The organism is Methylobacterium currus (assembly GCF_003058325.1).
Lineage (GTDB): Bacteria > Pseudomonadota > Alphaproteobacteria > Rhizobiales > Beijerinckiaceae > Methylobacterium > Methylobacterium currus.
The window spans coordinates 1,162,420-1,218,736 of record NZ_CP028843.1 but is presented as its reverse complement, the minus strand read 5'-3'; the positions used below and the strand labels follow the sequence as shown (position 1 = coordinate 1,218,736).

Annotated in this window: 52 protein-coding genes; 24 read left to right on the top strand and 28 right to left on the bottom strand. The window is 71.0% G+C overall.

Annotated elements, in window-relative coordinates:
• Positions 1-137: 137 nt before the first annotated feature.
• Genes DA075_RS05540 through DA075_RS35755 form a run of 3 tightly spaced genes read right to left on the bottom strand, consistent with a single transcriptional unit; the run spans position 138 to position 2,272 of the window.
• Positions 138-662, bottom strand: coding sequence for a hypothetical protein (locus tag DA075_RS05540; RefSeq protein WP_123834155.1), 525 nt, complete (start codon positions 660-662; stop codon positions 138-140).
• 12 nt (positions 663-674) lie between these two features.
• Entirely contained in the window at positions 675-1,202 is a 528-nt protein-coding gene (locus tag DA075_RS05535) for a GspMb/PilO family protein (protein WP_123834153.1), read from the bottom strand.
• A complete protein-coding gene (locus tag DA075_RS35755; RefSeq protein ID WP_123834151.1) occupies positions 1,199-2,272 on the bottom strand; it encodes a hypothetical protein in 1,074 nt (357 codons plus the stop codon). Before DA075_RS35755 ends, DA075_RS05535 begins: the two co-directional genes overlap by 4 nt.
• A gap of 168 nt (positions 2,273-2,440) precedes the next feature.
• On the opposite strand from DA075_RS35755, the gene DA075_RS05530 reads away from it, so the two are divergent.
• The 3 genes from DA075_RS05530 to DA075_RS05520 all read left to right on the top strand — a co-directional run bounded on the left by DA075_RS05530 (position 2,441) and on the right by DA075_RS05520 (position 5,774).
• Positions 2,441-4,171, top strand: coding sequence for a GspE/PulE family protein (locus tag DA075_RS05530; RefSeq protein WP_099952367.1), 1,731 nt, complete (start codon positions 2,441-2,443; stop codon positions 4,169-4,171).
• Entirely contained in the window at positions 4,172-5,386 is a 1,215-nt protein-coding gene (locus DA075_RS05525; RefSeq protein WP_099952366.1) for a type II secretion system F family protein, read from the top strand.
• An 88-nt stretch (positions 5,387-5,474) separates the two neighbouring features.
• Positions 5,475-5,774 (top strand): hypothetical protein, encoded by a 300-nt coding sequence (locus DA075_RS05520; RefSeq protein WP_099956425.1) that lies wholly within the window; start codon positions 5,475-5,477, stop codon positions 5,772-5,774.
• A 61-nt stretch (positions 5,775-5,835) separates the two neighbouring features.
• Here the strand turns inward: DA075_RS05520 and galU are convergent, their stop codons facing one another.
• Positions 5,836-6,702, bottom strand: coding sequence for a UTP--glucose-1-phosphate uridylyltransferase GalU (gene galU, locus DA075_RS05515; protein ID WP_099952365.1), 867 nt, complete (start codon positions 6,700-6,702; stop codon positions 5,836-5,838).
• Positions 6,703-6,882: 180 nt separating this feature from the next.
• Here galU and galE point away from each other — a divergent pair, with 180 nt between their 5' ends.
• The 3 genes from galE (at position 6,883) to DA075_RS05500 (ending at position 9,944) form a co-directional block, all read left to right on the top strand.
• A complete protein-coding gene (gene galE / locus DA075_RS05510) occupies positions 6,883-7,875 on the top strand; it encodes a UDP-glucose 4-epimerase GalE (protein WP_099952364.1) in 993 nt (330 codons plus the stop codon).
• A gap of 3 nt (positions 7,876-7,878) precedes the next feature.
• Complete coding sequence (locus DA075_RS05505; protein ID WP_174800061.1) at positions 7,879-9,063, top strand: lytic murein transglycosylase; 1,185 nt, start codon at positions 7,879-7,881, stop codon at positions 9,061-9,063.
• A gap of 83 nt (positions 9,064-9,146) precedes the next feature.
• Positions 9,147-9,944, top strand: coding sequence for an aldolase (locus tag DA075_RS05500; RefSeq protein WP_099952363.1), 798 nt, complete (start codon positions 9,147-9,149; stop codon positions 9,942-9,944).
• Positions 9,945-9,957: 13 nt separating this feature from the next.
• On the opposite strand, the gene DA075_RS05495 is transcribed toward DA075_RS05500, so the two are convergent.
• From DA075_RS05495 to DA075_RS05485, 3 genes are all read right to left on the bottom strand, one after another.
• Entirely contained in the window at positions 9,958-10,314 is a 357-nt protein-coding gene (locus tag DA075_RS05495; RefSeq protein WP_232386226.1) for a DUF4267 domain-containing protein, read from the bottom strand.
• Between the two features lie 202 nt (positions 10,315-10,516).
• Entirely contained in the window at positions 10,517-11,527 is a 1,011-nt protein-coding gene (locus DA075_RS05490; RefSeq protein ID WP_099952361.1) for a zinc-binding alcohol dehydrogenase family protein, read from the bottom strand.
• A 123-nt stretch (positions 11,528-11,650) separates the two neighbouring features.
• Entirely contained in the window at positions 11,651-12,814 is a 1,164-nt protein-coding gene (locus DA075_RS05485; protein ID WP_099952360.1) for a mannitol dehydrogenase family protein, read from the bottom strand.
• 577 nt (positions 12,815-13,391) lie between these two features.
• On the opposite strand from DA075_RS05485, the gene DA075_RS05480 reads away from it, so the two are divergent.
• Entirely contained in the window at positions 13,392-14,876 is a 1,485-nt protein-coding gene (locus DA075_RS05480; RefSeq protein WP_099952359.1) for a TolC family protein, read from the top strand.
• 515 nt (positions 14,877-15,391) lie between these two features.
• On the opposite strand, the gene DA075_RS05475 is transcribed toward DA075_RS05480, so the two are convergent.
• From DA075_RS05475 to rocF, 7 genes are all read right to left on the bottom strand, one after another.
• On the bottom strand, positions 15,392-17,536 hold the full coding sequence (locus DA075_RS05475) for a peptidase domain-containing ABC transporter (protein ID WP_099952358.1): 2,145 nt from the start codon (positions 17,534-17,536) through the stop codon (positions 15,392-15,394).
• Positions 17,537-17,540: 4 nt separating this feature from the next.
• On the bottom strand, positions 17,541-18,818 hold the full coding sequence (locus tag DA075_RS05470) for an HlyD family secretion protein (RefSeq protein WP_099952357.1): 1,278 nt from the start codon (positions 18,816-18,818) through the stop codon (positions 17,541-17,543).
• 21 nt (positions 18,819-18,839) lie between these two features.
• Entirely contained in the window at positions 18,840-19,784 is a 945-nt protein-coding gene (locus DA075_RS05465; protein ID WP_099952356.1) for an LpxL/LpxP family acyltransferase, read from the bottom strand.
• Between the two features lie 51 nt (positions 19,785-19,835).
• The gene (locus DA075_RS36420; protein ID WP_164712163.1) at positions 19,836-19,976 is read right to left on the bottom strand and encodes a hypothetical protein; all 141 of its coding nucleotides are present in this window, start codon (positions 19,974-19,976) and stop codon (positions 19,836-19,838) included.
• A gap of 68 nt (positions 19,977-20,044) precedes the next feature.
• Positions 20,045-20,185, bottom strand: coding sequence for a hypothetical protein (locus tag DA075_RS36415; protein WP_164712213.1), 141 nt, complete (start codon positions 20,183-20,185; stop codon positions 20,045-20,047).
• A gap of 489 nt (positions 20,186-20,674) precedes the next feature.
• A complete protein-coding gene (locus DA075_RS05460) occupies positions 20,675-21,727 on the bottom strand; it encodes an ornithine cyclodeaminase (protein WP_099952355.1) in 1,053 nt (350 codons plus the stop codon).
• Positions 21,728-22,666 carry an arginase gene (gene rocF, locus DA075_RS05455; RefSeq protein ID WP_269153896.1) on the bottom strand — a complete coding sequence of 313 codons (939 nt, stop codon included), beginning with the start codon at positions 22,664-22,666 and terminating at the stop codon, positions 21,728-21,730.
• A 134-nt stretch (positions 22,667-22,800) separates the two neighbouring features.
• Here rocF and DA075_RS05450 point away from each other — a divergent pair, with 134 nt between their 5' ends.
• Positions 22,801-23,238, top strand: coding sequence for an Lrp/AsnC family transcriptional regulator (locus tag DA075_RS05450; RefSeq protein WP_099952354.1), 438 nt, complete (start codon positions 22,801-22,803; stop codon positions 23,236-23,238).
• Between the two features lie 224 nt (positions 23,239-23,462).
• On the opposite strand, the gene DA075_RS05445 is transcribed toward DA075_RS05450, so the two are convergent.
• From DA075_RS05445 to ndk, 3 genes are all read right to left on the bottom strand, one after another.
• A complete protein-coding gene (locus DA075_RS05445; RefSeq protein ID WP_099956422.1) occupies positions 23,463-23,819 on the bottom strand; it encodes a hypothetical protein in 357 nt (118 codons plus the stop codon).
• 141 nt (positions 23,820-23,960) lie between these two features.
• The gene (locus DA075_RS05440) at positions 23,961-26,051 is read right to left on the bottom strand and encodes a molybdopterin-containing oxidoreductase family protein (RefSeq protein WP_099952353.1); all 2,091 of its coding nucleotides are present in this window, start codon (positions 26,049-26,051) and stop codon (positions 23,961-23,963) included.
• Between the two features lie 81 nt (positions 26,052-26,132).
• On the bottom strand, positions 26,133-26,555 hold the full coding sequence (gene ndk, locus DA075_RS05435) for a nucleoside-diphosphate kinase (RefSeq protein WP_099902765.1): 423 nt from the start codon (positions 26,553-26,555) through the stop codon (positions 26,133-26,135).
• A gap of 349 nt (positions 26,556-26,904) precedes the next feature.
• On the opposite strand from ndk, the gene DA075_RS05430 reads away from it, so the two are divergent.
• Positions 26,905-27,429, top strand: a complete 525-nt coding sequence (locus tag DA075_RS05430) for a DUF2147 domain-containing protein (protein WP_099952352.1) — start codon at positions 26,905-26,907, stop codon at positions 27,427-27,429.
• Positions 27,430-27,472: 43 nt separating this feature from the next.
• On the opposite strand, the gene DA075_RS05425 is transcribed toward DA075_RS05430, so the two are convergent.
• Positions 27,473-28,150, bottom strand: a complete 678-nt coding sequence (locus DA075_RS05425; protein WP_099952351.1) for a glutathione S-transferase family protein — start codon at positions 28,148-28,150, stop codon at positions 27,473-27,475.
• A gap of 280 nt (positions 28,151-28,430) precedes the next feature.
• Between DA075_RS05425 and DA075_RS05420 the strand changes: the two genes are divergently transcribed.
• Positions 28,431-28,691 carry a hypothetical protein gene (locus DA075_RS05420; RefSeq protein ID WP_099952350.1) on the top strand — a complete coding sequence of 87 codons (261 nt, stop codon included), beginning with the start codon at positions 28,431-28,433 and terminating at the stop codon, positions 28,689-28,691.
• Between the two features lie 314 nt (positions 28,692-29,005).
• Here DA075_RS05420 and DA075_RS05415 read toward each other — a convergent pair whose 3' ends face one another.
• Entirely contained in the window at positions 29,006-30,652 is a 1,647-nt protein-coding gene (locus tag DA075_RS05415; RefSeq protein ID WP_099952349.1) for a porin, read from the bottom strand.
• A 961-nt stretch (positions 30,653-31,613) separates the two neighbouring features.
• On the opposite strand from DA075_RS05415, the gene DA075_RS05410 reads away from it, so the two are divergent.
• The 5 genes from DA075_RS05410 to DA075_RS05380 all read left to right on the top strand — a co-directional run bounded on the left by DA075_RS05410 (position 31,614) and on the right by DA075_RS05380 (position 37,128).
• A complete protein-coding gene (locus tag DA075_RS05410; protein ID WP_099952348.1) occupies positions 31,614-31,823 on the top strand; it encodes a hypothetical protein in 210 nt (69 codons plus the stop codon).
• An 81-nt stretch (positions 31,824-31,904) separates the two neighbouring features.
• Positions 31,905-32,480, top strand: a complete 576-nt coding sequence (locus DA075_RS36410; protein ID WP_164712212.1) for a hypothetical protein — start codon at positions 31,905-31,907, stop codon at positions 32,478-32,480.
• Between the two features lie 42 nt (positions 32,481-32,522).
• Positions 32,523-32,795: a hypothetical protein gene (locus DA075_RS05390; protein WP_099952345.1), complete on the top strand. Its 273-nt coding sequence runs from the start codon at positions 32,523-32,525 to the stop codon at positions 32,793-32,795.
• Between the two features lie 69 nt (positions 32,796-32,864).
• The gene (locus DA075_RS05385) at positions 32,865-35,327 is read left to right on the top strand and encodes a sensor histidine kinase (RefSeq protein WP_099952344.1); all 2,463 of its coding nucleotides are present in this window, start codon (positions 32,865-32,867) and stop codon (positions 35,325-35,327) included.
• An 85-nt stretch (positions 35,328-35,412) separates the two neighbouring features.
• Positions 35,413-37,128: an ABC transporter substrate-binding protein gene (locus tag DA075_RS05380; protein ID WP_099952343.1), complete on the top strand. Its 1,716-nt coding sequence runs from the start codon at positions 35,413-35,415 to the stop codon at positions 37,126-37,128.
• On the opposite strand, the gene DA075_RS05375 is transcribed toward DA075_RS05380, so the two are convergent.
• On the bottom strand, positions 37,101-38,534 hold the full coding sequence (locus tag DA075_RS05375; RefSeq protein WP_099952342.1) for a protein adenylyltransferase SelO: 1,434 nt from the start codon (positions 38,532-38,534) through the stop codon (positions 37,101-37,103). The genes DA075_RS05380 and DA075_RS05375 overlap by 28 nt on opposite strands.
• Before the next feature lie 405 nt (positions 38,535-38,939).
• On the opposite strand from DA075_RS05375, the gene DA075_RS05370 reads away from it, so the two are divergent.
• The 7 genes from DA075_RS05370 (at position 38,940) to DA075_RS05340 (ending at position 43,587) form a co-directional block, all read left to right on the top strand.
• Positions 38,940-39,716: a cold-shock protein gene (locus DA075_RS05370; RefSeq protein WP_099952341.1), complete on the top strand. Its 777-nt coding sequence runs from the start codon at positions 38,940-38,942 to the stop codon at positions 39,714-39,716.
• Positions 39,717-39,791: 75 nt separating this feature from the next.
• Positions 39,792-40,049: a hypothetical protein gene (locus DA075_RS05365; RefSeq protein WP_244936507.1), complete on the top strand. Its 258-nt coding sequence runs from the start codon at positions 39,792-39,794 to the stop codon at positions 40,047-40,049.
• Between the two features lie 210 nt (positions 40,050-40,259).
• Positions 40,260-41,696 carry a cytochrome ubiquinol oxidase subunit I gene (locus DA075_RS05360; RefSeq protein WP_099952340.1) on the top strand — a complete coding sequence of 479 codons (1,437 nt, stop codon included), beginning with the start codon at positions 40,260-40,262 and terminating at the stop codon, positions 41,694-41,696.
• A gap of 10 nt (positions 41,697-41,706) precedes the next feature.
• Entirely contained in the window at positions 41,707-42,714 is a 1,008-nt protein-coding gene (cydB, locus tag DA075_RS05355) for a cytochrome d ubiquinol oxidase subunit II (RefSeq protein ID WP_099952339.1), read from the top strand.
• Complete coding sequence (locus DA075_RS05350; protein WP_099952338.1) at positions 42,714-42,839, top strand: DUF2474 family protein; 126 nt, start codon at positions 42,714-42,716, stop codon at positions 42,837-42,839. The genes cydB and DA075_RS05350 overlap by 1 nt, the downstream gene beginning before the upstream one ends.
• Positions 42,840-42,970: 131 nt before the next feature.
• Positions 42,971-43,171 carry a hypothetical protein gene (locus tag DA075_RS05345; protein WP_099952337.1) on the top strand — a complete coding sequence of 67 codons (201 nt, stop codon included), beginning with the start codon at positions 42,971-42,973 and terminating at the stop codon, positions 43,169-43,171.
• A 152-nt stretch (positions 43,172-43,323) separates the two neighbouring features.
• A complete protein-coding gene (locus DA075_RS05340; RefSeq protein ID WP_099952336.1) occupies positions 43,324-43,587 on the top strand; it encodes a YARHG domain-containing protein in 264 nt (87 codons plus the stop codon).
• A 386-nt stretch (positions 43,588-43,973) separates the two neighbouring features.
• Here the strand turns inward: DA075_RS05340 and ppa are convergent, their stop codons facing one another.
• Together ppa and DA075_RS05330 are read right to left on the bottom strand one after the other, a co-directional pair.
• On the bottom strand, positions 43,974-44,507 hold the full coding sequence (gene ppa / locus DA075_RS05335) for an inorganic diphosphatase (RefSeq protein ID WP_099952335.1): 534 nt from the start codon (positions 44,505-44,507) through the stop codon (positions 43,974-43,976).
• A gap of 329 nt (positions 44,508-44,836) precedes the next feature.
• Complete coding sequence (locus DA075_RS05330) at positions 44,837-45,343, bottom strand: GNAT family N-acetyltransferase (protein WP_099952334.1); 507 nt, start codon at positions 45,341-45,343, stop codon at positions 44,837-44,839.
• Between the two features lie 191 nt (positions 45,344-45,534).
• Here DA075_RS05330 and DA075_RS05325 point away from each other — a divergent pair, with 191 nt between their 5' ends.
• Positions 45,535-46,260: a fused DSP-PTPase phosphatase/NAD kinase-like protein gene (locus DA075_RS05325; RefSeq protein WP_099952333.1), complete on the top strand. Its 726-nt coding sequence runs from the start codon at positions 45,535-45,537 to the stop codon at positions 46,258-46,260.
• A gap of 941 nt (positions 46,261-47,201) precedes the next feature.
• Here DA075_RS05325 and DA075_RS05320 read toward each other — a convergent pair.
• From DA075_RS05320 to dapA, 5 genes are all read right to left on the bottom strand, one after another.
• Positions 47,202-48,098 carry a DMT family transporter gene (locus tag DA075_RS05320; RefSeq protein WP_099952332.1) on the bottom strand — a complete coding sequence of 299 codons (897 nt, stop codon included), beginning with the start codon at positions 48,096-48,098 and terminating at the stop codon, positions 47,202-47,204.
• On the bottom strand, positions 48,095-49,882 hold the full coding sequence (locus tag DA075_RS05315; protein ID WP_174800060.1) for an ABC transporter ATP-binding protein: 1,788 nt from the start codon (positions 49,880-49,882) through the stop codon (positions 48,095-48,097). Before DA075_RS05315 ends, DA075_RS05320 begins: the two co-directional genes overlap by 4 nt.
• Positions 49,883-49,979: 97 nt before the next feature.
• Entirely contained in the window at positions 49,980-50,162 is a 183-nt protein-coding gene (locus DA075_RS05310) for a hypothetical protein (RefSeq protein ID WP_099956419.1), read from the bottom strand.
• 103 nt (positions 50,163-50,265) lie between these two features.
• The gene (gene smpB / locus DA075_RS05305) at positions 50,266-50,739 is read right to left on the bottom strand and encodes an SsrA-binding protein SmpB (RefSeq protein WP_048428442.1); all 474 of its coding nucleotides are present in this window, start codon (positions 50,737-50,739) and stop codon (positions 50,266-50,268) included.
• A 70-nt stretch (positions 50,740-50,809) separates the two neighbouring features.
• Positions 50,810-51,712: a 4-hydroxy-tetrahydrodipicolinate synthase gene (dapA, locus tag DA075_RS05300; RefSeq protein ID WP_099952331.1), complete on the bottom strand. Its 903-nt coding sequence runs from the start codon at positions 51,710-51,712 to the stop codon at positions 50,810-50,812.
• 348 nt (positions 51,713-52,060) lie between these two features.
• Here dapA and DA075_RS05295 point away from each other — a divergent pair, with 348 nt between their 5' ends.
• Complete coding sequence (locus tag DA075_RS05295; RefSeq protein WP_099952330.1) at positions 52,061-54,340, top strand: lytic transglycosylase domain-containing protein; 2,280 nt, start codon at positions 52,061-52,063, stop codon at positions 54,338-54,340.
• A 263-nt stretch (positions 54,341-54,603) separates the two neighbouring features.
• On the opposite strand, the gene DA075_RS05290 is transcribed toward DA075_RS05295, so the two are convergent.
• A complete protein-coding gene (locus DA075_RS05290; protein ID WP_123834149.1) occupies positions 54,604-56,133 on the bottom strand; it encodes a hypothetical protein in 1,530 nt (509 codons plus the stop codon).
• Positions 56,134-56,317: the final 184 nt, after the last annotated feature.

Here is a 56,317-nt window from a genome sequence, read left to right as displayed (position 1 = left end):
TCCCCATAAGGCCCAGGCAGTCCAATCCGGGTCCGTCGATATCTGGCGTCACCGTCCCAGCCTGACGATCCCAAGGGCCGGCGTCGCGCCCCATCCCGCCTCCCGGGGACGGCCGTGGCCCGACCTCGCAATCCTCTTCACCGTCGCAAGGCCGGACCCGCCTCCGTCACCGGCTTCGCGCCCACCGGCCGCAGGGTCGTCGGCGCGCCGAGGAAGGTCGCGACGTAGCGGCGCTCGCCCTGGGCCAGGGTGACCTGGTCGCGCCCGACCGCGACGACGTGCCAGTCGCCCCTGCCCTCGCCGCGGGCGAGCCAGGCCTGGTCGCCGCTGCCGTCGTCGATCAGCGCCCGGGCGACCGCGCCGTCGAGCAGGATGCCGCGCACGGTCAGGACCGGCCGCGGCGGGTCGCCGTTCAGGATGTCGCGCGGGCCCCGGGCGGTCCAGGGGCGCCGGCCGGGATCGAAGAGCGGCCGCTGCAACGCGGTCTCGTCCGCCGGCGGCATCGCGGCGGCGGCGGCGCGGTGCGGGACGGGCGCGGGGCCGCCATCGACCGGCCAGGCGAAGGCGGCGAGCATCATGCCGGCGGCAAGGCCGCAGGCGATGCGGGGTCCGCGCCCGGTCGCCGCCAGGGTCGCGCGACAGTGAGGTCCGATCCGTCTCACGGCCTGGCCTCCCTACGGCGTGGTCTTGCTGGCCGGCGCGGGCAGCAGCACGCCGCGCACCGCGAGGGTCAGGCGCATCACGGTGGCCCGCCCGATCTCGGGATCGGCCGGGCGCTCGACGGCAAGCTCGGCCTCCTCCGGCACGATCAGGGGGCTCCCCGTCTCGAGCGCCTGGAGCAGACCGTGCAGGCCCTCCGCGCTGCCGCGCAGGGAGGCCGAGAGGCGCGGCAGGGTCGGGCGCGCCGGATCGGGCTGAATCCCGGCGCCGTCGACCATCGCGGTCCGCTCCGCCGCGAGCGCGTCGAGGCGGGCCCGGAAGGCGGCGGCGAGGCCGGCCTCGTCCGGTGCGGACAAAGGCGGCGCCGAGCGCGGGGCCGCGGCGGCGGCCTGCGCCCGGGCCAGGCGGTCGCGGGCGAGCGCGATGTCGTCCTGGGCGCCGAGCGCGTCGAGCACCGGCCCGGTCCCGAGGGCGGCGGCGAGAGCCAGCCCGGCGAGGCCGAGGAGCAGCGGACGCCCGGCGAGGGGAAGATCCGGCCTCACGGCCGGGCTCCCGCGACGTGGCGCGGCAGCGCGACGACGATCCGCTGGCCGCCCTCCGCCGGGGAGGCCTGGCGCAGCTCGGGGGGGCCGAAGCCCGGCAGCCGCGCCAAAGCCGCGAGGATTGCGGGCGCGTCGGGTGCCAGCAGCGTCAGTTCGAGCCCCGCGGCCGTGAGGCGCAGGGTCTCCGCCGAGACCGTGCCCGGCAGCGCGGCGGCGACCGCATCCCAGATCCGCACCACGGGAATCCCGCGCTCAGCCAGGATCGCGGCCGCCCCCGCCTGGACCGCCGGCGGAAGGCCGGAGGCCGCCGCCTGCCGGGCGGTCGCGAAGGCGTCGTCGAGGGCGGCCAGCGTCGCCGCCTGATGCTGGCGCAGGCCCAGGAAGGCGCCGACGAGGAAGAGGCCGGTCGCCGCCACCAGCACGAGGGTGCCGGTGCTGCGCAACAAAGCCGGCAGGGCGTGATGGCCGCTCGACAGGAGGTCGACCGGCATCGTCCGGTCCTCCGCCGGGCCGACCGCGACGACGCTCGCCTTCAGCCCCGCCCCCGCCAACGCCGCCAGCAGCGGGCTGAGCCGGGCGCGCTTGAGCACGACGTGGCGCACCCGCAGGGTGCGGGTCTCCGGATCCTCGCCCTCGACGTACCAGTCGCTGAACACCTGGTCGGCGCGGAACGGGGTCGCGGCCTCCAGTTCCTGCGCCAGCACCGCCCGCATCCGCGGCAGGGCCGCGCCCGGCAGGTCCAGGGTGCGGATGAAGCAGGCGGCCGGATCGACGACGATCTTCGCCCGTTCCTCCGGCCGGCCGCCCCGGATCGCGGCGATCTGGCCGGCGAGGTCGTCCGCCTGGAGGTCGAGGCGGTAGGTCCGGTCCGGCCCGTCGCGCCGGTCGACCACCGTCAGGCCGGTCTCGCCCGGCGCGCCGAGCCGCAGGGTCAGCAGAGCCGGCTCGCGGTCGGCGCGGATCTCCGTCAGGCCGAGGAGGTGCGAGGCGGCGTCGATGCCGGACCGGAGCGAGGCTTCGACCGACGACAGCAGGCCCTGGGCCGGGGACGGGAGGGATGGCGCGCGCAAGACCGGTCGGCTCCGGCGCCCGCGGTGCGGCGGGCGTCGTGGAGGTGTCTAACGCAGCGATATTTCCGTCCGCTTAAGGACGCCGCGCGAGAATGGCCGGCGTCGCGCCGCACCGGTCGGCGTCTTCTGTCGGGTCCTCTCTTTTCTGGCTTTCTCTGGGGCAGGACGATGCTGAGCATCTGGGCGGGCAAGACCCGGCCGCGGCCGGCGCGGGCCGACCGGCGCGATGCGCCGCGCAGCCGCACCGACGACCTGCGCGCCTTCGTCGACCGGCTCGCCGAGAGCGACGTGCTCGACGCCGCCGGCCACGAGCGGGCGCTCGCCGCCCTCGACGGGCCCGGTCGGCGTCCCCTGCCCCTGCTGCTGACGGAGCTCGGCCTCGTCCACGAGGCGACGCTGGTCACCGCCCTGTCGGAGGCGACCGGCCTGCCGATCCTGCGCCAGGAGGACCTGCCCGGCGAGCCGGTCATGCCCGATCTCCTCTCGCCCGATTACTGCGCCCGCGCCCGCGTCCTGCCGCTGGCGGCCGAGGCCGAGCGCCTCGTCGTGGCCGTGGTCGACCCGTTCGACGGCGAGACCGGCCAGGCGCTGGAGCACCTCTGCGACCGGCGGGTGGCCTTTCGCCTCGTCGGCCCGGGCAGCTTCGAGCGGGCCCACCGCGCCGTCTACGGCGACGTCGCCGAGGAGGGCGAGGCGGGGAGCGACGACGACCTCGCGCGGCTCGCCGACGTGGCGAGCCAGGCGCCGATCGTGCGCCTCGCCGCCCGCCTGGTGCGCAAGGCCTTCGAGCTCTCGGCCTCCGACATCCACCTGGAGGCCGAGGAGGCCGACATGCGGGTGCGCTACCGGGTCGACGGCGTGCTGGTCGAATCCGAGCGGCTGGCGAAATCGGTGCAGCTGGCGCTCACCACCCGCATCAAGATCCAGGCCGGGCTCAACATCGCCGAGCGGCGCCTGCCCCAGGACGGGCGCATGCAGGCCCCCGATCGCGGCCAGGACGTCGATATCCGTGTCTCGACCCTACCGACCGCCCACGGCGAAAGCATCGTCCTGCGCGTCCTCGACGGCTCGCGCCGGGTCGAGGATTTTTCGGCGCTGGGCTTCGACGCGGCGGCAATCGGTGAGATCGCCGCGATGACGAGCCGGCCGAACGGCCTCGTCCTCGTCACCGGCCCGACCGGCTCAGGAAAAACCACGACGCTCTACGCGGCGCTCCGCCGGATCAACGGCCCGCATCTCAAGGTCGTCACCGTCGAGGACCCGGTCGAGTACCGGATGGCCGGGGTGAACCAGGTCCAGGCCCATCCCGGGATCGGTCTCGACTTCGCGGCGGCCTTGCGCTCGATCCTGCGCCAGGACCCGGACGTGGTGATGGTCGGCGAGATCCGCGACGGCGAGACCGCCCGCATCGCCGTGCAGGCGGCGCTGACCGGCCACCTCGTCATCTCGACGCTCCACACCAACTCCGCCCCCGCCACCGTGACCCGGCTGATGGATATGGGCATCGAGCCCTACCTCATCGCCGCGGTCCTCAACGGCGTGGTGGCCCAGCGCCTGGTGCGGCGCCTCTGCGGTCTTTGCGCCGAGGCAGCCCCGGCGACGCCGCAGGAGCGCCTGCGCCTCGGCATTCCCCCTGAGGTCCCCCTGAGCCTCAAGCGCGCCCGCGGCTGCCCGTCCTGCAACGGCACCGGCTATCGCGGCCGCATGGTCGCCTCCGAGATCATGACCCTCGACGGCGAGTTGCGCGGGCTGATCGCGAATCGCGCCGACGAGCAGACCCTGACCGCCCGCGCCCGGGCCGCCGGCATGACGACCCTCGCCGACAGCGCCCGGGCGCGGGTGCTCGACGGCGGGACGACCCTCGACGAGGTCGGGCGGGTGCTGGAAGGAACCTTGTAAATGCCGCGCTTCGCCTACAAGGCCTATGCGGCGGACGGGCGGTCCCGCACCGGCAGGATCGAGGCCGAGACCCGCCAGCGCGCCGTGGCGCAGCTCCGGGCCGACGGGCTCCAGGTCTACGAGATCGAGCAGGCGGAGTCCGGACCGGCGCCGTTCTGGCGCCGCGACCTGTTCGGGCGCGACCGGGTCAACGACGCCGCCCGCATCGCCTTCCTGCGCGAGTTCGGCACGCTGGTCGGCGCCGGCCTCACCGTCGACCGCGCCTTGCGCCTCGTCGAGCGCCAGGCCGGGCCGGCCCTCAAGCCCGTCCTCGCCGACCTGCTCGAACGGGTGATGGCCGGCGCCTCGCTGTCGCGGGCGATGGCGGCCCATCCGCAGGCCTTCCCGCGCGACATGGTCGACATCGTGCGCGCCGGCGAGGCCACCGGGACCCTCGTCGACGTCGTCGGCTCGCTCACTGCGTCGATCGAGCGCCGCGACGCGGTCAAGCGTCACCTGACCTCGGCGATGATCTACCCGGCGCTCCTGGTCGCGATGGCGGTCGGCACCGTGGCGATGATCGTCGGCGTGCTGGTGCCGGCGCTCGCCCCGCTCTTCGAGGGCAGCGGCCAGGCGCCGCCCTTCGCGATCCGCGCCGCCGCCTGGCTCGGCGAGACGCTCTCGGCCACCTGGCCGTTCCTCCTCGGCGGCGCCGCGCTCGTCGTCGTCGGGCTCGTCCGGGCCTGGGGGATGCCGGCCTTCGCGGCGGCCCGGGCGCGGCTGGCGCTTCGCCTGCCGCTGGTGCGCGAGATCGTGGTCGGCATCGAGTGCGGCCGGTTCTGCCGGGTGCTCGGCACCCTGCTCACCGCCGAGGTGCCGATCCCCGACGCGGTGGCGGCGACCCGCCCGCTCGCCGGCAACCGGGTCTTCCGCCGCGCCCTCGACGAGGCCGGGCGGCGGCTGGCGGAAGGCGGCAGCCTCGCCTCGGGGCTGTCGTCGCTCAAGCCCTACGCCGCCTCGACCCTGAACCTGATCGCCAGCGGCGAGCAGGTGAACCGCCTCGGCAGCGTCCTGATCCACGCCGCCGAGATGCACGAGACCGAGACCCGCCAGCGCATCGACCGCCTGCTCGCCCTGCTCACCCCCCTGGTGACCGTGGCGATCGGCGGCCTGATCGGCGGGCTCATCATCTCGGTGATGGGGGCGATCCTGAGCGTGGGGCAATTGACGCAGTAGGGTGACGGATCCCGGCCATCGGCCGCGCGTTGGCCGCGCTCCTGACCAGGGGAGCGCCGTGCCCGCCGATCGCCGACCATCCTCGCTTCTGTCCGCCGCGATCCTGCTCGCCGCCCTCGCGGCGGTGCCGGCCGCGGCGCTCGCGCAAGGCCGCCCCTCGACCCTCGACATGACCTGCGGCCAGGCGCGCAGCTTCCTCGCGGCGCGAGGCGCCGCGGTGCTCGGCACCGGCGGCACCACCTACGACCGCTTCGTGCGCGACCGCAGCTTCTGCGAGCCGACGCAAGTCACCAAGAACGCCTTCGTGCCGACCCGCGACACGCCGGAATGCCTCGTCGGCTATCGCTGCATCGAGCCCGGGCGCGATTGGTTCGGCGACGACGAGTAGGACGGCCGCGTGCCCGGGACCCGCTTTCCGGTGGGCGCCCGGGCTTCGACCGGCCGGGCTTTCAGCCCTTCGCCAGCAGCGCCTCGATCTCCTGCTTCAGCGCGTCGCGCAGCTCCGGCCGCTCGAGGCCGTAGGCGAGGTTCGCGACCAGGAAGCCGAGCTTCGAGCCGGTATCGTAGGTCTTGCCGCGATAGTGCATGCCGTAGAACTTCTGCGTCTCCGACAGGCGCTTCATGCCGTCGGTGAGCTGGATCTCGCCGCCCGCCCCGCGCTCGCCGCGCTCGAGGATGGAAAAGATCTCCGGCTGGAGGATGTAGCGGCCCGAGATGATGTAGTTCGACGGCGCGGTGCCCTTCGGCGGCTTCTCCACCATGCCGGTGATCTCGAAGGTGTCGCCGAATTCCTGGCCGACGCTGACGATGCCGTACTGGTGGGTCTGGTCGGGGGCGACCTCCTCGACCGCGATGATGTTGCCGCCGTGCTGCTCGTAGGCCTTGAGCATCTGCACCATGCTGCCGCGGCTGAGCATGTCGGGGAGGATCACCGCGAAGGGCTCGTCGCCGACGATCTCGCGGGCGCACCACACCGCGTGGCCGAGGCCGAGGGGCTCCTGCTGGCGGGTGAAGCTGGTCTGGCCGGCGGCCGGCAGGTCCTTCTTCAGCGCCTCGTAGGCCTCGTGCTTGCCGCGCTCCTGCAGGGTGCGGTCGAGCTCGTACGACATGTCGAAATGATCCTCGATCACCGCCTTGCCGCGGCCGGTGACGAAGATGAAATGCTCGATCCCGGCTTCCCGGGCCTCGTCGACCACGTGCTGGACCACCGGACGGTCGACGACCGTCAGCATCTCCTTGGGCACCGCCTTGGTCGCCGGCAGGAAACGGGTGCCGAGGCCCGCGACCGGGAGGACGGCTTTGCGAATGCGTTTCATCGTGCGTGATCCAGTGAACACCAAGGAATTGCCGGACCGCCCGGCGGGCGCGGGCGCATCCGGGCTTCTCACGCCCGGCGGACACCCTCCCTCCCGGCAGCCTTGCCATCGGACAGCTTAATTGACGCTGAAGCATTGCGGGTTATGGATCAACCCGTCTCACCCGGGGGAGCGAGCGGAATGGCGGTACTTGTCACGGGCGGCGCGGGCTATATCGGCAGCCACATGGTGCTCGCCCTGATCGACGCCGGACATGAGGAAGTCGTCGTTCTCGACGATCTCTCGACCGGCTTCGACTGGGCGCTGCCGCCGGAAGTCACGCTGGTGCGCGGAGACGTCGCCGACCAGACCCTGGTGGCCGAGACCATCCGCCGTCACAGGATCGACGCGCTGGCGCATTTCGCCGCCAAGATCGTGGTGCCGGATTCGGTGTCGGATCCCCTCGGCTACTACCTCGCCAATACGGTCAAGTCGCGGGCGCTGATCGAGGCGGCGATCGGTGCCGGCGTGCGCCACGTGATCTTCTCCTCGACCGCGGCGGTCTACGGCGAGCCGGCCGTGGTGCCGGTGCCCGAGGACCTCACCCCGAACCCGATCAACCCCTACGGCCGCTCGAAGCTGATGACCGAGTGGATGCTGGAGGACGCCGCCCGCGCCCACGGCATCAGCTACGTGGTGCTGCGCTACTTCAACGTGGCCGGCGCCGACCCGCGCGGGCGCTCGGGCCAGTCGACCCCCAACGCCACGCATCTCATCAAGGTCGCGACCCAGGCCGCCCTCGGCAAGCGCGGCCAGCTGGAGGTGTTCGGCACCGACTACCCGACGCCGGACGGCTCGTGCCTGCGCGACTACATCCAGGTCTCCGACCTGGCCCAGGCGCATCTCGTGGCGCTCAACCACCTGCGGGGCGGGGGGACAAGCCTGACGCTCAATTGCGGCTACGGCCGCGGCTACTCGGTGCTGGAGGTGATCGACGTGGTGAAGTCGGTCTCCGGCGTCGATTTTCCGGTCAAGCTCTCGCCGCGTCGCCCCGGCGACCCGTCGCGGATCGTCGCCGGGGCGGACCGCATCCGGGCCGAGCTCGGCTGGGTGCCGCAGCACGACGACCTGCGGGAGATCGTCACCCAGGCGCTCGCCTGGGAGGAGGCGCTCGGCCGGCGCAACCGGGTCTGATCCATGCCCCAGATCCGGTTCGCGGTTCGCGCCGTTCTGGCCCTCGGCGCCGTCGTGGTCCTCGCCGCCCCCGTCGGCGCGGGCGATTTCCGGGCCTTCCTCGAGGAATTGTGGCCGGCGGCCCAATCGCGAAACATCTCGCGTGCGACCTTCGATGCCGCGTTCCGGGGCGTCACCCCGGACCCGGCGGTGCTGGCGCGCCTGCGGCGCCAGGGCGAGTTCGGCCGCCCGGTCTGGGAGTACCTGACCGGCGCGGTCTCGGCCGGCCGTATCGCCCGCGGGCGGGCGGAGGCCGCGCGCCGCGCCGAGACCCTGGCGGCGATCGAGGCGGCCTACGGCGTGCCCGGCCCGGTGGTGCTGGCCTTCTGGGGCATCGAATCGGATTTCGGCGCCAGCGCCGGCACGGTGCCGGTGATCCGGGCGCTCGCCACGCTCGCCGAGGCGCGCCACCGCGGCGAGCTGTTTCGCGACGAGCTGCTGGCGGCGCTCGAGATCCTCGAACACCATGACGTCGCGCCCGAGCGGATGCGCGGCTCCTGGGCCGGCGCCATGGGGCAGACGCAGTTCCTGCCCTCGGCCTATCTGCGCAGTGCGGTCGACTTCGACGGCGACGGACGGCGCGACATCTGGGATTCGGCACCGGACGCGCTGGCCTCGATCGCGAGCTTCCTGGCCCAGGCCGGCTGGCGCCGCGACCTGCCCTGGGGCGTGGCCGTGACGCTGCCGGCGGATTTCGACCTGGCGCGCTACCGTGCCCCGTTCGCCGACTTCGCCCGGCGCGGGGTGCGGGCCCTCGACGGTGGCGGCCTGCCGGAGGCCGGCGAGGCCAGCCTGTTCCTGCCCGGCGGCGCCGGCGGGCCGGCCTTCCTGATCACCGCCAACTTCGAGGCGATCCGTGCCTACAACACCTCGGACGCCTACGCGCTCGCCGTCGGCCACCTCTCCGACCGGATCGCCGGCGGGCCGGCTTTGTCCGCCCCCTGGCCGACCGGCCCGCGCCTCGACCAGGCCGGGTTGACCGCGCTCCAGCGCGGGCTCTCCGCGAAGGCGTTCTACGACGGCCCGTTCGACGGCCGCGCGGGACCACGCTTGCGGGAGGCGGTGCGGCGCTACCAGATCGCGGCGGGCCTGCCGGCGGACGGCTACGCCACCCCTGCCCTGCTGGAGCACCTGCGCGCCGCGCGCTGACCCCCGTGGACCCGAGCGGGCGTGGACAAGCGGGACCGGCTTCCGCCAGGATCCGGCCTGATCGTGAAGGAGACACCGACACCATGGCTCACGCATTGGGCGCGCCGGCCGGCGAGCGGAGTCCCGACGGCCTCAACCAGCCCGACCTCGCCGGGCCCGAGGTGCGCCGAGCCAAGGAGGATCTGGCGGCCTGCTTCCGCATGGCGGCGCGCCACGGCCTGGAAGAGGGCATCTGCAACCACTTCTCCGCGATGGTGCCGGGCTACGACGACCTCTTCATCGTCAATCCCTACGGGTACGCCTTCGCGGAGCTCACCGCCTCGAAGCTCCTGGTCTGCGACTTCGACGGCAACGTCGTGTCGGGCGAGGGCCAGCCGGAGGCCACCGCCTTCTACATCCATGCCCGCCTGCACAAGCGCATCCCGCGGGCGCGCGTGGCGTTCCACACCCACATGCCCTACGCCACCGCCCTGTCGATGACCGAGGGCGACCCCCTGATCTTCGCCGGGCAGACCGCGCTCAAGTTCTACGGCCGCACCGCCTTCGACCGGAACTACAACGGCCTCGCCCTCGACGAGCGCGAAGGCGACCGTATCGCCGACAGCGTCGGCGAGGCCGACATCGTGTTCATGAAGAACCACGGCGTGATGGTGCTGGCCCCGACCATCGCGGAGGCCTGGGACGACCTCTACTACCTGGAGCGCGCGGCGGAGGTGCAGGTGCTTGCCCTCTCGACCGGCCGCCCGGTCCTGCCGGTCGACCCCGCCATTGCCGAGGCCGCCTCCCGGCAGATGCGCGAGGGCGATCCCGAATCGGCCCGCCTCCACCTCGCGGCCATCCGCCGGCGTCTGGACCGGGAGGAGCCGGACTACGCCGAGTGACGACGCCGAGCGGTTACGCCGAGCGACCGCGCCCGGCGAGCCACAGGGCGGAGAGCGCCAGCACGCCGGCGCTCTCCGCGTGCACAGCCACCTGCCACCACGCCGCCGTGCCGGCCGACAGGATGAGGGCGAGGTCGCAGGCCGGGATGACGAGGCTGGCCGCCAGCACGACCGGAACGGCGTGCCGGGTCGAGAACAGGCTCAAGCCCGCGAGATCAAGCGCGAGGGCGGCGTCGCGCGCGCCGATCGCCCGTGGATAAGTACGGCCGACCCCTCCGGGCTCCGGCACGCCGTAGACCAGCGCGCCGAGGGCGGGCGCCGCCAGGAACAGGACGCCGAGGGCGAGGAAGACCGGCCCCAGGGCCAGCACGGCCCAGAGGCGCAGGTCCGAGGGGGGTGAGGCGATCGTCTCCGGGGGGCGGGCTGCGCCGGTCCATCCTGCCCGGATGCCGGAACGGATTCCCCGACGCCTTCACCTGGGTTGAGGACGCGCGGATCGTCCCGGGCCCTGGCCGATCGGCCCGACAGGAACGACCCGGCGGATGTGTCTTCCGTGGTGATCCGATGATCGGTCAGAGTTCCAGGATCGCCTTGATCACCCCCGCCTCCGGCCGCAGCCACTCGCGGAACAGCGCGGGCCCGTCCGCCAGCGCCCCGCGATGGGTGCGCAACGCCTGCGTCGGCACGCGGCCCGCCTGCATCTGGCGCACCACCTCGGCGAAGTCGTCGGCTTGCGCGTTGCGGCTGGCGAACAGGGTGGTCTCGCGCTTGTGGAACTCGGGATCCGAGAACACGATGTCGTCGCGCACCACGCTCACCAGCACGTAGCGCCCGCCATGGCCGACGAAGCCGAAGCCGCGCTGCATCGCGGCGCGGTTGCCGGTGCAGTCGATCACGCAATCGTAGAAGTCGCCCGCGGTGGCCGCCCCGGCCTTCGCCTCGGCCTCGTCGTCGGCCGTGAGCAGCGCGTCGGCGCCGAGCGAGTCTTGCGTGAAGGCCAGCCGGTCCTCGCGCAGGTCCATGACGGTGACGTGGGCACCGCGGGCCTTGGCGAAGATCACCGCCGACATCCCGATCGGCCCCGATCCGACCACCAGCACGCGATCATCCTTTGTGATGCCGCCGCGCTTCACCCCATGGGCGCCGATCGCCAGGAACTCGATCATCGCGGCGTCGTCCAGGGCTGTGTCGCCCACCGGCACGACGTTCCGGGCCGGCACGCTGATCAGCTCGGCCATGCCGCCGTCACGATGGACGCCGAGCACGCTGATGGCCTGGCAGGCATTGGTCACGCCCTTGCGGCAGGCGACACAGCGTCCGCAGGACAGGTAGGGCACGATGTAGCAGGTCTGGCCCGCCTCGAGCCCGCTGCCGGCCGGCGCCCGCTCGACCGTGCCGGCGAGTTCGTGGCCCATCACCCGCGGATAGTCCAGGAACGGGTGCTTGCCCTGGTAGATGTGGAAATCCGTGCCGCAGATGCCGACCCGGCGGATGCGCACCAGCGCCTCGCCCTCGGCCGGGACCGGCTCCGGCCGCTCGGTCACACGCAAGCAGCCCGGCTCGTCGCAGAGGAGCACCTTCATGGGAATGGCGTCTTTCTCGGTTTCGGAATAAGGGACCGCCTCGTCGCGATCACGACATCGTCTCGGCCGGCGGATCGCCGCCGTGGCGCTGCCCAAGCAGCAGGGCGGCAACGAGGCGGTCGGTCATGCGGCGCCCGGCCGCGGATATGCGGCGGCCAGTGCCCGCAACGCCGGCGCGGGCAGGCTGGCGCCCGCCTCCTCGACCCAGTCCAGGAAGGCGTGGACCCGGCGCTCGACCTTCTGGACGTGGTTCTGGGCGATGTCGGCGATGCGGTGGTTCAGGAACGGGTTGCGGAACCGGTCGAGGGTGGCGGCGACGTAGTCCGTCGCCTCCGCCTCCATTCCCCGGGCGGCGAAGCCCGGCACCACCTCGTCGCGGTAGAGCGCGTCGAGCCGCGCCCGGATCGCCGGATCGGCCAGGATCTCCCGCACGGTCTCAGGCCCGGGCCGGGCCTCGCGCCGCCAGATCTCGGCGAGGAAGGTGTGGCCGAGATTGAGGATGTGGAGCTTGAGCCGCTCGAACGGCTCCAGGTCGTCGGCGAGCACGATGCAGGGATGCTCGCACGGCAGCACGAGTCCGGGGCGGCGCTCGATCGCCCACAGGGCGTAGGGCTCGGCCACGGCGCCGACGGGCTCGATCGGCTCGGAGACGATGCGGTCGACGAGGGTGTCGGCGACGGTCACGCCCTCGCGCAGCCAGGTCCGGAACTGCTCCGGCAGGCCGGCTTGCGCGGCGAGGTCGAGGACCAGGCCTTGCAGCACCCGGCCGTTGCGGTTGATCAGCTCGCAGGGCAGCACCGTCAGCGGGCGCCCGCCCGCCTGCCAGCGGCGGTACAGAAGCTGCGCCAGTTTGCCGGGAAACGAGGCCGGGGGATGCGCCTCGACCCATCCCGCCCCGCGATCGGAGGCGGGGATGGCGTATCCGGTATCGCCGGTATTCGAGAGGACGATCTCGGCCTCCTCGACGAACAGGGCCGTCACGGCCTCCCAGTCGGTCGTGGCCGAGAGGCCGCGGTCGATGCTGGTGACGGCGACCTGCCGCTCGACCGGGGCGCCGTCCGCGATGCCGCGGATGACGACCGGGTAGCCGCCCGGCGCCCCGAAGGCGGCGACGCGCCCGGCCCGGGAGTCCGCCCCCGAGGTCTGCACCACCGCGACCGGACCGACCGCCTGGCCGGCCTGCCGCGCGTCGTGGATGAACAGGTCGGCATGGGCCTGCAGGAAGCGGCTGGTGCCGAACTGGACGACCCGCCGGGGCCGGATGGCGGAATTCTCGCTGGCGCTCATGCGGAACGCGCCGCGCAGGCGGAGCTGCTGCCGATCGGGGCCATGATCAAGGCCAAGGGCGTGTCCTCACCGGGTCGATCTTATGGTGTGTCCTGCATAGAGGACCGGGCGGTCCCGGGTTGTCAAACCCGTTGGCCGGTGGGACGAGCCGGACGGGACGGAGCGCCGCCGCGTCGCCCGCGGGGTCGCCGCGACGTCGTCGCGGCCCTGCTGCGCTCGATCGCGAAGCGCCCGCTGAGTGCTCCGGCAGCGCGGGTGAGCCGGCCGGCTGCCGCCTCCCCCGAAGCGTGTCCTGCGCTCCAAGTATCGATCAGCCCTGAATCCGTGTATTCTCCTCGTCACCGGTCGAGCGATGGTTCGCCTGCGCGGCATGATATCGTTATCTTGGCGTTACGCGAGTATCGCGCCCGTGGAGCCGTCAATGTCCTGCTGTGCAGCGGGTTCGCTCGCCGGTGCCGTCCGTAGGTAAGGCTTCCTTCACCCTGTTCTGCGAAGAAGAGGGCGCCCGTTCGCGGCATCCTCGCCGGGTCGAACCCTGGGGAGGTGGACCGGCGGTCCCCCATCCTTCGGAGATCAGATGTCGGTGCGGCGCGCGAGGATGGACAGGCTGGGCTGCGTCCTGGCGATCCTGGCGGGCTCCGCAGGCGCGGTCCGGGCGCAGAGCCTCGAAGAGGCTTCCGCCGCAGCCCTTGAATCGAGCTTCGTGCTGCGGGCCGAGCGCGCTCGGCAGGACGGTGCCGAGGAGCGCCTGCGCGGCGCCATCGACGCCTTCATGCCCACGGTCGCCTTCACGGCCGACCGGCCGCTCAGGAGCCGAATCACCTACGCGCCGGAGGCGAGCCCGCCGGTGGTCGGGCTCGACGCCACGCCGCGGCGGGCGCCGAGCGTGGTCGGGATCACCGCGAACCTGCCGCTCTTCGACGGGTTCGGGCGCTGGAACGGCTACCAGACCGCCCGCACGCTCGCCGAATCGGGCCGGCTGCTCCTGATCGGCCGGCGCCAGCAGGTGCTGCTCGACACTGCGCTCGCCTATATCGCCGTGCTGCGCGACACCCGGATCCTCGCGGCGCGCGAGGCGCAGCTCGTCGCGATCCAGCGCATCGCCGCCTTCACCGACAAGCAGTTCGAGCTCAACGACGCGACCCGCACCGACGTGGCGCTCGCCCGCTCGCGGGTGCAGGAGGCCGAGGCCCTGCGCCTGCGGGCCCAGGCCGACCTCACGGCGTCCCGGCTCGACTTCACCCGGCTGACCCGGATGGCGCCGGAGCGGATGCAGCCGCCGCGCCTGCCCGACGGGCTGCCGCGCAGCGCCGACGCCTATGCGGAGCTGGTCCGCAAGGCCAATCCCGACATCGCGGCGTTCCAGCTCGAGGCGGAGGCCGCCGGCTACCAGGCCAAGGCGGCGGTCGCGGACCTGCTGCCCAAGGTCAATCTGCAAGTCTCGAAGATCGCGCAGCTCGGCTACAGCCCGGCCCTCGACCGGATCACCGACACCACGACAAGGGTGGTCGCGACCGTGCCGATCTACGAGCCCGGCAGCCTGCCGCGGATCGGCGAGGCCTCGGCCCTGGCGCGCCAGCGCGGCTACGAGGCGCAGGACAAGGAGCTGGCGACCCTCACCGCCGCCCGCATCGCCTTCGCGCGGCGCCAGGCCACCGCCGAGCAATACGCCCAGCTGACGGCGCGGATCCGCGAGTTGCGCGAGACGATGCGGGGTTTCGCGATCGAGCGCGCGGCGGGCTTCCGCACCGTCCTCGACGAACTGAACATCCGCGGCGAACTCGCCAATGCCGAGGTGGCGGCGGAGACCGTGCTCAACGAGCGCGACGGGCAGTCGCTCCAGCTCGCCGCGGCGGCGGCGCTCCTTGATGCCGCGCCCGGCGCTTCTCCGGCGCGGCGGTTCGAGTCGGTCGCCCCGCCCCCGCCGCCGGCCCTGCGCCGCTCGCTCGCGGCGGTCCCTGCCGAGGCGGTGCCGGTCCTGCGCGGGAGCGCGGCGGCGGGTGCGAGGGCGCGTCCGGTGCCGGTTCTGCGGGTGTCGCGGGCGGAGGGGGACTCTCGGTAAGGCGGGCGCCCGCTATCGCGTGGCAGGAGTTTTGGGAGCTCTAGCTTCGGGGGCTCTGAGCCTTGTGCCATCGCGCCTTCGCATCGACGTGTCGATGCGAAGGCGTCCGGCGCATCAGCGCCGGCGCGCGTTCGGGCTTAGCCAGCGCCTTCAAACGAGTCCGTTCGAAGGCGCTGCGGTATGACATCCATTTCAGTCCCATCCACGACCTCATCCTGACGTGCCGGAGCAGAGCGGAGGCCTCGAAGGAGGGCTCCAGTGCGCGCAGAGATTTCTGGGGACCTCCTTCGAGGCTGCTGCACGCAGCAGCACGTCACGATGAGGTCGTGGGCGGGATGGAAAATGTGCTCGCGAGAGCAGTTATCCCGACCAAAGGGTCTAACGCAGATACATCTTGTCTCTTTTTCCGCATTTGACATGCGTCGTATCATGTCGTGCTCCGCTGCGCCGCTTCGGATAGCGTGGCACGTTATTACTCCCGGAAGAATTTTACTCGGCCGGCCGGCGTCCACCCCTCACGCCGCCTCCGGCACCGGCGCCCCCGGCTTGCGCGGATCCTCGCTGAGGCGTCCATTCTCGATGCGGAAGACGCGGTCGACCTGGTCGAGCAGGCGTTCGCTGTGGGTGATGAAGACCTTGGCGGCCTTCACGCCCTTCAGGCTCTCGACGAGCGCCGTCTCGGTCGCGGGGTCGAGGTTGGCCGTCACCTCGTCGAGGAGCATCAGCCGCGGCCGGCGGCAGAGGGCGCGGGCCAGCAGCAGGCGGCGGCGCTGGCCGGTGGAGAGCACGCTGCCCTCCTCCGAGACATGGGTGGCGTAGCCCTGCGGCAGCCGCTCGATCTCCTCGCGCAAGGACACCCGGACCAGGGCCGCCTCCATCTCGGCATGGGACACGGCGGGATCGAACAGCGACAGGTTGTCGGCCACCGTGCCGGCGAAGAGTCCGTCATCGGCGAAGACGACCCCGAGATTGGCCCGGTACTCGCGCTTGCCGAACTGGCTCAGGGGCGCGCCGTCGACCGTGACGGAGCCGGCGGCGGGCTCGGTGAGGCTCGCCAGGATCCGCATCAGCGAGGACTTGCCGGACCCCGAGGCGCCCACGATCGCGATCGTCTCGCAGCGGCCGACATCGATCGTGAGGGAGGCCCCCGTCAGGATCGGCTCCTCGCCGCGGCCGAACCGAATGCTGACGTCCTCGATCCGGACCTCCTTGCGGATCGCGCGGTGGACGGTCGCCTCGTGCAGGCCCTCCTCCGGCGCCTGGCCGATCACGTCGTCGAGGCGGGCGACGTGGACCTTGAGGGCGGCGAGCTGGAGCAGGCTCGAGGTCAGGTGGTTGACGCGGTCGAAGAAGTCGGTGCGCAGCGCGATGAAGGCGTAGAGCGTGCCGATCGTCAGCGTGTTCTTGATGACGCCGGTGATGCCGAGATAGAGCGTCGCCACGGTGCTGACCGCGATGACGACGTGCATCAGGAACTCGGCGTCGAGCCCGGCCTTCTTCGCCCGGAAGTCGAGATTGGCGAAGCGCGCGAAGCTCTCGAACCAGGTCATGGCGAAGAGCTCGGTGCTGTTATGGGCCTTCAGGCTGCCGATGCGCTGCAACCCGTCGATCAGGCTCGCCTGCTCCTGCGAGCGCGCCTCGAGCGAGCCGGCGGTGGCCCGGTCCAGCGTCGGGAAGGTGACGAAGCGCATCGCCAACACGGCGGCGAGGGTCGCCAGCGTGATCGACGCCATGACGGGCGAGTAATAGTACATCAGCCCGACGAGCAGGAACGACGTGCCGATATCGGCGAACGACGTGACCAGGCCCCCGACCATGAAATTGCGGATCGTGTCGATCGACTGGATCCGGGTGACGAAGTCGCCCGGATGGCGCAACTCGAAGTAGCTCAGCGGCAGCCGCAGCGCGTGGCCGACGACGTTGCGGGTGAACTGGAGCTGGAGCAGCGTCGAGGCGCGCAAGGCGATATAGCCGCGCAGCCACTGCCCGAAGGCCTCGAACAGCATCATCAGGACCAGGCCGGCGGCCAGCATCTGCATCAGGTCGAGGTCGACCTGCGGGATCACCACGTCGAGGGCGATCTGGAGCAGCACCGGGGTGGTGAGGCCGAGCAGCGAGATCGCCACCGAGACCAGCGTGATCTGCCACACCGTGCCGCCGAGGCCCCGGGCGCTGCGCAGGATGTCGAGCAGCTTGAGCCGGTCGCCGACCTTGATCGCCCGGAAATCCATCCGGGGGGCGAATTCGAGCACGACGCCGCCGAACAGGCGCTCCATGTCGGCGCGCTCGTAGATCCGCAGGCCGAATTCGGGATCGTGGACGTGGTAGCGGCCGCGAGACATCCTCTCCAGCACCACGAAGTGGTTGCCGCGCCAGTGCAGGATCGCCGGCAACGCCACCTGCTCCAGCTCGGTCACCCCGTCGAGGGCGTAGCCGCTGGCGTCGAGGTCGAGGCTGTCGGCGAGCGCCACGATGCTGGCGAGCGTCATGCCGTTGCGCGACAGCGGGAACAACGCCCGCAGATAGGCGAGGTCGATGTCGTGGCGGTGGTAGTTCGCCACCATCGCGAGGGCGGCGAGCCCGCACTCGTTGGCCTCGTTCTGCAGGATCGAGCGCACCCGCCGCCGCTTGCTGAGCGCGCGCTTGAGCCAGTCGGTCATCGCATCATCCCCTGCCGCGCATCGCCCGGATCGGATCGAGCATCCAGTCGATCAGCCGCCGCCGCTCGACCACGATGTCGGCCGAGAGGGTCGAGCCGATGCGGATCGGCTCGTCGGTGCCGTAGGCGCGCATGGTGCGCGACTCGGGCCGCACCTCGACCCGGTAGACGGATTGGCGCGCCGCCGCGGCCGCCGCATCGCCCCCGCCCTCTTCCGCCGAGGCCAGCATCGGGTTGCGCAAGGGGGTGCCGGAGATCACCGTGATCGTGCCCTTGGCGATGCCGAAGGTCTTGAACGGGAAGGCGTCGTATTTCAGCACGACGTCCTGGCCGACCTTGGCGAGGCCGATCGCCCGGGCCGGCACTTCGAGCACGATCAGCGGATCGGCCCTTGTGTCGCCGAGGATCGCCACCACCTGGTCGGCGGTCACCGAATCGCCGGGCTGGACGTAGAGGCCGGCGACCTGGCCGTCGGTCGGCGCCACCACGTCGATGCGCGACTGGGCGCCGAGCGTGGTGATCTGCGCCTCGATGGTGCTCAATTCGTTGCGGATCGAGGCGAGCTGCGCCGCCTTCTCGGTATCGCCGGTGCGCTGGGCGCGCAGGCGCTCGGAGGTGCCCTGCCGCAGCTCGGCCCGGCGGGCGCGCAGTTCGGCGATCTGGCGGGCGTAGTCGAGGGCGGCACGGCGCTGGCCGTTGAGGGTCTCGCGGGTGGCGTAGCCCTGGCGCAGATAGGCCTCGACGCGGGCGACCATCTCCTCCTGCTGACGCAGACCCTCCTTCAGGGTGCGCTCCTGCTCGTCGAGGGCACGCAGGACCGCCGCGACGTTGCGCTCGGTCTCGTCGCGGTCGCCGCGGGTCGAATCGAGATAGGCGGAGAGGCGCGCCTGCTCGGCCGAGAGGCTGGTGCGCCGGTCCTGGAGGCTGCGGAGCGTGGCGCCGACGGTCGAGACGCCCCCCGTGGTCTGCTCGCGCAATTGCACCTGCATCAGGCGCTGGCCGCGGGTGACGGTGTCACCCTGTTTGACGGCGATCTCCCGGACGATGCCGGCGGCCTGGGCGTCGAGGCGGGTGAGCCCCGAGGCCGCCGAGACGTAGCCGCGCACCGATTCGGAGCGGGCGAGGCGGCCGAGAAACAAGCCGGCCACGATCACCACGATGATGGCGCCGAAGAACCACGCCATCCAGACGCTGCCGCGGTCGTGCTGGAGGTGGACGCTGCCGCTGAGCCGTCGGCGCTGGAAACTGGCCTCCGCGGAGGGAGGTGCCGCGGGTTCGCTCATCGACCATCCGCTCGCGAGGCCTTACGCCGCGAGGTCGTGCGGCGCCTCCCCGCCTGCCGGAGAGATGTCCTGCACCGTCGCAGAGGAGGGTAAATAATCGGCGAGCATCGGCCAGAGGTGCCATTGCTCCGGCCTGCCCGAGATGGCGGCCTGGATGTGCCGGCGCATGATCCCGGCCACATGCGCCCGCTCCTCGGGCGCGCTCGCCCGCACCTCGAAGGGCTGCCCGAGGCCGACCGTGTCGCCGCGGTCGTCCATGGTGGTGGCGATCGGCACCACGGTCGCGCCGGTGAGCCGCGCCAGGGTGTCGGTGCCGAAGGCGAAGCGGAAGGGCAGCCCGAACATCGGCATCTCGGCCGGCGCCCCGTAGGACGGGTCGAGGTCGCAGAACACCACGATCACCGCCCCCTTCTGGGCGAAGCGCACCGCGGACAGGAAATCGGCCCGCTGGCTGACGGTCAGGAAGCGGACATCGACATCGACCTCGCGCAGGCGCTCGATGACTTCCGTCTCCATCGCCATGTCGTCGCGCTGGCGCAGGACCAGCATCGGCCGGCCGGGGAAGTAGCGCAGCATCAGGGCGGCGAGGCCGAGCACGTAGGCGCCCATATGGAGGGGGGCCAGGATCACCGGCCGGCCGGTGGAGGCGACGCGCTCCATCACCGCCGGATCGGCGACCCGCACCCGGTCGATGTCGCGCCGGATGGCCGCGATCGGGCGCTTGTGCAGGGCGCACCACTCGATCTCGGAGGCGACGTCGTGGAGGACGGCCTCGCGCGAGAGGCGCAACGCCTCGCGGCGCGGCAGGCGAAGCACGCTCTCGAAGGTCGCGGCGAACCCGTCGCCGACCTCCTTCGCCAGGAGGCGGCGGCCCGTGACGAGGGCGCGCAGACCGCGCCGGCGCCAGGCCAGCGGCAGGCTGGCCAGGCGGGCAAAGGTCCAGGGGATGTGCGGGGCCGTGGTCATCGGAACTCCATCCTCCCGGTCGCGGCCCCGCGCGGATCCGACGTTAGCGGCTCAGCACTTCTTCGACTTGACGCTGCCGCAGGTCGGGGCCGGGGCGCAGGGCGCCGGCGGGCAGGCCGGGGCGCAGGGCGCGCAGGGGGTGCAGCAGCCGCCGGCGACGGAAGCCAGGGTGGCGAGGTCGAGCTTCTTCATGATGTCTCTCCTGTGTCTTAGGGGTTTTCAGCGGGGTTTTCAGTGTCGTTCGGCGGGTCGCGGTGCGATCAGCACTTCTTCGACTTGACGCTGCCGCAGGTCGGGGCCGGGGCGCAGGGCGCCGGCGGGCAGGCCGGGGCGCAGGGCGTGCAGGGGGTGCAGCAGCCGCCGGCGATGGTGCCGAGGGTCTTCAGGTCGAGGCTCTTCATCGGGGCTATCCTCAAGTCCGGGACCGGTCTCGCGTCCCGTCGACAGTCTTGAGATGCCAGATGTCCCGAAACGTGTCGAGACGTGCGGCCGAACACTTAACCTGTCGTTAACTAGTGCGCTTTCGGAAAGTGGATCGATGCCAAAGCCTTACGCAGCGATCATGAAAAATGCGTAGGTAGTTTCCCTGCGGCGGGCCTGTGCATGGCGGGCCGGCGAGAGCCCGAAGGCTGCGCCGTGAGGATCACCTGATTGCGGGACAATGCTCCCGGAGGGTGTCTGGACTCCGGGACGCCGCGCCCGGGAAAAATTCTGCTCTCCTGCACGCCCTCGGTCTTGCGGGATGGCACCGGTGATCGCCGCGACGGCGATTGTCGGGCCGCGCGACGGCACCTGGAGGCCGCCTCGCGGCTCACCAGGCCCGAAGTACAGGGCAAGTCGAGGGATGCGCGGCGGCAGGTCGCCTGCGGATCCGCGGCGCGTCGATTCCGTCAGGCGACGAGGCGCGGCGGGCCCGCCCGCATCAGCATGCCGAAGAGGTCGCGCGGATCGTCCGGATCGGCGAGCAGGTCGAGATCCTCGTAGTAGGGATGCTCGGCCAGGAGGTCGCGCACGGTGCGCAGGGCGGAAAAATCCTCGATCGCGAAGCCGACGGAGTCGAACACCGTGACCTGGCGCGCCTCCGTGCGGCCGGGCGCCGACCCGGCGAGGACCCGCCACAGCTCGGTCACCGGATGGTCCGGCGCCAGCTGCTGGATCTCGCCCTCGATGCGGGTCTGCGGCTCGTACTCGACGAAGAGGGCGGCGCGGCGCAGGACGTCCGGCGCCAGCTCGGTCTTGCCCGGGCAGTCGCCCCCGACCGCGTTGATGTGCATCCCCTCCCCGACCAGGTTGTCGCCGAGGATCACGGCGTTGCGCTTGTCCGCCGTCACGGTGGTGACGATGTCGGCGCCGCGCACGGCCTCCGCGGTGCTGGCGCAGGCGGTGAGGTCGAAGCCGAAGCGCGCGAGGTTGCGCAGGCACTTCGCCGTCGCCGCCGGGTCGATGTCGTGCAGGCGCAAGCGATCGACCCCGAGCAGCGCCCGGAAGGCCAGGGCCTGGAACTCGGCCTGCGCGCCGTTGCCGATCAGCGCCATGGTGCGCGATCCCGGCCGCGCGAGGGCTTTCGCGGCCAGCGCCGAGGTGGCGGCGGTGCGCAAGGCCGTGAGCAGGGTCATCTCGGTGATCAGCACCGGATAGCCGTTGCCGACATCCGCCAGCACCCCGAAGGCGGTGACGGTCTGGCGCCCGCCGGCCGCGTTCTTCGGGTGGCCGTTGACGTATTTGAAGCCGTAGGTGTGGCCGTCGCTCGTCGGCATCAGCTCGATCACCCCGTCGGGGCTGTGGGCGGCGATCCGGGGCGTCTTGTGGAAGGCGTCCCACCGCGAAAAATCCTCCGCGATGGCGGCGGCGAGACGGACCAGCATCGCCTCGATCCCGACCGCGTGGACGAGGCGCATCATGTTGTCGACGCTGACGAAGGGGACGACGTTGAGGGCCGGCATCTAGAAGCTCCGTGTCGGTCGGTCGAGGATGCGGCGGCCGAGCAGGCTGGCGGCGAGGTCGGTCATCAGGAGGGCGGTGCGGCCGCGCTCGTCGAGGAAGGGATTGAGCTCCACGAGGTCCAGGCTGCGCACCAGGCCGGAATCGTGCAGCAGCTCCATGATCAGGTGGGCCTCCCGGAAGGTGGCCCCGCCCGGCACCGTGGTGCCGACCCCCGGCGCGATGCCGGGATCGAGGAAATCGACGTCGAGGCTGACATGGAGCAGGCCGTCCGCCGCCGTCACCTCGCGCAGGAAGTCGCGCAAGGGGGCGACGACGCCGTTCTCGTCGATGTCGCGCATGTCGTGCACCCGGGCGCCGCCGCTGCCCAAGGCCGCGCGCTCCGCCGGATCGACGCTGCGCAGGCCGAACATGCAGATCCGGGCCGGGTCGAGCGCGGCGGTGAGCGGCGGGAAGTAGCCCTCGAAGCCCGGCCGCCCGGTGAGGTAGGCGAGCGGCACGCCGTGCAGGTTGCCGCTCGTCGTGGTGTCGAGGGTGTGGAGGTCGGCATGCGCATCGAGCCAGAGCAGGAACAGCGGCCGTCCCTCGGCCTCGGCCCGCCTTGCCATGCCCGCCACGGTGCCGGCCGAGAGGCTGTGGTCGCCGCCGAGGAAGATCGGGCGCGCCTCGGCGCTGTGCCGGAAGGCGGCCTCGGTCAGGGCGAGGGTCCAGCCCGCCGTCTCGGCGAGGTGGTGGATCGCCCGGTTCGGGTGCGGCGGGCCCGCGAAGGGCATGGGCGCGATCGCGCCCGCATCCTCGACCGGGAGGCCGAGGTCGCGGATCGCCTCGAGCAGGCCCGCCGCCCGGTAGGCGCTCGGCCCCATCTCGCAGCCGAGCCGGTTGGTGCCCGACTGCACCGGTGCCCCGATCAGGATGCAGCCTTCCGGAGTCCTGCCTTTCACCCGCCCGCTCCCGCCTCGATCATTGCTCGAGGCCCGACGGTAGCGCGCGCCTGCGTCACTCTGAACACAGGAAACTGATCGATTTCTCGAGCGGATCGCGCAGTCTGGCAGGCCGGATCGCGCACAATGCCGGAATGGATGCCCTCGACCAGAGCCTCATCACCCTGCTGCGGCATGATTGCCGGCGCCCGGTCTCGGAACTCGCCGCCCTCCTGAAGGTGTCGCGGGCGACCGTGCGGGCGCGGCTCGACCGGCTCGAGCGAGACGGCGAGATCATCGGCTACACGGTGGTCCTGCGGGCCGATGCCCAGCCGGCGGCGGTGCGGGCGATCACGCTGATCGCGGTGGAGGGGCGCAAGGCCGGCGACGTGATCGACGCGCTCAAGGGCTTCGCCGAGATCACCTCGGTCCACACCACGGTCGGCACCTGGGACATCGTGGTGGAAGTGTCCGCCGGCAGCCTGCCGGAGCTGGACGATCTGCTGCGGCGGGTGCGCCTGGTGCCGGGTGTGACCACCTCGGAGACGCACCTGCTGCTGTCGACGCCACGGTCTGCGCGGGCGAGGTTGTAGAAGAACGTCGGATGTTCGGGCGCGGATATCCGAACCTTGTTCGATCCCACCCGCAACCTCATCCTGAGGTGCCGGGCGATCATCGATCGCACAGCCTCGAAGGAGGGTTCCAGAAATCCCGACGACTCCCGGAGGTCTCCTTCGAGGCTCGTCGATGCGCGCACCTCAGGATGAGGCCGCGGATGGGAGCAGGGTGAGATTTAGGACCGCGCCGTCCCGCCGCCTCAGACCGGCCGCTGCAGCTTGCAGCTGTCGATGGCGCCCAGCGCCTTGGCGCGGGCCGAGTCGTTGAAGTAGCCGGTGGTCCGGTAGGCCGCGATCTCGGAGGCGTCGAGGGCGCGCAGGGTCGTGCGGGCGTAGCAGCCGCAGGGACGCTCGAAGCTGGTCTCGGCGGTGTTCTGCATCCGGGCCTGGACGACGGCGCAGGCGCGGCGCACCCGGGTCTCGAGCTCCGAGGTGGGCGCGGTGCGCAGCGACGGATCGGGCTGGTAGGCCTCGAGCTGCGACGAGGAGGCGCCGGCGAGAGCCGCGGTGGCGCCGAGCGCGAGGAAGCCGGCGGCGAGGAAGGTGCGGAGACGCATGGCAAAGAGGTCCATTGGGCTGCTTGTCGTCAAGCTCGACCGTTGGACGCCGAAACTCCCCGCCCGCACAAGGGCGGACGGGCCACACCAGGGATGAAAGACCGCGGCGGCCACTGCTGCGGCCTCGAGGGCCGACGACCGCTAGAGCGGCAGGGCCGCGATCGCCACATGGTTGTCGTGGAAGGCGGCGCCGCCGAACGGGGCCGGGGCATCGGCCCCCGTCAGGGTGTTGATGCCGCGCCCGTCCGGATAGGCGTCGTTGGGCCAGATCGATTCGGCGATCAGCACGCCGCGGCGCAGGCCCGGAAACAGCGTCGCCCGCAAGGTCACGCTGCCCCGCTCGTTGGACAGGCGCACCCAGGTCCCCTCCCCGATTCCGAGCGGCCCGGCATCCTCCGGGTGGATCATCACCGTCGGGTGGCGTTCCTTGGCCAGCGAGGTCGGGGTCTCGGTGAAGCTCGAATTGAGGAAGTTGCGGGCCGGGCTGGTGGCGAGGCGGAACGGGTGATCCGCTGTCGCAGCCATCAGCGGCGCCTCCCAATGGTCGGGGAGCGGCGGCATCGCCGGCCCGCGCGGCCCGTCCTTGGCGACCGGCACGCTCGCCCAGTCCGGCTTGAAGCGGAAGCGCCGGTCCGGATAGGCGAAGCCGTCGAGGAAATGGGCGCGCTCGAAGGCGGGCTGCACGTCGAGGAAGCCCTCCCCCTCCATCTCCGCCAGGCTGCCGCGGCGCGAGGCCTTGAGGGTGGCGTCGATCAGCGCGCGCGGGCTCATGGAAAAGCCCGGATGCTCGGCGCCCAGACGATCGGCCAGCGCCACGATCACCTCGTGGTTCGAGCGGCACAGGTGAGGCGGTTCGATGCGCTTGAGGCCGAGCTGGATGTGCTGCTGGCCGCCGCCGGTATAGAGGTCGTCGTGCTCCAGGAACATCGTGGCCGGCAGGACGAGATCGGCCATGCGGGCGGTCTCGGTCATGAACTGCTCGTGCACGCAGACGAACAGGTCCTCGCGGGCAAAGCCCCGCTTGACCAGCTCCTGCTCGGGCGCGACCGAGACCGGGTTGGTGTTCTGGATCAGCATCGCGGTCACCGGCGGGCCGTGGCGCAACGCCTCCGGGTCGCCGGTGAGCACGCGGCCGATCTGCGACTGGTCGAGCATGCGGGTGCCGGGGCGGACGACGTCGAGCCCCTCGATCAGGCGCTTGTTGAGGCCGAAGACGCCGCTGTTGGAGTGGAACGCGCCGCCGCCGCGGTGCTGCCAGGCGCCGGTGACTGCCGGGATGCAGAGCGCGGCGTGCATGTTGGCGGCGCCGTTGCGGCTGCGGGCGAAGCCGTAGCCGAGGCGGAAGAAGGTGTTCTTCGTTTGCCCGACGAGGTGGGCGAAGCGCTCGATCTCCTCGACGTTCAGGCCGGTGATCGCGGCGGCCCAGTCCGGGTCGCGGGTCTGGAGATGCGCCTCCAGCTCCTCCGGGCTATCGGTGTAGCGGGCCATGTAGTCGCGGTCGGCCAGGCCATCGCGAAACAGCACGTGCATCACCGCGCAGGCGAGCGCCCCGTCGGTGCCCGGTCGCAGCAGCAGGGCGAGGTCGGCCTGGCGCATCGTCGGGTTGTCGTAGATGTCGACGACGACCACCTTGGCGCCCCGGTTCTTCCGGGCGGCCTGGACGTGGGTCATCAGGTTGACCTGGGTGTGCACCGGGTTGGTGCCCCAGATCACCACGCAGTCGCTCTCGGCGATCTCGCGCGGGTCGACCCCGCCGAGGCGGCCGGTGCCGGCGATGTAGCCCGACCAGGCGAGCGTGGTGCAGATGGTCGAGTACTGGCCCGAATAGCCCTTGGCGTGGCGCAGGCGGTTGATGCCGTCGCGCATCACCAGCCCCATCGTGCCGGCATAATAATAGGGCCAGACCGCTTCCGGCCCGTGCGCGGCCTCCGCCTCGCGAAACGCGTGCGCCACGCGGTCGAGCGCCTCGTCCCAGCCGACCGGTGCGAATTGTCCGGAGCCCTTCGGCCCCGTGCGGATGAGGGGCTGCGTCAGCCGGTCGGGGTGGTGGATGCGCTCGGCGTAGCGGGCGACCTTGGCGCAGACGACGCCTGCCGTGTAGCTGTGGCGCGGGTTGCCGCGCACCCGGCCGACCGTGGCGCCGTCGATCACCTCGACCTCGAGCGCGCAGACCGACGGGCAGTCGTGCGGGCAGGTGGAGGTCGTCCGCTCGATCCGTGGCTGCGCCGTCACGCTTCGTCCCCCATCAAAAAACCCCCGCCGCGGCGCGGCGAGGGCTCTCAGCCTATCGGCGTTTCCCGGGCGGGGAAACCGTCAGCCGACGATGTCCTTCTCGTCGAAGAACTGCTTGATCTCGATGCCGGCGTTCTCGAGGCTGTCGGAGCCGTGGACGGTGTTCTCGCCGACCGACTTGGCGAACTTCTGGCGGATGGTGCCCTCGGCGGCCTGGGCCGGGTTGGTGGCGCCCATCACCTCACGGTACTTCGCGACGGCGTTCTCGCCCTCGAGCACCTGGACCACGACCGGGCCCGAGGTCATGAACTCGACGAGCTCGCCGTAGAACGGGCGCTCGGCATGGACCTCGTAGAACTTCTTGGCCTGGGCGTCGGACATGCGGATGCGGCGCTGGGCGACGATGCGCAGGCCCGCCTCCTCGATCACGGCGTTGACCGCGCCGGTCAGGTTCCGGGCGGTGGCGTCGGGCTTCAGGATGGAGAAGGTGCGCTCGGTGGCCATGGGAGGTCCGTTCGAAGAATAGCGGTGGCGTGGGCGGCGGGATGCCGCGCGGGACCGGACCGGTGAGGTCCGGCAGCACCGGGCGCGAACGCCCGCGCGCCGGGGCCATGAGGACGCCCGGCGCCGGGCTTATAGCGGCGGGCCGGGCGCCCCTCAAGCGCGGGCACGGCGCGCGCGACGATTGCGGCTTTGCCGCAACACGGCCGAAAAATCGCCCCAAAGACCCGGCTTATTGCGCGGCAACGTGACCTTTCGGTTACGCCGCCCCATGCCGGGCGGCGCCCGATGCCGCCGCCGCCCGGGCTCTTCGAGCCTCGATAAGCGGCGCGAACAGCCAGGAGCCTCCTGCATGCGTTCGATCCTGATCCCGGCCCTTGCCGCCTCCCTGCTCTCCGCCGGTGTCGCCGTGGCGGCCCCCGCCGGCGACCCGTCCGGGACGTGGCTCACCGAGGACGGCCGGGCCAAGATCAGGATCGAGAAATGCGGTCCGGGTGCGGCCCATGCCTGCGGCAAGGTGGTGTGGCTGAAGACGCCTCTCAACGACCAGGGCCAGCCGCGCACCGACATCAAGAATCCCGACCCGAAGAAGCGCAGCCGCCCGGTGATCGGCCTCACCCTGATGGAGGGGCTGAAGCCCGAGGACGGCGCCTACAAGGGCCAGATCTACAATGCCGAGGAAGGCAAGCTCTACGACGTCTCGGTGAGCCGCGAGAGTGCGAGCGAGCTCGCGATCTCAGGCTGCATGCTGAAGATCCTGTGCGGCTCGCAGACCTGGACCAAGGCGCCCGACGAGTTCGCGCAGGTCGCGCCGGCACCGGCCGGTGCCGCCCCCGCGAAGGCGAAGCCGACTGCGGTCAAGCCCGCCGCGAACTGAGCCTCAAGCCCCGCGGACGTCGTCAGGGCTCGCACCTGGATCTTCAGGGCTCGCGCCTGCCTGGTGGGGCCTCCTCCGGGTCCGGCTTCAGCCGGAAGCCGCGCTGGACCCCTGGGCGCGCCTTCATCCGGTCGATCCAGGCGGCGACGTTCGGGAAGGCGGCGATGTCCTGGCCCTGGCGCTCCCAGAGCTTGGCCCAGGGCAGGATCGCCATGTCGGCAATGGTATACTCGTCCCCAGCGACGCAGGCGTGGCGGCCGAGCTGTGCGTCGAGCGTGGCGTAGAGCTTCGTCGTCGCGGCGGTGAAGCGCTCGATCGCGTAGGGGATCTTTTCCGAGGCGTAGATGCGGAAATGGTGGGTCTGGCCGAGGGTCGGCCCGAAATTCGCGGCCTGCCAGAACAGCCAGATGTCGACCGTGATGCGGGCCCGCTCCTCGGCGGGGTAGAACAGCCCGGTCTTGCGGGCGAGGTATTGCAGGATCGCGTTCGACTCGAACACCGTGATCGGGGTGCCGCCGGGCCCGTCCGGGTCGACGATGACCGGGATCTTGCCGTGCGGCGACACCGCCAGGAAGTCGGGCGCGGTCTGCGCGCCCTTGCCGATGTTGATCGGCACCATGCGGTACGGCAGGGCGCATTCCTCGAGCATGATCGAGGCTTTCCAGCCGTTGGGCGTCGTCCAGTAATAGAGGTCGATCGGCGGCGTCGTCACGGCCGACATGCGGCTGGTCCTTCTCGCACGGCGGGGACGGGGTGCGTCCGTCGCGCATCGGGCTTCCCGAAGAGGTAAACAGGCCTGAGCCCACCCTGTACAGGGTGAAGGTTGTCTCAATCGACGATCTTGCGCCGGTCTTGCACCGGTGTCGCGGCCCCGGCCCTGCCCCGGGGAGCCAAGATAACGGGGCCCGCCTCTTGTCCTTGCGTCAGGCTGTGGCAGTCTCGGATCCGCGCCGGCCGACATTGCGGCGCTTCCGCCGCGGGCCCGCCCCGATGGACAGACCATGCCGTCTCTCCTTCTTCGCACCGTTCTGGCGGTTCTCCTGGTTGCCGCACCCGCCGCGGCTCCCGGCCAGAGCGCGCCGGATCCCGGCGCCGCGCCGGGCCGGGAGCCCAGTCTGCGCGGCCTTGCCGCGCGCGAGCGCCAGCGCACATGCGGCGCCGAGTGGCGCGCCCTCGCTCCGGCGGACAAGGCGGCGCAAGGACCACGCTGGCCGCAATATTACAGCAAGTGCATCCGCCGCCTGAAGGAGCAGCGGGCCTGAGACCGGGCGGGGCACGGATCCCGGGCCCCGACGCGCCGGCCGAGACCGGGTCAGGTCTTCGGTTCCGTCATGTTAGGTCTTGGTATCGGATCTCGGAGTTTCGCCGCGTCGATTGTTATTTCTTCATCTGATGCGGCAATCGAGATTGAATGACGCTGTCAACGATGGTAAGCCAAAGACATCCTGAGTTTCGAGACCCAGGGCACCTGCAAGGCGCACTCATCGAGTGCGCCTTTTTTCTTGCGCGATCGATGACGCAACAAAAAGGAGCCCCGGCTCGCGCCGGGGCTCCCCTGCTTCGGGTTTATGAGATCTTAGAAGTCGCGCTGCACGCGCATGCGGACATTGAACCCGTCGATCGCGGTCGTGGTCGGCAGGACCGCGCCGTTGAGGGTTGGCAGGCCGGCGGCGTTGACGCCGTTCGGGACGGCCGAGGTCTTGTTGGCGTCGATCACGCGGCCGTTGTTGATGGCCTGGCGGGTGTAGAGACCCTCGATGCCGATATCGAGGTCCTTCACCGGCGACCAGATCAGGCTCGCGCCGGCGACGATCTGGTTGGAGTCCCGCAGCACCGCGTTGAAGGCCGACTGGGCCAGGAACGGGTTGCCGAGGGGCTGGACGCCCGTGCTGGCGAGGCCGCTGACCAGCGCCAGATTGTTGCGGGCGGCCTGGCCGTGATAGATCTCGCCGTAGCTGCCCATGAAGGCCGAGCGCCACTCGGGCGACCAGTAGTGCAGGTACGAGGCGACGACAGTCCAGCTGGTCGCGAGGCTCATCTTGCCGGTGACCGGGTCGACGATCGCGTCCGAGTACCACTGGTTGAACGAGGCACCCGAGGCGATGTTGCCGTTCGAGGTCCAGCTGCCGTTATACGCCGAGATGCCGGTGTAGAGGTTGGCACCCTCACCGTACGAACCCTGTAGGTAGAGGGCGTCGCCAGCGGCGATGAAGGGCAGGTTGGCCTTGATGCCGGCCTGCACGGCCCAGCCGTACTCGTTGCTCACCCGCGGGGCCGCGGCGGCGCCGGTGGCGATCGCCGGGAAGCCGTTGAAGGGGGTGATGGTGCTGGCGTTGCCGACGGTCAGCTCGTGCACGGCGGCCGAGAGCTGGGCCGAGCCCCAGGCGGCGTCGTAGCGCAGGGCGCCGACGAAGTCGGGCATGCGCGAGCGCTGGACCACGTCGTAGTTGGCGACGCCGACCGGGACGCCCGCCGCGTTGTACGCGATGACCGGGGTGAAGTTGCCGCTGCCGGAGTTGAAGACCTGATACTGGCCGTTCACCAGGGCGGTGCCGGTGCCGAAGATCGGGGTCTTGCGGAAGATCGGGTCTTCGAGCGAGAGCGTCGCCGAGAAGCCCTGGCCGAAGGTGGCCGTGTAGGCGAGCAGGTTGGTGGAGGAGACGTCCGAGCCCAGCGTGGTGCCGATGATCTCGAAGTCGTGGGCGTAGAAGTCGTAGAACGAGGCCGCGCGACCGGCGGTGAGGCCGGCGAACTGGATGAAGGCCTTGTCGACGTTCACGTATTGCTGGGCGCGGTTGAACGTGTCGACGCCGAGCGCCGGGAAGGCGTTGGCGGCGCGGTTGGCGGTGCCCGAAGTGAGGTAGGCGCCGGTGCGGGAGGCGAGCTCGAAGCGCACGAAGGCGCGCAGGGTGCCGTAGGCGGTCTGCGTGCGGGCGTCGAGGTTCAGACGGCCGAGGCCGCGGTAGCCCGACAGGTCGCCGCCGCCGCCGTTGTTGCCGCGGGTGAAGTTCTGGGTGTAGCCGGCTTCGAAGCGGGCGCGGCCGGAGACGCGCAGGCAGGTATCGGTGCCGGGGATGAAGAAGAAGCCGGCGCCATAGGCCGAGCAGACACGAACGTACTCGACAGGCGCCGCCTTCTTGATCGGCAGATCGGCAGCCTGCGCCCCCGCGACAACGGTCAGGCCAGCGGCCGACCCAAGCAGAAGGCTCTTCACGAGCTTCATAGAGACCTCCAAGATTTCGGACCCGGAAGGGGTGAACGACTCTGTTCCGAAGACCTTTTCGGCCTCGAGACCATGTCCCTCTTATGCCCCCGAAGATTCGGCCGCCGCACAGGCCCTGCCGAACCGCACCTGACTTCATGTGGTGCGACGGAACAATCTTTCATGACGTCGAGTTGATCAATCGGATCCAAGATCTAACGGAATGCCAAGCCTCCCTTGGTCGGAGAATGTGGCAGAATCACCACATTGTGACCGTGGCTCATCTTAGATTTCGGTTATGAACTAACATAATAATCATGATCTTACATGTGCGAGATGCATATAACGCAGCGTCAATCTTACGCGCTAACAATAAATAAGATCAGAAATAAAAATGACGTTAGAGGATGTAAATCTATGTTAGAACAAGCAAAGAAAGGGCAAAAACCCACGCCTAGAGGTGCTGTTCGCATGATCCGTCTAATGACCGGTAGTTTCGGAGGCGGATTATGCCCGCAATAGTCGAGATCCCTGCTGTCGCCCGGGGGGAGCCCGGCTTCGGCCGCTTCGGCCCGATCCGGGCTCCGGCATGGCGGAGGGCTTCCCGCGTCGATCGGGCCTCCGCGAATCGGGGTCGGGCCGTGCCCAAGGCAGGGTCGGCGAGCGGGTGATGCCGGCAGGGGAGCGCCCTCTCGCATGCGGCCTTCGCGCCTCGGCAGCGTGCAGATCCGTGGGCAGTAGAGAGTGTCCGCGCGACCCGCTGGGCAGGGTCTGGGCATTGGGACCGACCTCGCCCCGACAACCGCCATCACCCATCGCGGGGGGGGCGGCGCGGCGGGACCGACTGCCCGGGGGGGCGAGGCACATGAATCCGCGGGCTTTTCGACCGGACCCGAGGGAGGCCGCTTGCCACCAGTTTTTAGTTGTTCTAATTAGAAGCTGACTGGGCCGGGCGACGGCTCACCGGACGGGAGAGATCACGATGGCGACCATCCAGGGCGCGGCCTGCAACAGCTGCCGCTACTTCGACGACCACCAGCTCAATGGCGCCGCCGCCACCGGCGACCAGGGCCTGTGCCGCTACAACCCGCCGGTCAGCCAGCCGGAGCCGCAGGGCCACGGCCTGTGGCCGGTCGTTGCCGGCCAGGACTGGTGCGGCCACTTCACCGCCGAGCAGAACCCAGCCGAGTAAGTCAGGTCGATCAATCTTGTCCAATTGATCCGGGCGCGATCTGCGGCGGAGCCAAGCTTTCTCTGATGGTCTTCATCCCCCTTGCCGACCGGCGAGGGGGATTTTTCTTGCCCGTCCAGTGCCGCCGAATGTTTCGTCCAATGCAGCCGACGAAACACGACGGGCTCCGACTGGCCCGATTTGGGACTCCGACGCAAAATCGCGGACATGCACCGCGCCTATACCGCCCCCCACAAGAGCCCGGCGATAACGGGCGGCGAGGAGGCGAAGATGGTTGCGGCGCGGGTGATCCTGATCAGTGCGATGTTGACGGCCGGCATTGTCGAGATGACGAAGACGACGGCCCTGCACCTGGCGTCGGAGGCGCCCAAGTCGGCCCCCATGCCGGCCCCCATGCCGGCGTCCAAGTCGGCCCCCATGCCGGCGTCCAAGTCGGCTCCCGTCGAGGCTCCTCCGGAGATGTCCGCGACGGTTCCGGCCTCGACGGCGCCCGCCGCGCGCGCCTGCACGGAGACGGCCTGGCCCTACCGGCCCGGAGCGTGCCTGCGGCCGGAGAATGCTCCGCAGGGGCCCGAGCCGCGCCGGCCGGTGCGGATGATCGAGGAGCAGCGTCCGGCGCCGCCCGTCCGGATGCCGGGCCGGGTCTCGTTCGGCTGACGCGCCGAACGCCGCCACGAGGCCGCCGATCGCGAGACCGTCATGCCGCATTTCAGCGCCGATCTCCTGGACGCAGTCCTGGACGGCGATCCCGCCGAGCTGGAGGCGTTGCGCGCCCTGCTCGGCGCGGGGCGGGGCGCCTGCACCGGCTGCCGGCCGGCTCCCCTGCTCCCCGCCCGTCCGGCGACCTCCGGCCCGGTCGGCATCGCCCCGCCGCGGCGGCAGGCCGCCGAGCCCCGGGCGACGAAACGCCGGCCGGGCCCCGCTTCCGGGCCGCGCGGCCGGACCGGCCTGCGGCCGCCGGTGCCCGGGTGAGGCCGACCCCCGGCCCTGGCAGACCTTGAGATTTGATGCATAGTCGGCCCCGCGGCGGAACGGGGCACGATGCGGGTCGGCCACAAGATCTTCCTGGTCGGCGGTCTGCCGATCGCCATCGCGGCGCTGATCGCGCTCGCCGGCTGGCTCCTGCTCGCCCAGGCCGGGAAGGCCCGCGACGGCGCGGTGCTGGCGGGGGCGATCTACCGCACCCTGACCCTGTCGACGACGGTGCGCGACGAGTTCGTGGCGGCGCGCCCGGCCGAGCGCACCGACCATGCCGAGCGCTTCGCCCGCCTGACCGCGGAATCGGCCGGCTCCCTCGACGACCTGCGCCGCTTCGCCCGCACCCCGGACCAGGCCGCCCGCATCGAGGCGGCGCGCGACGCGCTGAAGGATTCCATCGAGCAGATGCAGGCCCTGGTGCGGATCACCCGGGAGAATGACGGGCTGATCGCCGAGATGGCCGCCCGCGCCGACGCCCTGGTGAGCCTCGCCGACCAGGCCCGGGACCGTCAGCGCGCCGCCAATACCGACCTCGTCGTCTCCCTCACCGACAAGGCCGGGACCCTGCGGCAGGTCCGCGACGTGGTCGGGGCGGTCAACGAGCTGCGCGCCCTGGTGGCGCAGGCCGAGATCGAGGCCGCCAAGGAGGCCGCTACGGGGGCCGTGAAGGGCGCCGGGGGCGGGGCCGGCGGCGCGGCGTCCTCGATGGTTCAGGTGCGCAACGCCGCCCGCGACCTCGCGGCGGCGCTGAAAGGCGACCGGCGCGAGCGCGAGGCCGAGGAGCTGCTGATCCTGACCGCCGCCTACGAAGCCTGGCGCGGGACCGAGGAGCCGCGCCCCCTCGCCGCGGGCGGTGCGGTCGCGGACCATGCGCCGCTCCCCTCCCCGGTCAGCGTCCTCGACGAGTGGTGCGAGCGGGTCCTCAAGATCGACGGGTCGGCCCAGCGCGCCCTGCACGACGAGGTCACGCAGCTCCTCTCCTACGCCGTGCAGGCCAACGAGACCGAGCAGGCGACCCAGAACATCGCCCTCGAGACCCTCAAGCTCGGCCAGCGCACCGCCGAGGCGCTGCGCCGGCGCGACGTGCCGGCCGCGGCCGCGATGCTGGAGGACGGGCGGCGCCTGTCCGAGACCGCCGCCGCCCTGCCGATCTCGCCGCTGATCCAGGGCGAGATGATCGAGGCGATCGACGGCTGGCGCGAGCGCCTCGGCACCACGGTCGAGGGGCTGCGCCGGCAGAACGAGGGCATCGCGGCGATGGACGGCCTCGCCGCCGTGATCGGCGAGACCGCCCGCAGCCTCAACGAGGTCTTCATCGACGACGCCGACCGCCTCGGCACCTTCCTGCTGCGCCTGCTGCTCGTCGGCGCCGGCGCCGGCCTGGTGGTCGGCTCGACGGTGGGCCTCGCGGCGGCGCACTCGATCACCGGGCCCCTGCGCCAGCTCCAGCGCAGCATGCTGGCCCTTGCCGCCGATCCGTCCCGGCGCGTGCTGGGGGGCGGGGATGTGGGCGAGGCGGTCGGGCGCCGGCGCGACGAGCTCGGCGACATGGCGCGGGCCACCGCGATGTTCGTCGAGGAGATCGGCCGGCGCGAGCGGGCCCTGCGCCGGGCCAAGGAGGAGGCCGACCGGACGCTCGTCGAGCTGCGCCAGACCCAGTCCGACCTGATCCAGGCCGAGAAGCTCGCCTCGCTCGGCCAGCTCGTGGCCGGGGTCGCGCACGAGATCAACACGCCGCTCGGCATCGCGCTCACCACCGCGACCCTGGTGCGCGACGAGGCGCGGGATTTCGGCGAGGTGGCGAAGACCGGCCAGCTCTCGCGCTCGCGCCTCTCCCACTTCGTCGAGCGGATGCAGGAGGGCTCGCACCTGCTCACCGCCAACCTCGCCCGGGCGGCGGACCTGGTCCACAGCTTCAAGCAGGTCGCCGTCGACCGGGTGAGCGACGAGCACCGCCGCTTCGCCTTGCGCGAGTGGCTGGGAGAATTGCTGCGCAGCCTCGGGCCGCTCCTGCGCCGGGGCGGGCACCGGCTCGACCTGGAGGTCCAGGATCTGGACGCGCAGGATCTGGAAGCGCCTGACGGGTTCGGGGGCGGGGAGTTCGAGGTCGACACCCATCCGGGGGCGCTGGCCCAGGTCATCACCAACCTGGTCAAGAACGCGGTGGTGCACGCCTTCGCGGACGGAAAGCCGGGGCGCATCGTGGTCGCGGTCTCGCAGATCGCGGCCCCTCAGGGCGCGCTGCCCCAGGAGGGCGGCTGGGTGCGTCTCGAGGTGCGCGACGACGGCCGCGGCATCGCGACGACGGACCGGGAGCGCATCTTCGACCCGTTCTTCACCACCGCCCGCCACCGCGGCAGCTCGGGGCTCGGGATGCACATCGTCTACAACCTGGTCACCGGGCAGCTGCAGGGCCGCATCGCGGTCGAGAGCCGGGAGGGCAGCGGGACGGTGGTGCGGGTCGAGTTCCCGGCCCGGCTCGCGCCGGCGCGGGTGGGCGCGGAGAGCCGCGTGGCGGCACAATAGACAACGGCCGATGGGGGGACGATGTCCTTCCGGTATGGGCCGGCACCAAGAGCGACCAGGCGGCGACGGCGGAGACGAGGGGGCGATGCCGGGCAGGACTCAACGAGCCGGAACACGGGGCCGGGCCGCAGGCGGGCGGTTCCCCGTCCGTCGTCGCGCCGCGACCGTTCTGGGCGCCGCCCTCTGGCTCGCCGCGCTGCCGGCCGCCGCCAGGACCCTGGTCTTCTGCTCCGAGGGCAATCCCGAATCGCTCAACCCGCAGCTCGTCACCACGACGACGGGGATGGACGCGGCCTGGCCGGTCTTCGACACCCTGGTGGCGTTCGAGCCCGGCACCACCACGATCCGCCCGAGCCTCGCCGAATCCTGGACGGTCTCGCCGGACGGGCGCGACTACACCTTCTCCTTGCGGCCCGGCGTCGCGTTCCACCGCAACGCCCGGTTCAAGCCGACCCGGCCGCTCGCCGCCGAGGACGTGGTGTTCTCGATCACCCGGCAATGGCGGGCCGACCACCCGTTCCACGCCGTCTCCGGGGGGCAATACGCCTATTTTCGCGATCTCGGCCTGCCCGACCTGATCGAGGCCGTCGAGGCGCTCGATCCCCGCACGGTGCGCATCCGCCTGCGCGAGGCCGACGCCACCTTCCTGCCGAACATCGCCATGGCACTCGGGGCGATCCAGTCGGCGGAATACGCTGCCATGCTCCTGGCGGCCGGCGAGCAGGAGCGCTTCGACCGCGAGCCGATCGGCACCGGCCCGTTCAGCTTCGTGGCGTTCCAGCCCGACGTCGCGCTCCGCTACCGCGTCTTCCCGGAGCATTGGGGCGGGCGCCAGCCGGTCGACAGCCTGGTCTTCTCGATCACCCCCAACGCGGCGGTGCGGCTGGCCAAGGTCCGGGCCGGCGAGTGCCACCTGATGCCCTTCCCCAACCCGGCCGACCTCGACTCCATCCGGACCGACCCGGCGCTGACCCTGATGCGGGAGGAGGAGCTGAATATCGGCTACCTCGCCCTCAACGTGCTGAGACCGCCGTTCGACGACCTGCGGGTGCGCCGCGCCGTCGCGATGGCGATCGACAAGGCGGCGATCGTCGAGGGGATCTACGGCCCGGGCGGCACGGCGGCCCGCTCGCCCCTGCCGCCGAACCTCTGGGGCCACGACCCGACGCTCAGGGATCCGCCCCTCGACCGGGCGGCGGCGCAGCGGCTGCTGGCCGAGGCCGGGTTCCCGTCCGGCTTCGAGGCCGAGCTGTGGTACCCGCCGGTGAGCCGGGCCTACAATCCCAACGGCCGGCGCGTCGCCGACATGATCCAGGCCGACCTCGCCCGCATCGGCGTGCGGCTGCGGCTGCTCACCGACGAGTGGAGCGCCTACCGCGCCAAGATGCTGGCCGGCGTGCCGGCGATGGCGCTGTTCGGCTGGACCGCCGATAACGGCGATCCGGACAACTTCCTCGGCGTGCTGCTCGGCTGCATCCCGGCCCGGCCCGGCGGCAGCAACGTCGCCCGCTGGTGCGATCCCGCCTTCGACGCCCTGGTGACCCGGGCCCGGCGCCTGCCCGACCAGGAGGCCCGGGCCGCGCTCTACCGGCAGGCGCAAGGCATCTTCGCCCGCGAGGTGCCGTGGGTGCCGATCGCCCATTCGGCGGTGTTCGTCGTCGCGCGGCGCGAGGTGACGGGCTACCGCATGGACCCTCTCGGCCGGCACCTGTTCCGGGGCGTCGGCCTGAGCGGCGCCGATCCCCGCAGCCCCCCGGAGCCGCCTCCGCGGCCTCAGGGCGCGGCCGGCTCCGTGCCGTAGGCCTGCGCCATCTCGCCGATCGCCGCGAGCTTGGCGTGGTAGGCCGACCAGTCGTCGTCGGCCGCGATCGGCGCCCACAGGGCCTCGACCTCGTCGATCAGCATCGTGCAGGGCTCACGCCTGGCGAAGTACGGATGGTCGAGCCGCGCCGCCGGATCGGGCGAGACGGCGCCGAGCGCCTGACGCACCCGTGCAAAGCCCTCGCCGGCGTAATGCGCGGCGGCCGGGCTGCGGGCCGCCCGCGCCTCGCTCGCCAGCCCCCCGTACCAGTCGAAGAAGACCTGCTCGAACGGCGCCCGGCTCTGCTGCAGGAAGGCCCAGAACGCCCCGACGAGAGCGTGCATCGCCGTCTCGTCCGCCGGCACCGCGAGGCCCAGGCGGCGCAGGATCGCGTGCGCGAAGGCGTCCTGCAGGGCCGGGCCGTAGGCGTCCATCGCCGCACCCAGCCGCGCCTCGTCGGAGAGCGGCAGCAGGCACTCGGCGAGGCGCGCGAGGTTCCACCCCAGGGCCTCCGGCTGGCGCCCGAAGGCGTAGAGGCCGTACTCGTCGAAATAGGCGGCGGTGAAGGCCGGGTCGTTGACGGGAGCGAAGCGCCACGGGCCGTAATCGAAGCTCTCGCCGGTCACGTTGATGTTGTCGGTATTGAGCACGCCGTGGACGAACCCTGCCGCCATCCATTGCGCGCCCATGCGGGCGACCCGGAGGCAGACTTCGGCGAGGAAGGCCGCGGCCCGGTCCGCCGGATCGTCGCGCCACGCCTCCGGCCGGTAGGTGCGCACCGTATGGTCGAGGAGCCGGAGCAGGTTGCCGGTGTCGTCGAAGGCGCGGAAGCGCTGGAAGGTGCCGATGCGGATGTGCGAGTGGCTGAGCCGCACCAGCACCGAGGAGCGGGTCGGCGACGGCTCGTCGCCGCGGATCAGCGCCTCCCCGGTCTCGATCAGGCTGAACGACTTCGAGGTCTCGACGCCGAGGGCCTCGAGCATCGTCGTGGCCAGCACCTCGCGCACCCCGCCCTTGAGGGTCAGGCGGCCGTCGGCCGTGCGCGACCACGGCGTCTGGCCGCTGCCCTTCGTGCCGAGATCGAGCAGGCGCCCGTCGGCGAGATCGTGCACTTGCGCGAACAGGAAGCCGCGGCCGTCGCCGAGTTCCGGGTTGTAGCTCCGGAACTGGTGGCCGTGGTAGCGCAGGGCCAGCGGTTCGGGAAAGCTGCCGGGGAGCGGTTCGAACCGGCCGAAATGCGCGATCCACGCCTCGTCGCCGAGGCCGCTCAAGCCCACTCGCTCGGCCCAGGGCTGGTTGCGGTGGCGCAGGATGTGGGCCGGGAAGCGGGCGGGCGCGACGACGTCGTAGAAGTCGGGGCCGAGATCGGCGTGGCGGCGCGACGGGCGAAGAGGGTGGGCCGGCATCGGGACCTCGGCGAGGGGGCAACGGGGGCAGGCAGGCAACGCGTCGCGGTCCCGGCAGGGTCCGGCGCGGTTCCGCCCCATGGCATCGGGCCCCGATCGATGGCATGCGGGCCCGCGCCCGCGCCCGCGGGGCCGTGCTCATACGCCACAGTGATGCGCGATGGACACGGGGAAAAGATACCGAATCGGGCTGTCAATCCGCGCCGCGACGTGAGAAAGTAACCCCCGTCATCGCCACGCGTAGCAGATCCGCCTTGCGGTACGGTCTGAGTTGCGTCAGGAGTGTGGCGGTCATCTTGGTCACCGCAGCCGGGAATGGAACGATCCCGAGGCGTCGGCTGTCAGGCACAGAGCGCACCGGGGTACAAGGGTGGTCGGCGGTTTTTACGTTTTGGCGAGCTTCTAATGGGACGTGGTCGTGATTTCAGGGAGCCGCGCCGTCGCGGCTTCGACGAGGGTGGTGGCGAGCCGCGGTGGCCTGACCAGGCGCCGCAGGGCAGCAGCTACGGCGGTGGCTATGGTGGCGGTGGCGGCGGCTACGGTGGCGGCGGCGGTGGTGGTTACGGCGGCGGCGGCTTCGGCGGCGGCGGCGGTGGCTTCGACCGCGGCGGACCGCGCAGCGCCGCCCCCTCCGGGCCGGAGCGTGACGCGACGGTCAAGTGGTTCAACAAGGAGAAGGGCTTCGGCTTCGTCGAGCTCGGCGACGGCTCGGGCGACGCCTTCCTCCACATCCGCGCCGTCGAGGCGGCCGGCCACGCCGATCTGATGCCGGGCACCCGCCTGACCGTCCAGACCGCGCAGGGCCAGAAGGGCCCGCAGGTGACCAACATCACCAGCGTGGACACCAGCACGGCCGAGGCTCCGGTCCGCCGCGATCCCCGCCCGCCGCGCACCGGCGGCTTCGGTGGTGGCGGCGGCTACGGCGACCGTCCCGAACGCGGTGGCGGCGGTGGACGCTTCGCCTCCGGCCCGTCGACCGAGATGAGCGGTACCGTGAAGTGGTACGATCCCGCCAAGGGTTTCGGCTTCGTCTCGGTGAATGACGGCGGCAAGGACGTCTTCATCCACCGCTCGGCGCTCGCCCGCGCCGGCCTCGAGTCCCTCGCCGAGGGCCAGCCCGTCACCATGGGCGTGGTCGAGGGCATGAAGGGCCGTGAGGCCCAGAGCATCAGCGTGGACTGATCCTCGGTGCGCTGTCGCACGAGTGATCGATCGACACGGATAGAGCGGTGGCCCCTGGCCACCGCTCCTTTCCGTTTGCGGGCAACGCTGGCGGGCCTCGTACTGTCCGGCCTCCTCATCTCCCCGGCCGGGGCGACGGACTTCACGGGATTCTATGCCGGGATCAATGCCGGCTACGGTTGGCAGAAGGAGCGGCCTGCCGGGCGGAACGCCCGCGCTCCCCTGCCCTCCTGGTCCCCGCCGCGGGACGGGGACGGCCTGCCGCCGAGCGCGGCCCGGGCCGCCGACCGCAACCCGGCCTTCGCGGGCGGACGGAGCGGTGCGGCGCGCTGAAAGCGGCCCGCCTTGCCGGTCCCGGACCGGGGCCGTTGCGTGTCAATTGCAATTCGTGCGCGCAGCAATTGCTGCCACATCCTGTTCCCCTAGCTTCCCGGGCGACCGCCGTGTCGCTGCCGGGCGGCGGCGCGTCACGGTTCCTTCGTCCCTCCGGAACCGCGCGGGACGGCGCGTCCCATCGCCGAACCTCCATTCACGAGGGTGGCCATGCTGTCGAACCTGGACGCACTGCTTCTCGCCCGGGCCCAGTTCGGGTTCACGGTCGCGTTCCACATCATCTTCCCGGCCTTCTCGATCGGGCTCGCCAGCTACCTGGCGGTGCTCGAAAGCCTCTGGCTCGCGACAAGGCGGCAGGTCTACCTCGATCTGTTCAAGTACTGGATCAAGATCTTCGCCGTCGCTTTCGCGATGGGCGTCGTTTCCGGCCTCGTGATGTCCTATCAGTTCGGCACGAACTGGTCGGTCTTCTCCGACAGGACGGGGCCGGTGCTCGGTCCGCTGATGGCCTACGAGGTTCTGACCGCATTCTTCCTGGAGGCGGGCTTCCTCGGCGTGATGCTGTTCGGGATGCGGAAGGTCGGACCGCGGCTGCACTTCCTGGCGACCCTGATGGTGGCGCTCGGCACGTTCGTCTCGGCGTTCTGGATCCTGTCGGTGAATTCCTGGATGCACACGCCGCAGGGCCACGCCGTGAACGACCAGGGCCAGTTCGTCCCGCAGGACTGGTGGGCGATCGTCTTCAACCCGTCCTTCCCGTTCCGCCTCGTCCACATGGTCCTGGCCGCCTACCTGACGACGGCCCTGGTGGTCGGCGCGGTCGGGGCCTGGCACCTGCTGCGGGACCGGGCGCGGACCCTGAGCGGCCCGACCGAGGGCGCCCGCACGATGTTCTCGATGGCGATGTGGATGGCGACCCTGGTGGCGCCGCTCCAGATCCTCGCCGGCGACGCCCACGGCCTCAACACCCTGGAGCACCAGCCCGCCAAGGTGATGGCGATGGAGGGCCACTTCCGGAGCCACCCGGACGGGGCGCCGCTGGTCCTGTTCGGCTGGCCCGACGAGGAGGCGCGCACCGTGCGCTACGCCGTCGAGATCCCGAAGCTCTCCTCGCTGATCCTCAAGCACAGCCTGGACGCGCCGCTGAAGGGCCTCGACAGCGTGGCGCGGGAGAACTGGCCGCCGGTGCCGGTGGTGTTCTGGTCGTTCCGGGTCATGGTCGCCCTCGGCTTCGCCATCCTGGGCCTCGGGATGCTGAGCCTGCTGGCCCGCCTGCGCGGCCGGCTCTACGAGTGGGCGCCCCTGCACCGCCTCGCCGTCGCGATGGGTCCGGCCGGCTTCGTGGCGGTGCTGGCGGGCTGGATCACCACCGAGGTCGGGCGCCAGCCCTTCTCGGTCTACGGCCTGCTGCGCACGGCGGAGTCGGCCTCGCCCCTCTCCGCCCCGGCGGTGGCCTCCTCCCTCGTCGCCTTCGTGGCGATCTACTTCGCGGTCTTCGGCATCGGGGTGATCTACATCCTGCGCCTGATGAGCCACCCGCCGCATGTCGGCGAGCATGACCTGCCCGACGACCTGCCGATCCGGACCGCCGGCATCACGCCGGCCCCCTCGGTCGGGTCGGGCCGCGTCGCGCAGCCGGCCGAGTGAGGAGAGGAGCATGATCGAGCATCTCGATCTCACCGTGGTCTGGGCGTTCGTCATCGCCTTCGCGATCTTCGCCTACATCGTGATGGACGGCTTCGACCTCGGCATCGGCATCCTGTTCCCGACCCTGCGGCCGGGCGAGGAGCGCAACACCGCGATGAACTCCGTCGCCCCGGTCTGGGACGGCAACGAGACCTGGCTGGTGCTGGGCGGCGGCGGGCTCTTCGCCGCCTTTCCGCTCGCCTACGCCATCATCCTGCCGGCCCTCTACGCGCCGATCATCGCGATGCTGCTCGGCCTGATCTTCCGCGGCGTCGCCTTCGAGTTCCGCTGGCGCGATCCCGGCCACCGGGCCTTCTGGGACATCGCCTTCACGGGCGGCTCGGTGGTGGCGGCCCTGTCGCAGGGGATCGCGCTCGGTGCCCTGCTCCAGGGCATCCGGGTCGAGGGACGGGCCTATGCGGGGGGATGGTGGGACTGGCTCTCGCCGTTCAGCCTGCTCGTCGGCCTCGGCCTCGTCTGCGGCTACGCGCTCCTCGGCGCGACCTGGCTGGTGATGCGCACCCACGGGCCCCTGCACGACAAGGCCCGCTCCCTCGCCCTCTGGCTCGGGGCCGCCACCGTCGCGGCGATCGGGGCGGTGAGCGCCGCGACGCCCTTCCTGAAGGGCCAGTACTGGGAGCGCTGGTTCGCCATGCCGGGCGTGCTGCTCACCGCACAGGTTCCGCTCCTCGTCGCCCTCGCCGCCTACGGCTTCTTCCGACTGCTCAAGGGCGGGGCCGACCGGGCGCCGTTCCTGATCGCGCTCGGGCTGTTCCTGCTCTCCTTCGTCGGGCTCGGCATCAGCATCTTCCCGGACGTGGTGCCGGGGCGGGTGACGATCTGGGAGGCGGCCTCGCCGCGCTCGAGCCAGATCTTCATGCTGGTCGGCGCCTCGGTCCTGATCCCGGTCATCCTGGCCTACACCGCCTACTCGTACTGGGTCTTCCGCGGCAAGGTCGACTCGGAGGGCTACCACTGATGCGGGCCGCCCCCGTGCCGCTCTGGCAGCGGCTCGCCTGGTTCGCCGCCCTCTACGGCGGGAGCCTCCTGGCGCTCGCCACCGTGGCCCTCGTCCTGCGCCTCTGGCTCCGGACCAGCAGCTGAGGCGGGCCGCCGAAAGAGCGGGGACAGCCGGTAGGGCGATGCCGCGGCGCGGCAACCGGAGACGTGCAGAACGGCCGCGCTTGTGGCATGGTGCCGCCCGAACCCATCCGGGCTCGGGACCCCTTCAGGCCATGACTACCGTTCACGACGTCACCCCGGACCAGCTGCGCGGGCTGGAAGCCGCCGGCGAGGCGGCGCTCAACGCCGCGCTCGGCCGCCTCTCGGCCCGCGAGCGCGAGGCCTACTGGGCCTCGGTGCGCCGCGCCTACAACGCGCCCTACAACGATGCGGTGAAGAAGCCGCGGGCGGGAAAAGCGGCCGCCCAGGCTTGAGCGAACGGCTCCGCACATCGCAGGCGGTCGCGACCCGTGACCGCCTGCGGCGACCGGCCGGATGACCGCGAGGCGGAGCGCAGAGAGCGGCTCGCGCCCCCGCCCCGTTCGCGGTCCCGGTTCGCCTCGGTCCTTCAGAACAGGTGCCATTCATGAAGCATGCAGCGACCGCCGCCCTGCTGGTCCTGGCCGGCGCAACGCCGGGCTTGGCTCAATCCTGCGACGAGTTCTGGTATCAGCGGAACATGATCTACAAGGAGGCGGGCTACTGCTTCAAGACCGCCAAGGCGATCCGCAGCTTCGGCAATGCCGGCTGCCGGTACGACGATCAGGCCGACGTGCCACTCTCCGCGCGGCAGCGCGCCGAGATCGCCGAGATCACGTCCATGGAACGCTCCATGAGATGTGCCCCGTGATCGGGCGCTGGCCTGGACGAGATTTCCGGACGGACGATCGGGTGAGCCGACCGACGGCTTGATCCGCGCCAGTCCTGCGCAACAACCGCCTTCCCCTCTGCGGGGGAAGTTTCCCTGTTGTGGGCGCGACGCGCTCGTGCCTCGCGTGGAAGAGGGGGAGCGCGAGGCTGACCGGGTTCGCGCCCGTCTTCATGGTCGCCACCTCTTCGGAAGCGCTGTCCCCCTGCGCTCGCTCGCCGCGTCGCCCTCCCCCCATCCGAAGCCGGGGTTGCCGAGCTTGGGCAAGGGTATGCGACCCCTGACGAGGCGGACCTTGGGCGGGCCCGAGTTCCGTGGCGGAAGGTTCGGGCGCGATCCCGCGCCGAACCCTCCCGTCACGGTCCTGCTTACTTCGCCTTCGTGGCCCGCTCGATGCCCTCGAGGATCAGGCGCTGCGCCTCGGCCTTGTCGCCCCAGCGCACGATCTTCACCCACTTGCCGGGCTCGAGATCCTTGTAGTGCTCGAAGAAGTGCTGGATCTGGTGGATCGTGATGTCGGGCAGGTCGGTGTAGTTCTCGATCCGGTCGTAGCGCTTGGTCAGGTTGCGCGACGGGACGGCGATGATCTTCTCGTCCTCGCCGGCATTGTCCTCCATCACCAGCACGCCGACGGGGCGCACGCTCATCACGGCGCCGGGGACGATCGCCCGGGTGTTGGCGATCAGCACGTCGCACGGATCGCCGTCGCCCGACAAGGTGTGGGGGATGAAGCCGTAATTCCCCGGATAATGCATCGCGGTGTAGAGGAACCGGTCGACGATCAGCGTCCCGGCCTCCTTGTCCATCTCGTACTTGATCGGCTCGCCGCCGACCGGAACCTCAATGACGACGTTGACGTCTTCGGGCGGGTTCTTGCCGATGGAGATGGCGTCGAGGCGCATGAGCAAACTCCCTGCAAGGGCGCGAATGCCCCTGAATGGCGCGGTCCTGAGTGTCTCTCACAAAACCCCCGGCCACCGGTCGTTGTGGAGACGCCAGCGCAGCGGGAGTTTGGTGAGGTGCACTTAGAGGGCCGCGAGCGCCCGCACAAGCGCCGGAACGCATCGGCGGCCGTGACAGTCGAGGACAAGTTCCCCTGCAGCCGGACCGGATGCGATGACCGTCGCCCCCCGGCCCCATTGCTGCGGATGATTATCGATTAGGCAGGTGACCGCGCCAACGATCAAACAGGAGGCAAAGGCCGTCTCCGCCGCGGCCCCGCCCCGGCCTCTCAGCCGAACAGGTAGGCGACCTTGTGCAGGTCGGCCCCGGCGATGCGGTCGCAGGCCTCGGCCACCACGCGTCCGCCCATCCGCTCGTAGAAGTCCCGCGCCCGGTCGTTCTCGGTGAGCGACCACACCGCGACCCGGCGCACATCCCGGTCGGCGAGGTCGTTGCGCACCGCCCGGAAGAGCCGGGTGCCGTAGCCGAGGCCCTGGTAGGTCGGCGCGAGGTAGATCTCGTCGATCTCGCCCTCGGCCTTGAGCGACCGGTCGCGGCAGCGGCCGTAGGAGACGTAGCCGATGACGCTCTCGCCCACCTCGAGCACCACCAGCGGCCGGTTGCGGCCGATGGTGGAGCGCCACCAGCGCGGCCCGCGCCGGGCCAGCATCCGGTCGAGGGCGACGCCCGGGATGATGCCCTGATAGGCCTCGCGCCAGGCGGCGTCGAAGATTTCCGACAGCATTCCGGCATCCCGGTCTCGGGCTCGGCGAATGCTGACGACCTGAGTGCTCACGGCCTTCCCCCTCGATTGTTAGCCGACGGATCGCGTCCCTACGATGCGGGGGAGACGTCGCAAGCGCAATGCCAGGCTTGTGCGACGGCTCATCGGCGGCGGCGTCGTTGCGGCCGGGTCACGCGGCTGGTAGAGCGGCACGCTGCGCTTCCGGCGAATCGCGATTTCATCACTCAGGCGCCCGCTCCTTCGTGCTCAACCGTTTCCTCCCGCCCGAGACCCGCTACGCCCGCCGCATGGCCCGCATCGCCCGCTGGGAGCAGCCGATCGCCGGCCCGGGTGGACGCCTGCGCGCCTGGGCCAACATGCTGCTCATCGACCACGGCGTGATCCGCCTGGCCTATCTCAACCGCCACCGGATCGGGCGCGGGATGGTCTGGCGCTCGGCCCAGCCGGCGCCGCACGACCTCGCCTGGTTCCGGCGCCAGGGCGTGCGCACGATCATCTCGCTGCGCGGCGGGCGCGAGCACGGCTCCTGGCAGCTCCAGCGCGAGGCCTGCGAGCGCGAGGGATTGCAGCTCGTCGAGTTCGTGATGCGCTCGCGCGAGGCGCCCGACAAGGCGACCCTGCTCGCCGCCAGGGACTTCTTCGCCGGCCTCGCCTATCCGGCCGTGCTGCACTGCAAGTCCGGCGCCGACCGGGCGGGATTGGCCGCCGCCCTCTACCTGATCCTGCACGAGGGCCGGCCGGTCCGCGAGGCGGCGCGCCAGCTCTCGGCGAGGTTCGGCCATTTCCGCTTCGCCAAGACCGGCATCCTCGACGCGTTCTTCGAGCGCTACCTGACCGAGGGCGAGCCGAAGGGCCTGAGCTTCCTCGACTGGGTCGAGCACGTCTACGACCCGGAGGCGCTCAAGCGCGACTTCCGCGCCGGTCTGTGGTCGGACCTGCTGGTCGACCGGCTGCTGCGGCGCGAGTGAGGCTGCGTGAGGGTTAGATTTTTCGATCCGATCTGCATATCTGCTGGGCTGGGGACTGGTCGCCTGAGCGGTTTGCCGCAAGAGCCCCAGGCCGCCGGACATGGGCAACCGTGACCGGTCCACGCGCAACGCGCGATATCCAAGTGTCATGGCGAGTGATCACCCCGCACTCCATGCGAGATGCGGGGTTTTTCACGTCTAGCGACGAGCTTGCGACCGGATGCGCTCCCCCCGGTAGATCTTCGCGCAGAGCACGGGGAAGCTGATTGTCGTGGTGCCCGCGAGCACCTGCCGACGGTCGGTCACCGGATAGGCGCTCTCGACGACATCAGCAAGTGAGACGAATGCCCGGGAGGCGCACGGCGCAAATTGAAGTGCATCGGATATTGCCGGCCGTCTGCCGTGGTAATATTTGCGATGACCACGTAGTTCCGGTCGGTCGGTGTCAGGTAGACCGAGGCGGTCGGGAGCGCATCCACGATCGCCGGAAGCCGACGCGACAACTCGTGCCGCTCGGCATCGTAGGCGCGCCGTTGCTTGTGATCGATGATCAGAGGCTCCGTCGTGTGGCGGCCCTCCTCGAACTTGCATGTGAAAGAGTGGTTTGATACCGCCGCGCCCTCGAACGGACACGTTCGAAGGCGCTGGCCCAGCCCGAACGGGCGCCGGCGCTGATGCGCCGGACGCTTTCGCATCGACGTGTCGATACGAAAGCGCGATGGTATGAGAAACGGACATCGATCGCCAGCTCACGCGCCAGGTTCCTGACGACGAAGGCAAGCCTGCGCGGTTCCGGATGGGCGAAGTCGAGGACGGTGCCATGGATCGTGTGATGGAAGTAGGCCATCGCCTGTCCTCGGCGTTTCGATCGGGTGGCGCTGTGCGACCGGGCCGGTTCCCGCTCACGTTGGGAAGGGGCTGCGCTCCTCCACGAAGCCTCTTCACCCCCGCGTCGTCAGCAGCACCCCCGCCCCGATCGCCAGGATGGCGCCGACATGGCGCGGGTCCGGCACCTCGCCGAGGACGGGAATCGCCAGCAGCGTCGCGATCACCGGCACCAGGGCGGTGAAGGCCGGGCTGCGCCGGCCGATCAGCGCCAGCGAGCGATTGAAGGCGATGAGCGCCACCACGCTGACCATCACGCCCTGATAGATTGCCTGGATCGCGACCTCCGCCGGCGGCGCCTCCAGGAGGCGCGTCAGGCCGGAGGCGAGATAGAGCGGGATGTAGGTGAGAAGCGAGCCGACGCAGATCAGTGCCGTCGCCTCCAGAGCGGTGAGGCGGGAGCGGCGCATCCGCACCGTGCCGGCGGCCCACAGGAAGGCGGCGGTGAGGAGAAGGCCGTAGCCGAACAGCTCGTCGGCGTCGCGAAAGCCCCCCGCCAGGGTGAGCGCCCCGGCGGCGATCAGCCCGAGACCGGCGAGCGCGAGGCGTCCCGGCCGGTCGCGCAGCATCAGCGCCCCGAGGAGTGCGGCGAAGAGCGGCATGGTCCCGGGCGTCAGCGCTGCCCCGTGGCCTGCGGGCGCGTAGCGCAGGGCCACCGAGATCAGGAGCGCGAAGGGCGCGCCTTGCGCCACGTAGAGGAAAGCCCCGTCGACGAGCGCCCTCCGGTCGAGGCCGCGCAGGCGCAAGGCCAGCACCGGCAGAAGCAGAAGCCCGCCGATGCCGAAGCGGAGCGCCACGAGGTCGGCGGGCCCGAGCACGCCCCCTGCCGCCACCGTCCGGCGGGTGATGACGAACCAGCCGCCCCACAGGCTGACGGCGACGAGCGCGAAGGCGACGCCCAGGGCGAGGCGGCGCCCCGACGGCGCATCGGCCGAGGTCGTCCCGGGCCTCACGACGCCTGCGCCGCCGAGGCGGGCTCCCGGTCGTCGGCGAGCTGGAGCCGGTGCAGCCGGGCATAGGTGCCGCCGCGGGCGATCAGCGCGGCGTGGCTGCCGGTCTCGGCGATCCGGCCGCCCTCCATCGCGACGATCAGGTCGGCGTCGCGCACCGTCGAGAGGCGGTGGGCGATGACCAAGGTGGTGCGCCCGCGCATCAACCGGGTCAGGGCCGCCTGGACGAGCTGCTCGGATTCGGCGTCGAGGGCCGAGGTCGCCTCGTCGAGGAGCAGGATCGGCGCGTCGCGTAAGAAAGCGCGGGCGAGCGCGATGCGCTGGCGCTCGCCGCCCGACAGCCGGTTGCCGGCGGGCCCGACCCGGAAGTCGTAACCCTCCGTCCTGGCGGTGATGAAGCCGTGCGCCGCCGCGGCCTTGGCCGCCGCCTCGATCTCCTCGCGGCTCGCGCCCTCGCGGCCGAAGGCGATGTTCTGCGCGATCGTGTCGTCGAACAGGACCACCTCCTGCGACACCACCGCGACGGCGCGGCGCAGCGAGGCCAGCGTCACGTCGCGCACGTCCTGCCCGTCGATCGCGACACGGCCCTCCGTCACGTCGTAGAGCCGCGGCACCAGGGACAGCAGGGTCGACTTGCCGGACCCTGAGCGGCCGACGAGGGCCGTGGTGCGGCCGGCCGGGACCGTGAGGTCGATGCCCTCCAGCGCCGGTGCGTCCTCGCGGTAGCGGAAGCGCACGCCCTCGAACCGGATCTCGCCGCCGGCGACGGTCAAGGCCGGCGCCCCCGGCTTCTCCTGAATCGTCGGCGCCTCGTCCATCAGCGCGAAGGTGCGCGACAGGGCCGCCAAGGCCTCCTGCAGGATGGCGTTGAGGTTGCCGAGCGCCCGGGCCGGCTGGGCGGCCAGCAGCAGGGCCGCGACGTAGCCGGTGAAGTCGCCGACCGTCTTCTCGCCCGACAGGATGCGGTGGCCGATGAAGGCGAGCACGCCGGCGACCGCGAGCCCGCCGCCGACTTCGAGTAGCGGGTCGAGCCGGCCGCGGGCATTGGCGGCCTTCATCTTCAGGCGGCGGACCTCGTCGAGGGCGTCGCGGGTGCGGCCCTTGAGGTAGCCCTCGAGGCCGTAGGTCTTGGCGACGCGCACGCCGGCCAGGCTCTCGCTGATCAGGCTCGCGGTGGCGCCGACCTGCTCCTGGGTCGAGGTCGAGACCCGGCGCAGCTTCTTGCCGATCCGGGCGATCGGCCCGGCGATGAACGGCACCGTGACCCCGGCGACGACCGTCAGCCAGGGGTCCATCCAGATCATCGCGCAGACCAGCGCGATCAGCATCGCCACGTCGCGCAGGAGCACGGTGGAGATGCGCGTCAGCGCCTCCTTGATGAAGGCGAAGTCGGTGGTGAAGCGTTGCGTGAGGCTCGCCGGGCTCTCGCGGCCGAGCTGGGCCAGGTCCTGCTCGATCATGTGGCCGTAGAGCGCCGCCTGCATGTCGGCCTCGATCCGGGTGACGACCCGGTTGGTCAGGACCGTCTGGCCGAGCAGCGCGAAGCCCCGCACGGCCGTGACGGCGATCACCAGGGCCGGGCCGTAGGCGAGCGCGCCGGCATCCTTGGCGTCGAAGGCGTCGAAGGCGGCCTTGATCAGCGTCGGGTAGAAGCCGGTGGCGGCGCCGATCACCGCGATCAGCACCAGCACGATCGCCAGCGTGCCGGCATGGGGCCGCAGCCAGTCGCGCCACAGCCGGGTGAGCAGCGGCAGCATGTCGCCGGAGATAAGGGGGCGCCGCGCCATGATGCTCGCTTCGTCCGTTTCTTTGGAACGTCGCGCTAGCACGGGGGTCGGGGGGCGGCAATTCGGGGCGGCGCGCGGCTGGGCTGCGGCGGCGCGCCTAATGCATCATCGCGAGGGCGGCGTGGATCACGGTCGCGCCGCCGATCGGGGCGAGAAACCAGAGCAGCACGTTGACGACGATGATCCAGATCAGCACCCGCTCCTGGCGCCCGGTCAGCCGGGGCCGGGGCGGGCGCGGCGGCGGCTCCCAGGGCGGCCGCCATCCTCCCTCGACGAACATCGGCGCCTCCGCTCCGGCCTTCATCCGGCTGGCCGTTTGCCTGGCGAAAGCTAGGAGGCCGGGGCGGTGGTGTCAGTGCGGCGTGTTGTGCCGGAGGGCGGCGTCAGCCCTTGTCGCGCATCAGCCGCGCCTTGTCGCGCTGCCAGTCGCGCTCCTTGGCGGTCTCACGCTTGTCGTGGAGCTTCTTGCCGCGGCCCAAGCCCAGCTCGACCTTCGCCCGGCCGCGCTCGTTGAAGTAGATCTTCAGCGGCACCACCGTGTAGCCCTCGCGCTGGGTCGCGCCGATGAACTTGTCGATCTGGCGCCGGTGCAGCAGCAGGCGGCGGGGCCGCTTGGTGTCGTGGTTGAAGCGGTTCGCCTCGAGGTATTCGGGGATGTAGGCGTTGAACAGCAGGAGGTCGTTGCCGGACGGGCCGGCGAAGGCCTCGCCGATCGTCGCCTTGCCGCCGCGCAGGGACTTCACCTCGGTGCCCGTCAGCGCGATGCCCGCCTCGACCGTGTCGGTGATCTCGTAGTTGAAGCGGGCCTTCCGGTTGTCGGCGACGACGCGGTTCTTCGGCTCGGGTTTCTTGGCCATCGGGCGGCGGAGGTCCTCGGAAGGCGGGCGGCGGGAGCAAGGTCGCTCCCGCCCTCATATAAGGTGCGGCTCAGCCGTTGGTGAGGCCGGCGTGGCGCAGCGCCCCGTCGACGAGGCCGCGCGTCCCCTCGCCCACCGGCACCATCGGCAGGCGCACGTCCTCGCGCATCAGGCCGAGGCGGGCGAGCGCGTACTTCGTCGGCGACGGGTTGGTCTCCGCGAAGAGGTGGGTGTGGAGCGGCATCAGCCGGTCCTGGAGCTGGAGTGCCGTGCGGTAGTCGCCCGACAGGCAGGCTTCCTGGAAATCGGCACAGAGACGCGGCGCGACGTTCGAGGTCACCGAGATCGTGCCGTGGCCGCCATGCGCCATGAATCCCAAAGCGGTCGCATCTTCGCCAGAAAGTTGGACGAAGTCTTCGCCCATGGCTTGGCGCTGCAGGCTGACCCGGGCGACGTTGGCGGTGGCATCCTTCACCCCGGCGATGTTCGGCAGCTCGTAGAGCCGCTTCATGGTGTCGACGCTCATGTCGATCACCGAGCGACCGGGGATGTTGTAGATCAGGATGGGAATGCCGACCGCATCGTTCACCGCCTTGAAGTGCTGGTACAGCCCTTCCTGGGTCGGCTTGTTGTAGTAGGGCGTGACGATGAGCAGCGCGTCCGCTCCGGCCTTCTCCGCATGACGGGACCGCTCGATCGCCTCCGCGGTGGAGTTGGAGCCGGCGCCGGCCACCACCGGCACCTTGCCGGCGGCCTCGTCGATGCAGGCCTCGACCACCCGGTCGTGCTCGGCGTGGGTGAGCGTCGGGCTCTCGCCGGTGGTGCCGGTGGGCACCAGGCCGTGGGTGCCGTTCTCGATCTGCCAGGCCACGAAGGCCCGGAAGGCGTGCTCGTCGAAGGCGCCGTCGCGGAACGGCGTCACCAGGGCGGTGAGCGAGCCCCTCAGGCGCTGCGAGATCTGCGTCGACGTCATGCTGGCGTTCCTCGCCCGGTCGGGGCGGCGCCCCCGGGATCTCTGGTTGGGAGGCCGGCCCGCATGCGGATCACCAAGGAGACCACAGCCTTGGGGGACCACCATCGGGGGACCAACTCGGCCGTCCGGCGTCCGACACATAGGGCCTCGAGCGCTGACGCGCAAACGCTCCGGCATGCGGCCGTGAGGGCCTGCGCGCAGACGCTCCGGCGCCCGGTTCATCGCGCGCAAACGCACACGCAACGCCCCGCGTTCCGGCACCACCGGAAGCCAGGGTTAATCGCTTCTTAACGTGGCGCTCCCACCATGGGCGTCCGGTCTTTCGAGCTCTCCAGGGGAACGGGAACCATGCTGCTCTCGCCTCGACGGCGCCGCCTCGCGGTCCTCGCCCTCACGGTGTCCGGCGCCGCGCTGACCTCGCTGTCGGCGCTCGGCGGCTCGACCGTGGCGGCCCCGCCGGACGCTCCGGTTCCGGCGGCGGCCCTGCCCGCCGCGGCGGCCCTGCCCGCGGCCGCCGCCCGCGCGGTCGAGCGGAGCGACGAGGACGGCCTGCGCCCGAGCACGGCGGCGGAGCGGCTGCCCGCGACGGCTGCGGCCTTCGCCGCCGCCGATCCGGAGGTGCCGATCCCCTTCCCCGCCCCGGACGCGGCGATCAACCCCCCGGCCCCGGTGCCGAGCGTGCCCGATCCGGGCCGGCCGGTGCTCGGCACCGAGGTCGACGGCCCGGCCCTGCGCGGCGCGGTCGAGGCCTATCGGCGCGGCCAGGTGAGCGAGGGCGACCGGATCCGCGACGGGCTCAAGGACCCCGCCGCCCGCGCCCTCCTCGACTGGGTGGCGATCCGCGCCGGGGCCGGCATCGGCTTCGAGCGCACGGTCGCGTTCATCCGCGACAACCCGGACTGGCCGGTCGGCGCCATGGTGCGCCGGCGCGCCGAGGAGGCCCTGCTCTCGCAGCGCAAGTCCCCGTCCGTGGTGCGGGCCTATTTCGCCGCCCGCCGGCCGCAGAGCGCGCCGGGCAAGTTCGCCCTCGCTCTCGCCTTCAAGGCCGACGGGCTCTCCGAGGACGCCGCCGGCCTGGTGCGCGACCTGTGGCGCGAGGACACGTTCGGCCGCACCCTGGAGCTGAAGGTCCTCGACGCCTTCCCGGGGCTCATCGGCGAGGTCGATCACCGCTACCGCATGGAGCGGGCGCTGATGCGGGAGGACTGGGACACCGCCGGCCGTGCCGCGTCTTACGCCGGCAAGGCCTACGGCACCCTGGTGCGCGCCCGCCGCGCCGTCGAGGCGAAGGCCGCGAATGCCGGGTCCGCCCTCGACGCGGTGCCGCCGAGCCTGCGCCAGGATTCCTCCTTCCTGTTCTCCCGCGCCCAGTACCTGCGCCGCCTCGACAAGCCGGCGGAGGCCGCCGCCGTGATGGCCCAGGCGCCGCGCAATCCCGAGGTCCTGGCCGATCCCGACGAGTGGTGGATCGAGCGCCGCATCGTCGCCCGCAAGCTCCTCGATGCCGGCGACGCCCGGGTGGCCTACGCGGTCGCCGCCGGGCACAGCGCCCGCTCGGTCGAGAAGCGTATCGAGGCCGAGTTCCACGCCGGCTGGATCGCCCTGCGTTTCCTCCACGACGCCGCGCTGTCGGCGACGCATTTCGCCACCGCCGCGGCGATCGCCGAGACGCCGATCTCGGTGGCGCGGGCAGCCTATTGGCAGGGCCGCGCCGCGGAGGGCATGGGCCAGGCCACGGAAGCGCGCGCCTTCTACGAGCGCGCGAGCGCTCAGCCGATCGCCTATTACGGCCAGCTCGCCCGGGCGAAGCTCGGGCAGAGTTCCCTGGCCCTCCGGCCGTGCAGCACCCTCGACGAGGCCGCCCGCACCGCCTTCGAGAACCGCAACGCCGTGCGCGCCCTGCGACTGCTGGCGGCGGCCGGCCTCAAGGAGCTGATGCTGCCGCTCTACATGGACTTCGCCCAGCGCCTGACCGAGCCGGCCGAGCTCAACGCGCTCGGCGACGTCGCGATGTCGCTCAACGATCCCCGCGCCCTGGTGGCGATCGGCAAGACCGCGGTGCAGCGCGGCCTGCCCCTCGACCGGCACGCCTACCCGACCAACGGCATCCCGTCCTACGAGGCCTCCTCGGCGGTGCCGCAGGTCGAGCGCGCGATGGTCTTCGCCATCGCCCGGCAGGAGAGCCAGTTCGACCCGCGGGCGCAATCGAGCGTCGGCGCCCGCGGCCTGATGCAGATGATGCCCGCCACCGCCCAGCGCACCGCCCGCCGGGTCAGCGCCGCCTTCGACACCGACCGGCTGACCAGCGACCCGGCCTACAATGCCCGCCTGGGCCAGGCCCATCTCGGCGAGCTGATGGAGGATTGGCGCGGCTCCTACATCCTCGCCTTCGCCGCCTACAATGCCGGCGGCGGCAACGTGAAGAAGTGGATCGACGCCTACGGCGATCCCCGCAACCCGAGCGTCGACCCGGTCGACTGGGTCGAGCGCATCCCCTTCACCGAGACCCGCAACTACGTCCAGCGGGTGACCGAGAACCTCCAGGTCTACCGCAACCGCCTGGCCGAGGCGGGGGATGGGCGCAGCGCGCTGTTGATTGCCGATGACTTGAAGCGCGGGGTGCGGTGAGGCGCGACGCCGCCTGATCGGTTCTGGAGCCGATCAGGCGGTGTCCCCCTCTCCCCCGCGCGGGAGAGGAGCATTCTGCGCGTCTCGATGCGAGACGCGTGGTCCTGACGTCGATCCCCGATGATGACAAACCGCATGACGGCATCGCCCGGATCGCATTGCGATCGGCCGATGCTCCGGGTTTCCGATATCGTTGCCTTGTCCGACGGACCGATCTCCGCTTCGTCGGACAAAGGCTCCCTGGGATCACCCGCGCCCGGCGGTCACTTCGAGACGTCGGGTTTCGGCAGCGGTGCGCCGGTGTATTGATTGAAGGGCGTGGCCATCGATGGCCGCATCAACATCACCGGGGCATTTTGCTGGTTCGTGGCCGTCGCGGCGTACCACAGTGGCAGCGACTTGAACGAGAACACCTCGTCGAAATCGGTCGCGATCGAGCCCGCATCCATCGGGACGGTGCCGAGCCGGTTCTGGAACCATTTCATCCATTCCGCCGATCCCGGCGCCGGCGAGCAGATGTAGTTGCCACCTGGTGCCGGCTTGCCGTCGTTGCCGCATTCCTCGAACGGCGCGCGTTCACCCGGTTGCGGTGGATAGGACGGCAACAGGAACGTGACCATCTTGTTTTGTTTGGGGTCCCACTGCGACGTGCTGTGGCAGCTCATGCAGCTGGAATTGGGCGCATTGTCGAAAGTCTTCCCGTTGACGGCGATCGGATTGGTGGCGCCGTCGTTCGGCCCGGACAGCCGGCCGCCCCAGCCGAGTGTCTGCGTCGAATAGGTCGGTGCCTGGGGGTTGATCCAGTTCTCGGTCATCAACGCCGGATTTCCTCCGGCTTGCGGATCGTTGCCCCATTGCGCACCAAGCGGGACCATCTTGTCCCAGACGTCGCCGGGGGCCGAGCTGTCATAGACCAGGGTCGTGAAGACCCATCCGGTCTGCGGCGCGGACTGGCTGTCCTTCACGATGATGTCGAACTGCGCGACATAGCCGGTCCAGAGCTGCGGCGACGGTTGCGGGTTGTCTTGCTGCTGGGCCACGGGCGTGAACAGGCGCCACGGTTGCGCCCCCTGCATCGCCGTCCACCAGTTCGTTTCTTTCTTCGGGTCCGTCGAGTAGAAGATGGCTGCCTTGACGATGATCGACCCCTCGTCGAACTGGAACGCATCGGTCGAGATGGTCGGGGTCATCGCTGTTTTGCCCCAAACCTTGTTCAGGGAGTAAGCGGCCCGCTCGTCGTAATAGGTCACGACAGTCGTTCGAAAGGTCGCATCGAGGCCCGTGTTCGGAAAGATGCCCGGTCCGAACTGTCCGGCGGTGTAGGCGCCATGGATCGGCTCGCGCAGGCTGCCGAGCCACGGCTCGTTGTACCAGCCCGCCTTGGCGGCATCCCACTGGTCGTAATTCATGATCAGCGATCGCCCGTTCTCGGTGACCGCCTTCTTCACGGCTGCGGTATAGGTGGCAGCGTTGGCGACGGTGATCGGCTTGTTGCCGATGGCGACCTGCCAGGGCGCGTTCGTCATCTTCGAAGGCGGCGACGTCGGCCAAGCATGATTGAGCTGGAAGAACGGCCCCGCATATTGACTCGGAGGCGGCATCTGGCCGGAATTGTTCTGGAACGGCGTCGCCTTCTGCAAGGCTTGCAGGTTGAGCTGCAGCATCTGCTGAAAGGCGCGACCGGCCGTCTCAGCCGACGACTCGATCGGGACGAGACATGACAGGCTCAGTCCCAATGCGCAGGCGAAAGTCAGGCGACGCCCCGCTCCGCTTGTTTGAGGGAAAATTTCCAAGACAGGTCTCCCGACCGAGAGATTCGGAAAAATCACGTTTGCGTGATGACTTCGGCATTCAACATTATATCATTCGAAGTGCAATGGATTTTTTGGGCAGGATTTTGCAAAAATCATTTGCAATTAACGACAAAATGACATCGAGAAAAATCGCACTGTCTTTGATCTAACGTATAATCAAATA

Excerpts from the sequence above, each read along its gene's own strand:
- DA075_RS05530 (WP_099952367.1), top strand. The coding sequence starts at position 2,441 with ATGCTGAGCATCTGGGCGGGCAAGACCCGGCCGCGGCCGGCGCGGGCC.
- DA075_RS05525 (WP_099952366.1), top strand. The coding sequence starts at position 4,172 with ATGCCGCGCTTCGCCTACAAGGCCTATGCGGCGGACGGGCGGTCCCGC.
- galU (WP_099952365.1), bottom strand. The coding sequence starts at position 6,702 with ATGAAACGCATTCGCAAAGCCGTCCTCCCGGTCGCGGGCCTCGGCACC.
- galE (WP_099952364.1), top strand. The coding sequence starts at position 6,883 with ATGGCGGTACTTGTCACGGGCGGCGCGGGCTATATCGGCAGCCACATG.
- DA075_RS05505 (WP_174800061.1), top strand. The coding sequence starts at position 7,879 with ATGCCCCAGATCCGGTTCGCGGTTCGCGCCGTTCTGGCCCTCGGCGCC.
- DA075_RS05500 (WP_099952363.1), top strand. The coding sequence starts at position 9,147 with ATGGCTCACGCATTGGGCGCGCCGGCCGGCGAGCGGAGTCCCGACGGC.
- DA075_RS05490 (WP_099952361.1), bottom strand. The coding sequence starts at position 11,527 with ATGAAGGTGCTCCTCTGCGACGAGCCGGGCTGCTTGCGTGTGACCGAG.
- DA075_RS05485 (WP_099952360.1), bottom strand. The coding sequence starts at position 12,814 with ATGAGCGCCAGCGAGAATTCCGCCATCCGGCCCCGGCGGGTCGTCCAG.
- DA075_RS05480 (WP_099952359.1), top strand. The coding sequence starts at position 13,392 with ATGTCGGTGCGGCGCGCGAGGATGGACAGGCTGGGCTGCGTCCTGGCG.
- DA075_RS05475 (WP_099952358.1), bottom strand. The coding sequence starts at position 17,536 with ATGACCGACTGGCTCAAGCGCGCGCTCAGCAAGCGGCGGCGGGTGCGC.
- DA075_RS05470 (WP_099952357.1), bottom strand. The coding sequence starts at position 18,818 with ATGAGCGAACCCGCGGCACCTCCCTCCGCGGAGGCCAGTTTCCAGCGC.
- DA075_RS05465 (WP_099952356.1), bottom strand. The coding sequence starts at position 19,784 with ATGACCACGGCCCCGCACATCCCCTGGACCTTTGCCCGCCTGGCCAGC.
- DA075_RS36420 (WP_164712163.1), bottom strand. The coding sequence starts at position 19,976 with ATGAAGAAGCTCGACCTCGCCACCCTGGCTTCCGTCGCCGGCGGCTGC.
- DA075_RS36415 (WP_164712213.1), bottom strand. The coding sequence starts at position 20,185 with ATGAAGAGCCTCGACCTGAAGACCCTCGGCACCATCGCCGGCGGCTGC.
- DA075_RS05460 (WP_099952355.1), bottom strand. The coding sequence starts at position 21,727 with ATGCCGGCCCTCAACGTCGTCCCCTTCGTCAGCGTCGACAACATGATG.
- DA075_RS05450 (WP_099952354.1), top strand. The coding sequence starts at position 22,801 with ATGGATGCCCTCGACCAGAGCCTCATCACCCTGCTGCGGCATGATTGC.
- DA075_RS05445 (WP_099956422.1), bottom strand. The coding sequence starts at position 23,819 with ATGCGTCTCCGCACCTTCCTCGCCGCCGGCTTCCTCGCGCTCGGCGCC.
- ndk (WP_099902765.1), bottom strand. The coding sequence starts at position 26,555 with ATGGCCACCGAGCGCACCTTCTCCATCCTGAAGCCCGACGCCACCGCC.
- DA075_RS05430 (WP_099952352.1), top strand. The coding sequence starts at position 26,905 with ATGCGTTCGATCCTGATCCCGGCCCTTGCCGCCTCCCTGCTCTCCGCC.
- DA075_RS05425 (WP_099952351.1), bottom strand. The coding sequence starts at position 28,150 with ATGTCGGCCGTGACGACGCCGCCGATCGACCTCTATTACTGGACGACG.
- DA075_RS05420 (WP_099952350.1), top strand. The coding sequence starts at position 28,431 with ATGCCGTCTCTCCTTCTTCGCACCGTTCTGGCGGTTCTCCTGGTTGCC.
- DA075_RS05415 (WP_099952349.1), bottom strand. The coding sequence starts at position 30,652 with ATGAAGCTCGTGAAGAGCCTTCTGCTTGGGTCGGCCGCTGGCCTGACC.
- DA075_RS05410 (WP_099952348.1), top strand. The coding sequence starts at position 31,614 with ATGGCGACCATCCAGGGCGCGGCCTGCAACAGCTGCCGCTACTTCGAC.
- DA075_RS05390 (WP_099952345.1), top strand. The coding sequence starts at position 32,523 with ATGCCGCATTTCAGCGCCGATCTCCTGGACGCAGTCCTGGACGGCGAT.
- DA075_RS05385 (WP_099952344.1), top strand. The coding sequence starts at position 32,865 with ATGCGGGTCGGCCACAAGATCTTCCTGGTCGGCGGTCTGCCGATCGCC.
- DA075_RS05380 (WP_099952343.1), top strand. The coding sequence starts at position 35,413 with ATGCCGGGCAGGACTCAACGAGCCGGAACACGGGGCCGGGCCGCAGGC.
- DA075_RS05375 (WP_099952342.1), bottom strand. The coding sequence starts at position 38,534 with ATGCCGGCCCACCCTCTTCGCCCGTCGCGCCGCCACGCCGATCTCGGC.
- DA075_RS05370 (WP_099952341.1), top strand. The coding sequence starts at position 38,940 with ATGGGACGTGGTCGTGATTTCAGGGAGCCGCGCCGTCGCGGCTTCGAC.
- DA075_RS05360 (WP_099952340.1), top strand. The coding sequence starts at position 40,260 with ATGCTGTCGAACCTGGACGCACTGCTTCTCGCCCGGGCCCAGTTCGGG.
- cydB (WP_099952339.1), top strand. The coding sequence starts at position 41,707 with ATGATCGAGCATCTCGATCTCACCGTGGTCTGGGCGTTCGTCATCGCC.
- DA075_RS05350 (WP_099952338.1), top strand. The coding sequence starts at position 42,714 with ATGCGGGCCGCCCCCGTGCCGCTCTGGCAGCGGCTCGCCTGGTTCGCC.
- DA075_RS05345 (WP_099952337.1), top strand. The coding sequence starts at position 42,971 with ATGACTACCGTTCACGACGTCACCCCGGACCAGCTGCGCGGGCTGGAA.
- DA075_RS05340 (WP_099952336.1), top strand. The coding sequence starts at position 43,324 with ATGAAGCATGCAGCGACCGCCGCCCTGCTGGTCCTGGCCGGCGCAACG.
- ppa (WP_099952335.1), bottom strand. The coding sequence starts at position 44,507 with ATGCGCCTCGACGCCATCTCCATCGGCAAGAACCCGCCCGAAGACGTC.
- DA075_RS05315 (WP_174800060.1), bottom strand. The coding sequence starts at position 49,882 with ATGGCGCGGCGCCCCCTTATCTCCGGCGACATGCTGCCGCTGCTCACC.
- DA075_RS05310 (WP_099956419.1), bottom strand. The coding sequence starts at position 50,162 with ATGTTCGTCGAGGGAGGATGGCGGCCGCCCTGGGAGCCGCCGCCGCGC.
- smpB (WP_048428442.1), bottom strand. The coding sequence starts at position 50,739 with ATGGCCAAGAAACCCGAGCCGAAGAACCGCGTCGTCGCCGACAACCGG.
- dapA (WP_099952331.1), bottom strand. The coding sequence starts at position 51,712 with ATGACGTCGACGCAGATCTCGCAGCGCCTGAGGGGCTCGCTCACCGCC.
- DA075_RS05295 (WP_099952330.1), top strand. The coding sequence starts at position 52,061 with ATGCTGCTCTCGCCTCGACGGCGCCGCCTCGCGGTCCTCGCCCTCACG.